We start from the raw sequence: 55,799 nt of genomic DNA on the forward strand, positions 1-55,799 counted from the left end.
ACCAGCACCTCACCTACGATGGCGTGCCGTTCACCTCGATCGCCGCCGCCGTGCCGGAGCTGGGCGAGAACGTGGTCGTCCTCAACGGCGTGGCCAAGACGTACGCGATGACCGGCTGGCGGGTGGGCTGGATGATCGGTGCCCCCGACGTCATCAAGGCGGCCACGAACCTGCAGTCCCACCTGACCTCCAACGTCAACAACGTGGCCCAGCGGGCCGCGCTGGCGGCCGTGTCCGGCCCGCTCGACGAGGCCCACCGGATGCGGGAGGCCTTCGACCGCCGCCGCCGGGTCATGGTCGAGGCCCTCAACGCCATCGACGGCGTGGAGTGCCCCACCCCGACCGGCGCGTTCTACGCCTACGCGGACGTGCGGGGCCTGCTCGGCCGGCGCTTCGGCGACGCGACGCCGCAGACCTCCGCCGAGCTGGCCGAGCTGATCCTGGAGCAGGCGGAGGTGGCCGTGGTGCCCGGCGAGGCGTTCGGCCCCTCCGGCTTCCTGCGCCTGTCCTACGCCCTCGGCGACGACGACCTCGCGGAGGGCCTGCGCCGGCTCCAGGAGTACCTGGGCGGCGCCGCGTGAGTGCCGCGACGGACGCCCGGGACACCGCCGTGGCCGCGGCGGAGCAGGTGCCCGCGGCGGCGCTCGTGAGCGCCGGGCTGATCGGCGGGTACGCCACCGCCCGGGCGACCGGCGTCCGCCCCCTGGGCGGGGCGGTGCTGGCCGCGGCCGGCGCGGCGGCCGCCCACACGTGGTGGCACCGCGGCGGGCCGGGCACCACGGCGGCGCTCGGCGCGCTCTACGTCCTGGGCTTCGGGCTCTCCCACCCGCTGGCCCGGCGGATCGGGGCCTGGCCGTCGGTCCTGGCCGTGACCGCCGTCAACGCCGCCGCCAACACCGTCCTGGTGGACCGCCCCGGCCGCTGAGCCGCGACCGCCGCGCACCGGCGCCGCCCGCCCCCGGAAGGGGACGGGCGGCGCCGTCGTCGTCCCGCGTCCCCGGGCCGCACCTCAGTCGCCGACGGCCTCCAGGCCGCGGCGCACGATCAGCGGGTCGGGGGGATAGACCACGTCCGGGTCCTTGTCCTCGTAGTCGAACTGGTCCAGGAAGAAGCGCATCGCGTTGAGCCGGGCGCGCTTCTTGTCGTTGGACTTCACCGTGATCCACGGGGCGTGGTCGGTGTCCGTGCGCAGGAACATCTCCTCCTTCGCCTCGGTGTAGTCCTCCCACCGGTCCAGGGACGCCAGGTCCATGGGCGAGAGCTTCCACCGGCGCACGGGGTCGATCTGGCGGATCGCGAACCGGGTGCGCTGCTCGTGCTGGGTCACGGAGAACCAGAACTTGGTGAGGTGGATGCCGGAGTCCACGAGCATCTTCTCGAAGACGGGCGCCTGGGCCATGAACTGCTCGTACTGCGGGTCCGTGCAGAAGCCCATGACGCGCTCGACGTTGGCGCGGTTGTACCAGGAGCGGTCGAACATCACGATCTCCCCCGCCGTGGGCAGGTGCTGGATGTAGCGCTGGAAGTACCACTGGCCCCGCTCCCGGTCCGAGGGCTTCGTCAGGGCCACCACCCGGGCGGCGCGCGGGTTGAGGTGCTCGGTGAACCGCTTGATCGTCCCGCCCTTGCCGGCGGCGTCCCGGCCCTCGAACACGATGACGTGCTGGAGGTCGTGGTCCTGGCCCCAGTACTGGAACTTCAGCAGCTCGATCTGCAGCTGGTACTTCTCGAGCTCGTACTCCTCGCGCGACAGCCGCTCGTCGTACGGGTAGTCCTCCCGCCAGGTCTCCACGGCCGATCCCCCGGGATCGATGAGATCCGGGTCCGGGGACTGCCCGTCCCGCACCGTGTACCCCTGGTCGACCAGCTTGTCGATGAACTCCCGCAGGTTCTCCCGGGCCGGTTCCTTGTCCGTGTTCAACGCCACCCCTCCTTCCGGGCCCGTCGGGGCCCCCTTCCCGGAAGTCTAGGCCGCGGGCCGGCGGGCGGCGCCGGGGGCCAACACGGCCGGGCCCGGCCCTGCCGCCCGGGCCCGGACTCACTAGACTGGGCGTGCCGGCGCACGTCCGGCCGCCACGCACGCCCCGCCCACCCGGAGGAGATTGTACGGATGAAGATCGGACTGCTGACCAGCGGCGGGGACTGCCCCGGACTCAACGCGGTGATCCGCGGCGCCGTGCTGCACGGGATCAAGACCTACGGCCACGAGTTCGTGGGCTTCCGCGACGGCTGGCGCGGGGTGCTCGAGGGCGACATCATGGACCTGCCCCGCACCCGGGTCCGCGGCCTCGCCCGGGAGGGCGGGACCATCCTCGGCACCTCCCGCACGAACCCCTACTCCGGGCCCGGAGGCGGGCCGGAGAACATCGGGGTGATGCTCGAGCGCCACGCGGTGGACGCGATCGTGGCCATCGGCGGGGAGGGCACCCTGGCCGGCGCCAAGCGCCTGGCCGACGCCGGGCTGCCCGTGGTGGGGGTGCCCAAGACCATCGACAACGACCTGCAGGCCACGGACTACACCTTCGGCTTCGACACGGCCGTGTCCATCGCCACCGACGCCATGGACCGGCTGCGCACCACCGGGGAGTCCCACCACCGGTGCATGGTCGCCGAGGTCATGGGCCGCCACGTCGGGTGGATCGCGCTGCACTCGGGCATGTCCGCCGGCGCGCACGCGGTGCTGATCCCGGAGCAGAAGGTCTCCATGGACCAGGTCTGCGCTTGGGTGCAGGAGGTCTACGACCGCGGCCGCTCCCCGCTGGTGGTCGTCGCGGAGGGGTTCATCCCCGAGGACCGGGAGGACGTGCTCGCAGGGAAGGGCACCGAGGCCGACGGCCGTCCGCGCCTGGGCGGGATCGGGGAGTACGTCACGCAGGAGATCGAGCGCCTCACCGGCATCGAGACCCGCAACACCACGCTCGGGCACATCCAGCGCGGGGGCGCCCCCACGGGCTTCGACCGCGTGCTCGCCACCCGCTTCGGGATGTCCGTGGTCGACCTCGTGCACGAGAAGCAGTGGGGGCGGATGGTCGCCATCCGCGGCACCGACATGGTCCGCGTCGACTTCGCCGAGGCCCTCGAGGGGCTCAAGACCGTTCCCCAGGACCGCTGGGACGAGGCCCGCGTCCTCTTCGGCCGCTGAGGCGGGCGGCGGCCCCGGTCGGTCAGGCCTGCGGGTCCGCGCCGCCCGGGGCCCGGGGCGGACGTCGGTGACGGGAGTCCCGGGGTCCGGCGAGGTCAGGGGCGGGGCCCGCGGAGGAAGCCCGTCTGCCGGCCGACCACCTGCCCGGCGTCCGGCGGCACGACGACCTGCTGCGCCGCGGCCCACCGCTGCTCGCCGTCGGTGACGACGAGCTCGGCGGCGGGATCGACGGTGCGCTTGAGCACGGCCAGGGCGATGGGACCCTGCTCGTGGTGGAGCTGCACGGAGGTGACGCGCCCCACCGTGCGCTCCCCCGCGACCACCTCGGCCCCGGCGGCGGGCAGCGTGTGCTCCGACCCGTCGAGGTCGAGCAGCACCAGCCGGCGGGGCGGGTGCCCGAGGTTGTGCACCCGTGCGACGGTCTCCTGGCCCTTGTAGCAGCCCTTGGCCAGGTGCACGGCGGTGCGCAGGAGGTCGAGCTCGTGCGGGATCGTCCGTTCGTCCGTCTCGGCGCCCAGGCGGGGGCGCCACGCGGCGATCCGCAGCGCCTCGGCGGCCCACGCGCCGGCGAGGGGGAGGTCGAGGGTCAGGGCGTCGAGCTCGTCGCGGGGCACGAGGTGCTCCCACCAGGTGCGCTCCTCGCCGGGGTGGGGCCCGTCGAGGACGGCGTAGCTCCACCCGCCGGGGGCGACGTGGGGCCAGGGGTCCCGCCACACGACCGTGGCGGGCAGGCCGGGCACGGGGCCCGTGGCGCCGAGCACGGCCCACTGCCCGGTGCGGTCCTCGATCTCGACGCGCAGCGCGAAGCGCATGCGCTCGAGCCACGCCACCAGGGCCGCGGTCTCGTCGGCCTCGGTGATCAGCCAGGTGCTGGTGCCGTCGTCCACCACGTGGGGGGCGTGCTCGATCCGCCCCTGCACGGACAGGAAGAGGGTCTCGGTGCTGCGCCCGGGCTCGAGCCCGGTGAGCACCTGGGAGGAGAGGGTGGTGAGCCAGCTGAGCCGGTCGGGCCCGGTGACGGTCACGACGCCCTTGTGGGAGAGGTCCACCACGGTGCCGGGGGTGCGCACGAGGGAGCGCTGCTCGCGCAGCGGGTCGCCGTAGTGGGCGGCCACCCCGCGGTCCAGGCCCTCGGCCTCGACGGCGCCCGGCCGGTGGAGCAGGGGGGAACGGTGCTCGGTCACGGAACTCAGCCGATCTTCCGCAGCTGCGCGGAGGCGTGGGTGGTCAGGGGCTCGCCGAGCGCGGCCATGTCCCAGGCCCAGAACAGGTCGCCGTGGACCAGGCCGTACATGCGGGTCGAGGAGCTGTACTCCTTGGCCCCGCGGGCGCGGATCACGGCGTCGGTGGCGAGGTCGATCCGCGGGCCCTTGATCTGCCCGGCGTAGAGCTCGGCGACGCCGCCGGGGTGGGTCAGGGTCACGAGGACGTCGAAGCCGCCGTCCGCGTTGCGCATCCGCTCCACGTCCTCGGCGCCCTGGAGCACGGGCACGAGGTCCGGCGGGAGCATCCCGGGGCCCACGTCGCCGTCCTCGAGGGTGCGGTCGAGCTGCCAGAAGCCCTGTTCCACGGTGGCCGGGCGCATCGGCTGCCCCTCGTCGTCGAGGAGTGTGGTCTGCGCCCGGTAGTCGAGGAACGGCAGCCCGTTCTGCTCGAAGGTCACGCGCTGCCGGAACGGCCGCTGCTCGACCTCGCCGTAGCCCATGAAGCCGTCGCCCTCCCAGGTGCCCAGCAGCCAGGCGAAGGGGACGAGCTCGGGCAGCAGATCCGAAGGGATCTCGATCGGCACGGGACTAGTGCTGTCCCTTGAACAGTCCGAGGACCACCTTCAGGGAGATCCCGGCGATGAACAGGCCAGAGATGCCGAGCAGGGCGAGGTAGAAGATTTCGAGTGCAAGCATGGCCCTAAACTACCACGGTGCTCACCAGCCGGGCAGTGAACACGGCCCCCACCCCGAGGAACGCCACGGGGGTCACGCCGAGGGCCACGACGCCCCGCTTGGGCGAGCTCTTCGGGGCCGCCGCGATGACGCGCCCGCCCACGAGGGCCACCAGCGCGGCCAGGACGGCGCCGACCACCACGAGCAGGGCGGGGTCCGGGCCCGTGGCCCGGTAGTCGCCGGCCAGGGCGATCCAGCCGGAGGAGCTGACCGCCGCCAGCACGCCCGCCGTGGAGGCGATCGCGGACTCGAGCCGGTGCTCGGCGCCCTCGCCGCGCACCAGCTCCGCCGCGAACACCGTCATGAGGGCCACGCCGACGACGGCGGGCAGCCACACGAGCTGCTGGCCGGGCAGGAACTGCACGAGCAGGGCCGCGGCGACGCCGGCGGCGGTCATGATCACGTTGTGGCGGTGCCTCGCCGCGATGCCGGTGGCCGCCGGCCAGCCGAAGCCGATGACCACGGACATGCCCAGCGCCAGCACCAGCGGCGCGGGCCCGGCGACCGCGACCGCCACGAGGGCCGCCACCAGCACGGCCACGCTGCACGCGGCGATCATGGCGTATCTCATGGTGATCGGGTTCCTGCACTGTCGGGGGTCGGGACCTGCGCCCGGGCGGACACGAGCAACGATAGCGGCTCGCCGCGGGGCGCGGGCGGAGCGCCGGGACCGGGTGCAGGACCGGGAACCGGGCACGGGGTGCGGGCGGGCACGGGCCGCGGGACGCTCCGGACCGGCGGGGTCGCGGAGCCGGTCGCCCGCCCGGACCTATACTGACAGCTCAGTCCGTACGCCAGAGTGGAGAAGCACGAGTGTTCCAGATCCTGATGCTGACCGACGCGGACGGACCTTCGGCATCGGTGCTCCCGGCCCTCGACCTGCTCAACCACAAGGTCTCGGTCGCCCCGACGCGGACCGTGTCCGGCAGCCTCGACGGCCGGTCCCCGGACGTGGTCCTGCTGGACGGGCGCACCGACCTGATCACCGCCCGCAACCTCGCGCAGCTGCTCACGGCCAAGGGTCTGGCCGCGCCGCTGCTGATGGTTCTCACCGAGGGCGGGATGGCGGCCGTGGCCGCGAACTGGATGGTCGACGACGTCGTGCTCGACACCGCCGGCCCCGCGGAGGTCGAGGCGCGGCTGCGCCTGGCCTCCTCCCGCACGGCCGAGGTCCCCGAGGACGACACCCGCATCCGCGCGGGCTCCGTGGTCATCGACGACGCCGCCTACTCCGCGCACGTCAACGGCCAGCCCCTGAACCTCACCTACAAGGAGTTCGAGCTGCTGAAGTACCTGGCCCAGCACTCGGGGCGGGTCTTCACCCGCGCCCAGCTGCTCAGCGAGGTCTGGGGCTACGACTACTACGGCGGCACCCGCACCGTGGACGTGCACGTGCGGCGCCTGCGCGCCAAGCTGGGTGCGGACCACGAGCACCTGATCACCACGGTGCGTAACGTGGGCTACAGCTTCGCCACGACGCGGGCCCGGGAGGGCTGAGCACCTCCCGACCCGGTCCGTGCGCCCCATCCCGTTCCGCAGGAGGTCCCCATGTCCCGTTCCGTGCCGTACGACCTCGACCGCCCGGACGTCCCGCCGGCCGAGGAGATCGTGGCGCTCGCGTCCCGCGCCGCGGCCGCGGACGGCGACCCGCCGTTCTCCGACCAGACCCTGGTGGACCTGCGCTCGGCGCGCGACGGCCGGGTCCGCACCGTCCTGGCGCGCTCGCGCGAGGGGGAGCTCCTCGGCGCCGCCGTGCGCGTGCCCGAGCCCGACGGCGCCCACCTCGTGGAGCTCGTGGTCGGCCCCTCCCACCGCGGCGCCGGGATCGGCGCGGCGCTGGCCGGCGCCGTGGCCGCCGGGACCACCGGCACGGTGCGCGCCTGGGCGCACGGCGGGCACCCCGCCGCCGCCGCGCTCGCCGCCCGGCACGGCCTGGCCCCCGTGCGGGACCTGCATCGGCTGCTGCGCCCCCTGCGCGGCGCGGCGGACCTGCCCCTCCCGGAGGCGATGCCCGAGGGCTTCCGCCTGCGGGCGTTCGAGCCCGGCCGCGACGAGCAGGAGTGGCTGCGGGTCAACGCGGCCGCCTTCGCCGAGCACCCGGAGCAGGGCAGGATGACCCTCGACGACCTCCGGCAGCGGGAGGCCGAGCCGTGGTTCGACGCCGCCGGCTTCCTGCTCGCCGTCCGGGAGGACGAGCCCGGGACCGTGGCCGGCTTCCACTGGACCAAGGTCCACGCCGCCGACGCCGAGCGCGGTCCCCTCGGCGAGGTGTACGCCGTGGGCGTGGCCCCCGGGCACCAGGGCACGGGGCTGGGCCGGGCGCTGACCGCCGCCGGCGTCAACCACCTCGCCCGGCAGGGGCTCGACGAGGTCATGCTCTACGTGGACGGGGACAACGCCGCCGCGATGCGGCTGTACGAGGCGCTGGGGTTCCGGCCCTGGCACCTCGACGTGATGTACGCCGGCACCCTCCCCGGCTGACCCGCCACCCGATCCTCCCGCGCCCGGACCGCCGGGGCGGGCACGACGAGACAGGACCGTGATGACCACCCACCAGCAGGACAGCCCGCAGTCCGCGCCGGCCCCGAGCGCCCCCGGGGCCCCGGCCGCCGGGTCCGGCACCGCACCCCCCGGGGGCCCCGACGAGCTCCCCGACTCCGCCCGGAGCCACGGGGACCGGGACCGGATCGACGACCCCGTGCCCGCGGCCCGGCAGGTGCTGGAGGGCCGGCACGGGCCCGAGCGCTTCCTGGACCGCGAGGCCAGCTGGGTGGCGTTCAACTCCCGGGTCCTGGAGCTCGCGGAGGACCCGGACCTCTTCCTCCTGGAGCGGGTGCACTTCCTGTCCATCGTGGCCTCCAACCTGGACGAGTTCTTCATGGTCCGGGTGGCCGGGCTCAAGCGGCGCATCGCCACGGGCATCGCCCGGCCGGCCGCCTCCGGGCACTCCCCCGCGGAGCAGATGGCCACCATCGCCGCGCGCGCCCACGAGCTGCAGGAGCGGCACGCGCGGGCCTTCCACGACCTGGTGCGGCCCGAGCTGACCCGGCAGAACATCCACCTGGTCGGCTGGGAGGACCTGGACGCCGCCACCCGGGAGCGGCTCACCGGGGACTTCCACCGGCAGGTGTTCCCCATCCTCACGCCGCTGGCCGTGGACCCGGCCCACCCGTTCCCCTACATCTCCGGGCTGAGCCTCAACCTGGCCGTGATGGTCCGCAACCCGCAGTCGGGCAAGCGGCTGTTCGCCCGCGTGAAGGTCCCGGACCAGCTGCCCCGGCTGCTGTCGGTGGACGGGTCCCGGGCCTCGCGCCTGCCGAACGGCCAGGCCCGGTTCATCCCGCTCGAGGACGTCATCGCCCAGCACCTGGACGACCTGTTCCCCGGGATGGAGGTCGAGGAGCACCAGGTGTTCCGCGTGACCCGCAACGAGGACCTGGAGGTCGAGGAGGACGACGCCGAGAACCTCCTGCAGGCCCTGGAGAAGGAGCTGCTGCGCCGCCGCTTCGGTCCCGCGGTGCGCCTGGAGGTCACGGACAGCATCAGCACGGAGGTGCTCGAGCTGCTCGTCTCCGAGCTGGGCATCGACGAGTCCGAGATCTACCGGCTGCCCGCCCCGCTGGACCTGCGCGGGCTGGGGGTCATCGCCGGCATCGACCGCCCGGAGCTGCACTACGCCCGCCACGTGGCCCACACCTCCCGCTACCTCAACGCCGCGGAGACCGCCAAGGCGGCGGACGTCTTCGCCGCGACCCGGGCCCGGGACGTGCTGCTGCACCACCCCTACGACTCGTTCGCCACGAGCGTCCAGGCCTTCCTGGAGCAGGCCGCCGCGGACCCGAAGGTCCAGGCCATCAAGCAGACCCTGTACCGGACCTCGGGCGACTCCCCCATCGTGGACGCGCTCATCGACGCCGCCGAGGCCGGCAAGCAGGTGCTGGCGCTGGTGGAGATCAAGGCCCGCTTCGACGAGCAGGCCAACATCTCCTGGGCCCGCAAGCTCGAGCAGGCCGGGGTGCACGTGGTCTACGGCATCGTGGGGCTGAAGACCCACTGCAAGCTCTCCCTCGTGGTCCGCCAGGAGGAGCACGGGCTGCGCCGGTACGTGCACATCGGCACCGGCAACTACCATCCCTCCACCGCGCGCTTCTACGAGGACCTGGGGCTGCTCACGTGCGACCCGGAGGTCGGGGAGGACGTCTCCCGGCTCTTCAACCAGCTTTCCGGCTACGCGCCCAAGACCACCTTCCAGCGCCTGCTCGTGGCGCCCCGCTCCGTGCGCTCCGGGCTCGTCGACCTCGTGGAGGCCGAGATCCGCCACCACCGGGCCGGCCGCCCGGCCCGGATCCAGGTCAAGTGCAACTCGATCGTGGACGAGGCCGTGATCGACGCCCTCTACCGGGCCTCGCAGGCCGGGGTGCCCGTGGACGTGGTGGTCCGCGGGATCTGCGCCCTGCGCCCCGGGGTGCCGGGGCTGAGCGAGAACATCCGGGTCCGTTCGGTGCTGGGCCGGTTCCTGGAGCACTCCCGGGTCTTCGCGTTCTGCAACGCCGGCGAGCCCCTCGTCTACATCGGCTCGGCGGACATGATGCACCGCAACCTCGACCGCCGGGTGGAGACCCTGGTGCGGATCACGGACCCCCAGCAGGCGGCCGCGCTCGTGCGGCTGCTGGCCCGCTACGTCTCGGACGCCACGGCCAGCTGGCACCTGGACGCCGAGGGCGTGTGGACCCGCCACCACCGGGACGCCGAGGGGAACCCGCTCGTGGACGTCCAGGAGCACCTGCTGCGCAGCCGGGCCCTCGGCCGGCCGACGATCTAGTCGGCGGTGGAACGGGTCAGCGGTAGCATCGTGGGGGTGCCGCCCGACGGTCCGGACCGCGGGCCCCGGCACGCCCGTGCACCACGGACAGGGGACGAAAGAGGGGCCATGCCCAGGACCGCAGAGAAGACCACCGAGCAGCGCCCGGCCGAGAGCCCCGGCCGGGCGGGCGGCAGGACCGGCACGAGCGGCGCGGCCGGGAGCGGGCGGCCCGCCGACGTGCTCGCGGCCGGGTGCCTGTGCTGGCGCCGGACGGGCGGCGGGCTCGAGGTGATGGTCATCCATCGGCCGCGCTACGACGACTGGTCCTTCCCCAAGGGCAAGCAGGACGACGGCGAGACGCTGCCCGAGACCGCCCACCGGGAGGTCAGCGAGGAGATCGGCCTGCTGCCGCGCCTGGGCGTGCCCCTGCCCACGATCCGCTACGACGTCAAGGACGGGTGCAAGGACGTGCACTACTGGGCCGCGGAGTTCGGCCCCGGCGCACGGCCCGAGCCCGATGGCAAGGAGGTGGACGCCGTCCGCTGGGTCTCGCCCGAGGACGCGCACCGGATGCTGACCAACCCCTCCGACCGGGAGCCGCTGGCGGCCCTGGTGGACCTGCACGAGCGCGGGGACCTCGCCACGCGCCCGGCGATCGTGGTGCGCCACGCCAAGGCGAAGCCGCGCTCGGCCTGGTCCCGGGCCGAGGGCGACCGGCCGCTGGCCGCGACCGGCAAGCGCCAGGCCCTCGCCGTGACCCGGCTGCTCCGGGCGTGGTCCCCCGAGCGGGTCCTCACGTCCCCCTGGCTGCGCTGCCTGTCCACCGTGGTGCCGTACGCGCGCAAGGCCGGGGTCTCCGTGCGGGAGCGCCCGCAGCTCACGGAGGCCTCGCACAAGCGCCACCCCAAGAAGGCGGCCGCCGTGGCCCAGACCATGTTCGACAAGGACACGCCGGTGGCGCTGTGCACGCACCGCCCGGTGCTGCCCACGGTCCTCAAGGTCATCGCCCGGCACGCGAGCCCAGAGCTCGCCGCGCAGCTGCCGGCCAAGGACCCGTACCTCTCCCCCGGCGAGATGATCGTGCTGCAGGTCTCCCGCCGGCACCGCCGGCGGGTGGTCTCCGTGGAGCTCGTGAAGCCCTTCGACGACTGACCCCCGGCCCGGCGCCGCAGGACCCGCGGCGCACCGTCCCGCAACCGCCGGGACCGCAGCGCACCACCCGCCACGAGCCACCCGCCACGGACCGCCCGGCCCGCCCCGACTTCCCCCGAGGAGACCCGCATGACCGCCCCCGACCCCGTGCCCGCCCCGGTGCCGACGCCCTACGAGGACCTCCTGCGCGAGGTCCTGGAGCAGGGGGTGCACAAGTCCGACCGCACGGGCACCGGGACGCGCAGCGTCTTCGGGCGCCAGATCCGCTTCGACCTGGCGGAGTCCTTCCCGCTGCTGACCACCAAGCGGGTGCACTTCCGGTCGGTGGCCCTCGAGCTGCTGTGGTTCCTGCGCGGGGACTCGAACGTGCGGTGGCTGCAGGAGCGCGGTGTGACCATCTGGGACGAGTGGGCGGACCGGGACGGGGAGCTCGGACCCGTCTACGGCGTGCAGTGGAGGTCCTGGCCCACCCCCGGCGGCGGGTCGATCGACCAGATCGCCAAGGTCGTGGAGCAGATCCGCACGAACCCCGACTCCCGGCGCCACGTGGTGACCGCGTGGAACCCCGCCGAGGTGGACGAGATGGCCCTGCCGCCGTGCCACGCCCTGTTCCAGTTCTACGTCGAGCCCAGGAAGGACGGGCCGGGGCGGCTGTCCTGCCAGCTCTACCAGCGCTCCGCGGACATGTTCCTGGGCGTGCCCTTCAACATCGCCTCCTACGCGCTGCTCACCGTCATGATCGCCCAGCAGACCGGCCTGGAGCCCGGGGAGTTCGTCTGGACCGGCGGGGACTGCCACGTCTACGACAACCACGTGGCGCAGGTCCGCGAGCAGCTCTCCCGGGACCCCTACCCCTATCCGCGGCTGCGGCTCGCCCGGCGGCCCGCCACCGTCTTCGACTACGAGCTCGAGGACTTCGAGGTCCTCGACTACCGCCACCACCCCGCGATCAAGGCCCCGGTGGCCGTATGACCGCCGGGACGACCGGGGCGATCGGGGCGATCTGGGCGCAGACCGCCGACGGCGTCATCGGCCGCGCCGGGGCGATGCCCTGGTCGCTGCCGGAGGACATGGCGTTCTTCCGGCGCACGACGACCGGCCACCCCGTGATCATGGGCCGGCGCACGTGGGAGTCCTTCCCGGAGCGCTTCCGGCCCCTGCCCGGACGGACCAACATCGTCATCACCTCCTCCCCCGGCCGGGTGGCCCGGGGCGAGGATCCCGGCGCGGTGCTGACGGCACCCTCGTACGCCGAGGCCGTGCGCCTGGCCCGGACGAGCCCCGGCGCGGAGCGCATCTGGGTGATCGGCGGCGGCGAGGTCTACCGGCAGGCCCTGGCCGACGCCGAGCACCCCGTGACGGAGGCGCTCGTGACCGTCATCGACCTCGACGCGGACGGGGACACACACGCCCCGGTGCTCGACGACGGGTGGGCCACGGAGCCGGTCCTCGGCCCGTCGGTGTCCCGCACGGGCCTGGGCTACCGGATCGAGCGGCACACGCGCGGCCGGCGGGGACCGGGCGGAGGGACGCCCGGTTCCGGTAGCCCGGCGGCTCCGGTAGCGTGAGCTGCACCACGACCAGGAGGAACACCGTGACCGACCGGCACCCCGACCCCGCGATCCGGGACGACGAGCAGCTGCGCGTCGTGAAGAACACGGACCTCGACCGCTATGAGCTGTGGCGGGGGGAGCAGTTCATCGGCTTCGAGGGCTTCCAGGACCACGAGGACGGCACGGTCGAGCTCCAGCACACCATCATCGACGAGCAGTTCGGCCGGCAGGGCTACGCGCGCACCCTCGTCACGCTCCTGCTGGACGGCTTCCGGGAGCAGGGCGTCGCGGTGCGCCCCACGTGCACCTACGTCCAGGACTACCTCCACCGCTTCCCGCAGTACGGGGACCTGGTGGTGCCCGGCCTCGAGCTCCCGCCGGCGCAGAAGGTGAAGGAGAAGCGCCGGCGCTGGGCCCTGCACCGCGCCCACTAGACTGGGGGCCATGACTTTTAGCTCGGGTGATTCGGTAGGGTTCGTCGGCTGGCGGGGCATGGTGGGTTCCGTGCTCATGCAGCGCATGCAGGAGGAGGGGGACTTCGGGGGCATCACCCCGGTGTTCTTCTCCACCTCCAGCGCCGGCCGGCCCGCCCCGTCCTTCGCCGGGGACGCCGGCACGCTGCAGGACGCCTACGACCTCGAGACCCTGGCGAAGCTCCCGATCGTCGTCACCGCCCAGGGCGGGGACTACACCAAGGACGTGCACGGGAGGTTGCGCGCCGCCGGCTGGGACGGTCTGTGGATCGACGCGGCGTCGACCCTGCGGATGAACGACGACGCGATCATCGTCCTGGACCCCGTCAACCGGGACGTCATCGACCGCGGTCTCGCGAGCGGCGTCAAGGACTTCGTGGGCGGCAACTGCACGGTCTCCTGCCTGCTCGTGGGTCTCGGCGGGCTGTTCCGCAACGACCTCGTGGAGTGGGCCACGTCGATGACCTACCAGGCCGCCTCCGGCGGCGGGGCCCGGCACATGCGCGAGGTGCTGGCGCAGTTCGGCGCCCTCCACGGCGTCGTCGCGGACGAGCTGGCCGATCCCGCCTCGGCGATCCTGGACATCGACCGCAAGGTGCTCGCCGCCCAGCGCGGCGACGCCCTCGACACCTCGATGTTCGGCGCGCCCCTGTCCGGCTCCCTCATCCCCTGGATCGACGCCGACCTCGGCAACGGACAGTCCCGCGAGGAGTGGAAGTCCGCGGCCGAGACCAACAAGATCCTCGGCCGCACGGACCGGTACGCCCAGGACTGGGTGCCCATGGACGGGCTGTGCGTGCGGATCGCCACGATGCGCTCGCACTCCCAGGCCCTCACGATCAAGCTGCGGGAGGACCTGCCCGTGGACGAGATCGAGCGGATCGTCGACGCCGACAACGAGTGGGCCACCGTGGTGCCCAACACCAAGGAGGACTCGATGCGGGACCTCACCCCCGTGGCGACCTCCGGCACCCTGGACATCCCCGTGGGCCGGATCCGCAAGCTCGCCATGGGGCCGGGCTACATCAGCGCCTTCACGATCGGCGACCAGCTGCTGTGGGGCGCGGCCGAGCCGCTGCGCCGCATGCTGCGCATCGCCACCGGCACCCTGTAGCCGGTGGAGGAGATCTCGATCCCGCCGGGGCTGTCGCTCGACGCGGGCGACGACCGCCCGCCCTCCGAGCAGCTCAGGCACCGCGTCCAGCAGGGCCGCGCGGACGGCACCCTGCCGGCGGGCACCCGGCTCCCACCGGTGCGCCGGCTCGCCGAGGCGCTCGGCCTCGCGGCCGGGACCGTGGCCAAGGCCTACCGCGAGCTCGAGGCCGCCGGCGTGATCGAGACCCGGGGCCGCCGGGGTAGCTTCGTGCGCGCCGCCGACCGGACCGAGGACCTGGCGGTGCAGGCCGCCCGGCGCTTCGCCGACGAGATCGCGGACCTCGGGATCCCGGCCGAGCACGCGCTGGAGCTGGTGGCCGCGCAGCTCGGCCGCTCCCGCTGACCGGGAGGGCCCGTCCGGAGGCGTCATCGCGCGCACCGGCGCGGGCCCGTGCGACCGCGGCCGCGGGGGGCTCCCCGGCAGGAGGCCGTCCCGGCTCAGGCTCCCGGGGACCGCAGGTGCCGGGGGCCCGGCACGAGGTTGCCCGTCCCGGCGAGGGCCCGGCGGTGCCGCCCCTCGGCGGTGCGCGCCAGCCACCACCGCCAGCCGCGCATCACCTGGCTCTTCGCCCACTGGTTGAGCCGGTGCGCCCAGTGGAACTCGGTGCCCCAGATGCCGAGCCCCAGGAAGATGGCGAGCCACCCCGGGCCGGGCGTCACGAGCATGATCAGGCCCGCCAGCACGAAGACGCCCCCGAGGACCGTCACGAGCGTCCGGTAGGCCACGAACAGCAGGGGGTGGCCGCGGGACCAGCGGCGCAGCCGGCCGAGGGCTTGCCGCACACGGCTGTCGGAGCTCTCCCCCTGGGCGATCTCCTCCTCGAGGCTGCTCACGGCCGCCGCCTCAGACCGCCGTGCCCACGATGACGGGCTCGGCGACGAGGTCCACCCCGTAGACGGACGCGACGCCGTCGCGCACCGTCCGGGCCAGCGCCATGAGGTCCTGGGCGGAGGCGCCGCCGCGGTTGGTGAGGGCGAGCGTGTGCTTGGTGGACAGCGAGGCGCGGCCCCCGGCGACGGCGGCGCCGTCGAGGTCCAGGAGCTCGTTGCGGGTCCCGGGCAGGCCGAAGCCCTTGCCGAAGCCGGCGTGGTCGATGAGCCACGCGGCGGAGAGCTTGACCCGGTCCTCGAGCGGGCGCCCCGCGGCGTCCACCACGGGGAAGCGGGGGGCGTCGGCGGGCAGCCGCTCCCCCAGGGCGTCGGCCGGGAGGATGGGGTTCGTGAAGAAGGACCCGGTGCTGTAGGTGTCGCGGTCCTCCGGGTCGAGGACCATGCCCTTGCCCGCGCGCAGGGCCAGGACCGTCTCCCGCACCCGCTCCAGCGGGGCGCGCTCCCCCACCTGGACGCCGAGCCGGCGGGCGAGCTCGCCGTAGCGCACCGGGGCGCTCTCAGTACCGCGCTCGAGCCGGAACCGCACGGCGAGCACCACGTGGCGCGGGGAGCCGGCCACCGTGCTGCGCTTGAGGGCCGAGTCCCGGTAGGAGAACGCCAGGTCGGCCGGGGCGAAGTCCCGCACGCGCCGCTCCCGGCGGTCCCAGACCCGCACCAGCTCGACGGTCTGGGCCACCTCCTGGCCGTAGGCCCCCACGTTCTGCACCGGGGTGGCACCCGTGGTGCCGGGGATCCCGGCCAGGGCCTCGATGCCGACCAGCCCCTCGGCCACGGCCTGCGCCACGAGCTCGTCCCACGGGTGGCCGGCCTGGACCTCGAGGAGGGCGCCGGCGGGATCCTCGGCGAGGACCTCGACGCCGCGCGAGAGCACGTGCACCACGGTGCCCGCGAACCCGGCGTCGGCCGCGATGAGGTTGGAGCCGCCGCCCACCACGAGCACGTCCCGCCCGGCGGCGTCGGCCGCCGCCACGGCGTCGACGACCGCCTGCTCGGACTCCGCCCGCACGTAGTCGCGGGCGGGCCCGCCCACGGCGGCGGTCGTGAGGTCTGCGATGCGAGGGGACGTCATGGCGACCACCCTATCGGGCGGCCCGCGGTGCCCCGGCCCGGACTCACGCCAGCCGCACCACGGCCTGGGCCTTGACCAGCACCTTCAGCGCCGCGGCGGTCGCCGGGTCGGCTCCCTCCGCGGAGAGGTCGGGGGCGGTCACGGTGAGGTCGACGCGCACGGTGCGGGCGGCGTCGTCGAGGGCGCCGATCTTCCCGGACACCGTGAGGGCCGTGGAGGCCTCGACCGCGGTCCCGAACCGGTTGGGGACGACCACCGGCTTGGTGAAGCGCGTCTGGTAGTCGACCACGGCGCCGGGGTCACCGGCCCAGTCGGTCACGAGCTGCACGGCCGCGCCCATCGTGAGCATCCCGTGGGCGATGACGTCGGGCAGGTCCACGGAGCGGGCGAACTCCTCGTTCCAGTGGATGGGGTTGAGGTCCCCGGAGGCCCCCGCGTACCGGACCAGGTCCGCGCGGGAGAGCTCGATCCGGCGCTGCCCGATCTCCTGGCCCTTCTCGAGGCTGTCGAAGGCGATGCTCACGGTCACTGGTCCTCTCCGCGCACGAGCAGGGACGAGACGGTGGTGGCGACGTGCTCGCCGTCCGCGGCGCGGATCTCGGCGCGGGACGTCACCATCGCCCCGGAGCCCATGGCCCGGACCTGGTCGACGTGCAGCTCGGCCACGAGCTCGTCCCCGGCGACGATCGGGCGGTGGTGGGTGAAGCGCTGGTCGGCGTGGACCACGCGGGAGAAGTCGATGCCGGCCTCGGGGTCGGCGATCAGGGCGGCGTCGGCGCGCTGGGCCACCACGATGGCGAAGGTGGGGGGCGCCACGAGGTCGGGGTGGCCGAGGGACCGGGCCGCCTCGACGTCGTGGTGGGCGGGGTGGGCGGCCTGGACGGCGCGGGCGAAGTCGCGGATCGCCTCCCGTCCGACGCTGTAGGGCTCGGCCGGCGGGTAGGTCCGCCCGACGAGATCGGGGTTCACGGGCATGGCAGCTCCTCGCTGGACGGGCCGCGCGCGGGCGGCGGGACCCGTCCAGTCTACGGCGGCGCGCCCCGTCCCGCCGGGCGCCGCCGTCCGGGGCACGTACACTCCTGCCCATGGATCTCCTGGACGTCGGCCGGATCGTCGCAGGGCTGGCGCTGCTGGTTCTCGGCGGAGAACTCCTGGTGCGGGGGGCGTCCGCGCTCGCCCGGCGGGTGGGGATCTCCTCCCTCGTGGTCGGGCTCACCGTGGTCTCGGCCGCCACGTCGGCGCCGGAGCTCGCCGTCACCGTCGGCGCCGTGCTGCGCGACGAGCCGGGCCTGGCCGTCGGGAACGTGGTCGGCAGCAACATCGTCAACGTCCTGCTCATCCTCGGGCTCTCCGCCCTCGTCGTTCCCCTGGCGGTGAAGCAGCGGCTGGTGCGCTTCGACCTGCCCTGGATGGTCGTGCTGTCGATCGGGCTGCTGCTCGTGTCCCTCGATGGGCGGATCGGCGCGGTGGACGGAGTGGTCCTCCTCGCCGCCGTGGTGCTGCACACGGTGCTGACCGTCGTGATCGGCCGGCGCGGTGCCCCGGTCCCCGCGGCGGCGCCGTCCGGGGACCGCGGAGCCGGCGGCGGCACCGGCGGTGCCGAGGACGCCGGGACCGAGGAGGAGCCGCCCCCGGCCTCGGTCCCCAGCTCCGTGCTGCTCGTGGTGGTGGGGATCGCCCTGCTGGTCGCCGGCGCGACCCTGCTCGTCGAGGGGGCGGTGAGCATCGCCACGTCGCTGGGGGTCAGCAGCCTGGTGGTCGGGCTGACCGTGGTGGCCGTCGGGACATCGCTGCCCGAGCTGGCGACCTCCGTCATCGCGGTGCGCCGCGGTGAGCGCGACCTGGCCGTGGGCAACGTGGTGGGCAGCAACATCTTCAACATCGGGGTGGTGCTCGGCCTGCCGGCGCTGATCTCCCCCGAGGGCATCCCGGTGTCCGGTGCCGCGGTGGCCCTCGACATCCCGGTGATGCTGGCCGCCGCGGTCGCCCTGCTCCCCATCGCGTTCACCGGGTTCGCGGTGGCCCGCTGGGAGGGCGCCCTGTTCGTGGCCCTGTACGTCGCCTACACCGGCTACGTGGTGCTCGCGGCCACCGAGCACGACGCCCTGGAGGGGTTCACGTGGACCATGGCGTGGTTCGTCCTGCCGCTGGTCGCGCTGACGCTCGCCGTCTTCACCGCCTACGAGATCGGCCTGCACCGTGGCCGCCGGGATCCGCTGCGCTCGCCGTGACCGGTCCGCCCGGACCTGCGTCGGGTCCTGGACGGGGTGCCGGATCGAGGGGCCGGTGCCGGGCCGGCCCGGGGACGACAAAAGCCCGTGACCGGAGGGTCACGGGCTTTTCGCCGTAGCGGTGGACGGGCTCGATCCGTCGACCTCACGATTATGAGTCGTGCGCTCTAACCAGCTGAGCTACACCGCCAGAGGGATGGGACACCGCGGCTGACGGCCTTGACGGCCGGGCCACGGGATCTCATCACGAGAGCCCCGACCGGGAATCGATCCCGGGACCTCCATCTTACCAAGATGGCGCTCTACCACTGAGCTATCGGGGCAACGACGAAGACTCTACCAGCACGTTTCGGGAGAACCAAAATCGCCGGGCACCCCTCTCCAGCAGCTCCGGAGCCGTTCTGCCGGCCCCGGACCGGACCGGGTTCTCCGGCCCGTCGGCGCCGTCCCGCCCGACCGGGCCGCGGCGCCCCGGCCCGGTCGGCAGGCGCCCCGGCCCCGGTGCTCAGTCGTCCACGTCGTCGTCCCGGTCGTCGTCCCGGTCGTCGTCCCAGTCGTCGTCGAGGGGGGCGGGCTGCACGGGCAGCGGGACCTGGGCCGGGGGTGCGGGGGCGGCCGGCGGGGCAGGATCGGGGGCGGCCGGCGGAGCGGGCGGGGCCGGCGGCGGCTCGACCGGAGGGACCGGCACCGCGGAGCCCCCCGCGTCCCCGGTGTCCGGCCCCGGGGCGTCTCCCCCGTCCTGCGCGGGACCGGTGGGGGACGGCGACGACGACGGGTCCCCGGCCGGCGGCGCCGTGCCGGCCGACGGTCCCGGACCGGGGCTGCCGCTCACGGAGACGCCGCCGCGCACGACCTCCACGCGGTCCGTGCCGCTCGCCGCGTTCCACAGCAGGAGCGCCAGGCCCGCGACGACCAGGAGGGAGACTGCCGACCAGAGGATCCTCATGCCCACCAGTGTCCAGGAACCGGTTGAGGGGGGCATGAGAACATGAGAGCCCTCTCAGGAACGCAGCCCGTCGAGCAGGTCCTGCGCCACAGCGCGCCACCGCGGGCGGAACGCGTAGACGCAGGCGAGCCGCAGCCGGGTCGCCTCGGCGTGCACGGCGAGACGGCCGGGGTCGGCGCCCAGCACCCGGGCCACCGCGGTCACGGCCTCCTGTCCCGCCGCCCGGAGCGCGGGGTCGAGCAGGCCCTGCGCCGCGCGCAGCTCCAGGTGCACGGAGAGGTTCGCGAGGTCGAGCTCGGGCTCGCCGAGGGCCGCGGTGTCGAAGTCCAGGAGCCCCAGCCGTGCGCCGTCGAAGAGCAGCTGCTGGTCGTGCAGGTCCCGGTGCAGCACGACCCGGCCCCGCCGGTCGGCGGGCAGGGCCGAGAGCTCCGCCCCGATCCGCCGTGCCCGTGCGGCGACCGCCCCCGGCGGGGCCTCGAGCAGACCCGGGAACGCCTCGAGCCGGCCGGCCCAGCGGGCCAGCGTGCGGGCCTCGTCCTCGGCCGTGTGCGCGGGCAGCGGCTCCGTGCCCGGCGCGGCGGTGGCCAGGGCCGGCCAGCACCGCGCCCACTCCGCCCAGGCGGCACGGTAGGCGTCGTTCCGTCCCGCGGCCCCCAGCTCGTGCAGGCTCCGGCCGGGCAGGACGGAGAACTCGACCCGGTCCTCGGCCCGGGCCAGGACGGCGGGCACGGCGAAGCCCGCCGCCGTGCCCAGCCCGTGGAGCCGGTCGGACAGCTCGGCGACCCGGGCGGCCCGGCCGCGGGCCAGGAACTTGACGAAGCGGTCCGGGGTGCCGACCACCGCCCGCCGGCGGTGCCGGTGCACGACCACCCGGCCGCCGGCCGCGGCCGCCGCGGCGAGTCCGGGGAGGCGGGGGTCCTCGCCGTGGGGCAGGACGCGGACGGCCCACGGCCGCCCCGCGCCGGGGGCCGCCTCGCCCGCGCGAACGCGTCCGTGCTCGTCCTCGAGCTCGAGCACGAGCCGGGTGCCGTCCGCCGGCCAGGCGCGGCGCACCCGCAGCGGCCGCCCGTCGGCGTCCGGCACGGTCTCCGGCACGCGCACGGGGCGGGTCCGCGGGACGTGCCCACTGCCGGAGTCCACGACGTGCACCGGATCCCCGCCGGCGGGCACGGGGCCCGCGGGCACACGGTCGGCGGGCACGGCGCCGCGCGGCACGGACGGCGGGGCGCCCGGCGCGGACGGCACGGACTCCGGCGCGAGTGTGGGGGTCACCGGCGCCCGCTGCACCTGATCCACCAGCCGCTGCGCGAGCTCGATCCGCCGGTCCGTGCGCTCCCGCCAGCCGGCGGCGGCCGAGCGGAAGGGCTCCATGCTCCGGGCGAGGACGTGGAACGCGGCCCAGGCCAGGACCTCGGGCCACGGCGGCAGCGCCGCCCCGGACCCGTACCCGCGCAGCAGGGCGCCCGTCAGGGACAGCTCCTCGGCTGCGGCGGGGGGCTGTTCGGCGCCCGGGCCGAGGAGCTCCACGGCGAGGAAGCTGCCGAGGTCGTCGGCCGCCGTGCCGGTGCGGATCCGGTCGAGGTCGGCGAGCCGGAGCTCCGGCGCCCCCGGGCCCCCGCCGCCGCGCACGAGCACCTGGTCCGCGGAGAAGTCCCCGTGCAGCATCCGCACGGGGGCCCCGGTGCGGTCCGCCAGGGCCTCGGCCACGGCCCGGCCGGTCCGGGCGCAGCGGACGCCCGACCGCCGGTCGAGGGCGGACAGGTCGGCGGCCAGCGAGCGCAGCTTCCGGCCCGCGTCCAGGGGGGCGCCGACCCGTGCGGAGCCGAGGAGCGCCGGTCCGCGCTCGTGCAGCTGCGCCAGTGCCGTGCCCGCGGCGGCGGCGGCCTGGAGCACGGGCCCTCCGGGTCCGGTGCCGGGGCCTGGGCCGTCCGGGGCCGCGGCGCGGGCCGCGAGGTCGCCGTCCCCGAACCAGGGGTAGTGCAGCACGTGCGGTGACACGGGGAGGCCGGGGACGGGCACCGGGGCGAGCACCGGGATCCCGGCGGCGGCGAGCCGGGTCAGCAGCACCGGGTCCGCGGGGGCGGGGCCGGCGGTGAGCTTCGTGACCCGGCCGGCCCCGCCGCTGTCGGCGCCCGTGAGGACCGCGCGGCGGCGGGGGTTGTAGCGCAGCAGCCGGGCGGGGTCCCCCGGCTGCCCGAGCCGCCGGGCCCGGTCCGGCCCGAGCACGGCGAGCGCGCGCCGCAGCTCGGGGTCCGTGCCGATCGTCCCCACGGCGAGGCGGTGACCGGGGCGTCCCGGCACGTCCGCGACCAGCACGGGCGCCGGCCGGCCGTCCCGCGCGGCGCGGGCCAGGACCTTCTCGAGCTTGTCCCGCCCGTCCCCGGCGGGGGCGTAGGCGGCGACCCAGTGCACCGCGCCCGTGGTCCCGGCGTCCACGCGGGCCACGACCGAGACGCCGGGCTTGTAGCGCAGGTGGCTGGTCCGCAGCGGACCGCCGAGCTGGTGGCCGAAGAGCTCGGTGAGCCGGCCGGGGTCGAGGACCGCGGCGAGCGCGGGCAGGCTCTCCCAGGAGTCGGGCAGGTGCCGCGTCACGAGCGGACCTCCCCGCGGTCCTGCGCCCGCTGCTGCTCGACCCACGCGGCGAACACGCCGTCCGGCCGGGCGAGCAGCTCCTCGGGGGCGCCGTCGAGCAGGATGCGCCCGTCCTGGACCCACAGCACGCGGTCGGCGGCGAGCGCGAGGGCGGCGTCGTGGGTCACCGCCAGGGACGTGCGGCCGCGGACCAGGCGCCCGAGGGCGTCCAGCACGTCCCGGGCGGACCGGGGGTCGAGTCCGGTGGTGGCCTCGTCGAGCAGCACGACGGGTGCGTCGCGCAGCAGGGCGCGCGCGATGGCCAGCCGCTGGCGCTGCCCGCCCGAGACGGTCGAGCCGCGCTCCCCCACCGGGGTGTCGTAGCCCTGCGGGAACGACGTCACGAACTCGTGGGCCTGGGCGGCGGACGCGGCGGCCTCGACCTCGGCGTCGGTGGCCCCCGGGCGGCCGAGCCGGATGTTCTCCCGCACGGTGCCGTGGAAGAGGACGGAGTCCTGCAGCAGCAGGGCGGTGCTGCCGCGCACCGTGCCGAGGCTCAGGGCGCGCAGGTCGTGGCCGTCGAGGGTCACGGACCCGGCGACCGGGTCCATCATCCGCACCAGCAGGGAGACGAGGGTCGACTTCCCGGAGCCGGACGGGCCGACGACGGCGACGTGCTGGCCCGCCGGGATCACGAGGTCGACGTCGCGCAGCACGGTGCGCCCGCCGTGCTCCGGGTCCCCGTACGCGGCGTCCACGTGGTGGAGGGCGATCTCCCCGCGCACCCCGGGCAGGACCAGGGCGCCCGGGGCCTCCCGCACGTCCACGGGCTCCGCCACGAGGTCGGCCACCCGCTCCCCGGAGGCCGCGGCGCGGGCGATGCGCCCGGTGTACTTGGCCATGTCCCGCAGGGGCTTCATGCACGTCTTGAGATAGGTCGTGAACAGGACCAGGTCGCCCAGGCTCATGGCGCCCTCGAGCACCCGCAGGCCGCCGCCGAAGATCACGGCCGCGGTGGCCACGCCCACGATCACGTCCGTGGCCCGCTCGAGCGCGGCGGCCAGACGGCGGGACTGCACGCCCTGGGTGAGGGCCTGCCGGTTGGCGCGGCCGAAGGAGCCGGCCATGTGCTCCTCCAGCCCGTAGGCCTGGACGGTGCGGATCGCGCCGAGGGACTCGTGGGCGGTGTTCGCGAGCGCGCCCTCCCCCTGCCGGGTCCGGCGCGAGGCCTCGGTGATCCGCCCGGAGGACCCTCGGCCCACCAGCAGGAAGGCCAGGATCGCCACGACCACCACGAGGGCCAGGAGCCAGTCGAGGAAGAGCATCACCGTGCACATGACCACGAGCGTGATGACGTTGGCCAGCAGCGGCAGGCCCGCGGTGACGGCCACCTCCTGGAGCTTGCCGATGTCCGAGACGAGGCGCTGGACCGTGTCCCCGGCCCGGGAGACCGAGTGGTAGCGGTCCGACAGCGCCTGGACGTGCGCGAACACCCGTGCGCGCAGGGCGGTGGAGACCCGGGAGCCGACGAGGGCGAACGCGACCGTGGCGAGGTAGTTGGCGAGCGCGCGGAACCCCACGACCGCGACCGTGGCCAGCCCGGCGGCCGCGAGCAGCTGCCACGAGGCCTCCGGGATCCACGGGTCGACGTTGTCGGCGCCGAGGGAGAGGGACACGGCGTCGACGACGATCTTCAGCGGCCACGGCTCGAGCACGCGGAAGGCCACCTCGGCCAGGAGCACCACGACGCCGCCCGCGGCGAGCAGCCGGTGCTCGCGCAGGTGCGGGGTGAGCAGCCCGAGGGTGCGCCGGAGGGCCCTGCGGTCGAGCCGCCTGCCCCCGCTCACCGCGGCGCTCCCTGCAGTGCTCCCGGTGCGGCCGGGCGCGGTGCGGCGCCGCTGCGGGGTCGCGTGCCGGTGGGATCCGGAGGGGCGAGGTCCGTGCCGGCGAGGATGCCGTCGAGCACCGCGGTCCAGGAGCGCCGGGCGACCGCGTCGCGGCGGCCGGCGCGTCCCAGGGCACGCCGCCGGCCGGGATCGGCCACCAGCGCGTCGACGGCGCCGGCCAGCGCGGTGGGGTCCGAGGGCGCCACGAGCAGCCCGGTCACCCCGTCCTCGACCGCGGCCGGCACCTGGCCCACGCGGGACGCGACGACCGGCAGGGCCGCGGCGGCGTACTCGTAGATCTTCAGCGGCGAGAAGTACTGGTCCGCGGCGTCCTCCGTGGCGGGATAGGGCGCGACGGCCACGGCGCAGTCGGCCAGCAGCCCGGGCACCGCGGCGGGGGGCACCGCGCCGGTGAACTCGGCGTCGACGCCCAGCTCGGCGGCCAGCTCCTCGAGGGACGCCCGCTGGGGACCGTCCCCCACCACGCGCAGGCGCCAGGCGGCGGAGGCCTCCGCGCGGGCCCGGAGCAGGTGCTCCACGCCGTGCCAGGGCTTGAGCGTGCCGACGAACACGACGACCGGCGGCACGGGGTCCGGTCCCCGGGCGGCGGAGTCGCGGCACGGACGGATGCGCTCCACGTTCACCCCGTTGGGGGCGACCAGGACCCGGCCGGCCGGCCCGCCGGTGTCGGCCACGGTCCGCTCCACCCAGCGGGCGACCGGCTCGGAGACGCAGGCCGTGCGCTCGGCGGCGGCGACCTGCGCGGCGAGCGCGGCGCGGGCGGCCGCCCCGTCCACGAGGTCGCGGTGGGTCCGCTGCTCGTCGATCAGCGGCGAGTTCACCTCGAGGACGCCCGGGACGCCGAGCGCGCCGGTGATCCCGGCCAGGGCGGTCGAGAACAGGGAGTGCCGCTCGTGCACCGCGTCGGCGCCGTCGGCGACGACCCGCTCCGTGATCCGGCGGGCGGCGTCCGCCTGGGCCCGCTCCCGGGCCGCGACGCGCGCGGCGCGGCCGGGAGCGGCGGACGCGGGGGCCGCCGGGACCGGGACGTGGACGACCGGGACGTCGGCGAGGTCGGCGGGGACGTCGTCGCCGACCCGGGTGGCGTAGAGGCGGACCTCGGCGCCGCGGGCGCGCCAGGCGCGCAGGATCTCCTGGACGTGGACGGAGGCGCCCTTGGTGCCGAACACGGGGACGCCGGGGTCGGCGCAGACGTAGGCGAGACGCATCAGCGGTCGGCTCCTTCGCGGAGGGGGACGGGTCCTGGGACGGGGTCGGCGGCTCGGGCAGGGGCCGGGGCGGGCTCTCGGGTCCGGCCACGGGGCGGCAGCAGGCTCGGGGCCTCCGGGGGGCGTGCGGCGTGCCGGACAGGGCCCCGGGCCGGGTCGGGCTCCGCCCGGTCCGGGACCGGCGGGGGCAGCAGCGCCTGCAGGGCGGCGGCCTGGCCGGTCGAGTCGTAGTCCCGGGTCACGAGGGCGCGGGCGGCCCGGGCGGCGCCCACCCGGTCGAATCCGGGGTCGGCGACCGCGGCGAGCGCGCCGAGCAGGGCGTCGTCGTCGTCGGCGGGGACGAGGACCCCGGTGCGCGGGGCCGCGTTGCGGACCACCTCGGGGATGCCGGTGACGTCGCTCGCGATCACGGGCACGCCCATGGCCATCGCCTCGAGCAGCACGGTGGGCAGGCCGTCGGCGTTGCCGTCGGCGCCCACCGTGCACGGGGCCGCGAAGACGTCCGCGGCGCGCAGCAGCCGGCCGACCTCGGCCTGGGTGCGGGGCCCGACGAGGTCGACGACGTCCCCGGCGCCGAGCTCCGCGACCAGGGCGCGCAGCGGCCGCTCCAGCTCGCCGCCGCCGGCGACGGTGACGGACAGCCGCCCGCCCTGCTCCCGGTACCGGGCGGCCGCCCGCACGAGGCGGTCGAAGCCCTTCTTCTCCACGAGCCGCCCCACGGCCACGACCCGCAGGGTCTCCCCCACGGGCGCGGGGTCCCGGTAGGGGAAGCGGGCGAGCTCCAGGCCGTTGCGCACGAGCCGCAGCCGGTGCGCGTGCGCGGGGAACGCGGAGGCCAGGTGCCGCCGGTTGTACTCGGAGATCGCCACCACGTGCTCCGCCCGCTCGAGGGTGCGGCGCAGCCGGGCGGGGTCCACGGACTCGTGGAAGATGTCCTTCGCGTGGGTCGTCACGGAGAACGGCACCCCCGTGAGCCGGGAGGCGATCTCGGCGACGTGCGCGGCGAGGGTCGCGAAGTGCGCGTGCAGGTGCGTGATGCCCTGCTCCACGACCCGGGTGGCCAGCGCCACCCCCTGGTGGACCTCGGAGGCCTCCGTGCCGGCCAGCTCCGGGAGCAGGGCGGCGAAGCGGGGGCCGAAGCCGGGGACCACCTCCGCCGCGCGGGCCAGGACGGCCCAGCCGGCGGAGGCCCGCTCGGGGCGCTCCACGTGGTGGACCGGTGCCTGGACGCGCGCCAGCTCGGGGTGGAAGCGCGGGTCGGTGCTGTGCCGGAGGGCGAAGATCGTGAGGTCCTCGCCCTGGGCCTCCCGGGCCAGGACCTCGGTGACCACGAAGGTCTCCGAGAAGCGGGGGTAGACCTTCAGCACGTAGCCGATGCGGTGGCCGCTCACCGGAGGCCTCCGGCACGGGCCGGCACGGCCTGCGCGGGCACCGGCGGCGGGCCCGCGGGCAGGAGCCGCGCCGCGAGGACGGGCACGGCGTGCAGCCCGTCGAGCGCCAGGTGCCGGCGCAGGCGCACGGTGCCCACCACGCGGTGCAGCCAGCCGCTGAGCGCGGCGCCGGTGAGGGCGTCGGCGGTCAGCACGTCCACCGCGCCGTGGGCCTGGAGGGCGCGGGCCCGGATCAGCTGCTCCTGCCGGGGCCGGTCGCGCGGGACCAGGAGCGCGGGGGTGTTCGTGGTGAGGATCTCGGCGACCGAGTTGTAGCCGCCCATCGACACCACCGCGCTCGCGTCCACCACCTCCGCGAGCGCGTCGGGCACGGACGGCAGGACGAGGGTGCCCGGCACGGCGGCGGCGCGCACCTGCTCGGCGTGCTCCTCCGGCATCTGCGGACCCGTGATCACCACGTGCCGGTGGCCGTGGGGCACCCGGGCGCGCGCCGCCGCGAGGGTCAGGCGGTGGCCGTCGGAGCCCCCGCCGGCCATGGTGAGGACGTAGGGGCGGTCCACGCCGCTCGTGCGCCGTCCGGCGGCCCGGCCGGTGGCGAGGTAGCCGGTGTGGCGGACCAGGTCGGCGAGCTCGGCGGGGATCTCGCCGGAGGCCACCGGGTCGTGCACCGCGCGGTCGCCGTACACCCAGATCTGGTCGTACACCTCCCGCACGGGGTTCAGGTCCCCGAGCGCGGACCACTCGCGGGCCGCGGCCGCGGGCTCGTCGAGGACCTCGCGCAGGCCGAGGACCACCGCCGTGCCGGGGCTCCGGTCCCGGAGCCTGCGCAGCGGCTCCAGCAGCTCCCGGTCCACCCCCCAGGCGTGGCGGTCGACGACGACGAGGTGCGGGCGGAAGGCAGTGAGCGCGGCGTCCACCATCCCGGAGCGCAGGGCGGTCAGGTGGCGCATGCCCACGGAGAGGTTGCGGGGCGCGTAGCCGCCCGCGCCCTTGCGGATCCCGGGCAGCACCACCCAGTCGAAGCCGTCGGGGCGCCCGTAGGACGTGGCGGCGTCGATGCCGGTCAGCAGCATGCCCGTCACCGGGCGCCCCGTCAGCGCCGGCAGGTGCTGGGCGAGGGACCGGGCGAGGGCCAGGTTTCGGCGGGTGTGGCCCAGGCCCTGGGAGTCGTGGGAGTACAGCACCACCCGCAGCTCGTCGTCGCTCATCGTGTCCTCCTCGGGGATCAGCGCCGGTGGGTCCGGCGCCGGTGCGGCTGCCGCCCACTGTGGCCGAGGGACATGATGAGAACATGAGCCGTCGATGAAAAGGTTCTCATCTGCGGACGCCCGGCCCGCCGGGACCGGCCCGGAGGCCCCGGCGGGCCGGTCCGCCCGCGTGGACCGGCCGCGGGCCGGCTCAGCCGCCGAAGACCGGCGCGACCGCCTTGACCAGCTGCTGGCCGCCCAGGACGGCGAAGAGCAGGGCCGTGATGCCCAGGGCGATGTTGGTGTGGAGCTTGTTGGCCCACTCCTTCGGGATCCGGCTGCCGTTGAGCAGGCCCAGCAGCGTGAGGGCGAGGAACGGCATGAACAGCGAGCCGAGGACGCCGTAGGCCAGGATCAGGCCGATCGGCTGCCCCAGGGCGAAGAGGACCATGGGCGGGAACGTCAGCCACAGCACGTAGAAGCGGAAGTACTTGCCGCCCACCCGGGTGTCGGGGTGGCCGGACTCCTTGCCGCGGATGTTGCCCCAGAAGTCCGCGAACATGAGGGAGACGCCGTTCCAGACGCCGATGATCGAGGAGAAGGACGCGGCCCAGAAGCCGATGAGGAAGCCGGTGCCGACCACGTCGCCGTACTCCGCGCGCAGCACGGCGTAGAGGTCGAGCAGGCCCTCGTCACCGGAGCTGAGCGCCACCCCGGCGGAGCGGACCACCTCGGCGCCCACCACGAGCATGGCGATGACGAAGACCCCCGTCACGACGTAGGCCATGGAGTTGTCGATCCGCATGACGCGCATCCACTTGGGCGTGTACCACCCCTTCTCGCGCAGCCAGTAGCCGTAGGCGGCCAGGGTGATGGTGCCGCCCACGCCCCCGGCGAGCGCCAGCGTGTAGAGCACGCCGCCCTCCGGGATGACGGGCACCAGGCCCGTCAGCATCTCGGGGATGTTGGGGGCGGCGATGACCGCCAGCCCCACCACGGTGACGAACATCAGGCCGACCAGGGCGGCGGTGACCTTCTCGAAGAAGGAGTACTTCCCGAACCACACCATGACGAACCCGAGCAGCCCCATGATGATCGCCCAGGCCCACAGGGGCAGGACGGGGAACACCGCCGCGAGGGGCAGCGCCGCCGAGGACATCGCGGTGGCGCCGTAGACGAAGCCCCAGATCATGATGTACGGGCCGAAGTACCAGGTGGTCCACCGGCCCAGTGACCGCCAGCCCTCGAAGATCGTCCTGCCGGTGGCCAGGGTGAAGCGCCCGGCGCCCTCCACGAGGATGATCTTGAGGATCACGCCGAGGATCACCGCCCACAGCAGTCCGTACCCGTACCGGGACCCGGCGACCAGGGTGGCGACCATGTCGGCGGCGCCGACGCCCGTGGCGGCGACCACCAGGCCTGGGCCGACGATCTTCCACTTGGCGGGCGCCCCGCCGTCGTCGTCCGTGCGGGCGCGGTGGGCCGCGAAAGACTTCTCGTTCGCTTCGCTCATGCTGGTTCCTCGTCAGATCGGTCCGTCGGGTGGCCGGGGCCGTGCCCCGGATCACCCTACCGGGCCGGTGCCGATCAGAGCTTGGCGAGGCGGTAGCCGGCTCCGCGCACGGTGACGATGCGCTCCGCGCCGAGCTTGTTGCGCAGGTAGCGGACGTAGACGTCCACCACGTTGGACGAGCCGTCGAAGTCGTAGCCCCAGACCTTGTTCAGCAGCTGCTCGCGCGTGAGCACCTGACCGGGGCTCTCGAGGAACGCCCTGGCCATGGCGAACTCCCGGGCGGAGAGCTCGACCTGCCGGTCCTCGAGCACCGCGCACCGGGTCCCGACGTCGAGGGCGAGCCCGCCGTAGCGCAGCCCGTCGTCGGTCTGCTCGGCCACCGCGCGGTCCCGGAGCCGGGCCCGGACGCGCGCCAGCAGCTCCTGGAACCGGAACGGCTTCGCGAGGTAGTCGTCGGCCCCCTGCTCCAGCCCCGCGACGGTGTCCTCGACCGAGTCGCGGGCGGTGCACATGATCACGGGGATCGAGAAGCCCAGGGACCGCAGCACCGAGAGCACCTGGAAGCCGTCCATGCCCGGCAGACCCACGTCGAGGACGAGCAGGTCGAACTCCCCGGTGCTCGCGTAGTCGAGGGCGCTCGTGCCGTCCTCGACCACGGTGGTCGTGTAGCCCGCGGCGCGCAGGCCCTTCTGGATGAAGCGCGCGATGCGCTCCTCGTCCTCGGCGATGAGGATGCTGGCCATGGGGTGCCTCTACTTCCTGGAAGGTGCGGGGCTGAGGTCGGGACCGGGCACGGGGGCGGGAGGCACCGCTGCACCGGACCCGGCGGCACCGGACGGGGGGACCGGGGCCGCGGCGGGCGGGGACTCCGGCAGCCGGAGCGTGAACGTGGCGCCGCGGCCGGGGCTCGACCGCAGCCCCACGGTCCCGCCGTGCCCGTGGGCGATGGCGGCCACGATCGCGAGGCCGAGCCCGGAGCCCTCCACGGTGCGCCCGGTCTCGGCCCGGCCGAAGCGCTCGAAGATCCGCTGCTGGTCCTCCGGGGCCACGCCCACGCCGGTGTCCCGGACCCACACCTCGAGGCTGCGCGCGGGGGTGTCCTCGCCGGGCGCGGCGGGCCCGGTGGCCCAGGCGGCGCCGAGGGCCACGAGGTCCCCGGGGGCGGAGAACTTCACCGCGTTGGCGGCGAGCTGCACGACCGCCTGGGTGAGCCGCTGCGCGTCGGCCACGACCTGCCCCTCGGCCCGCGCCTCGAGCTCCCAGCGCCGGTCCCCCAGCGCGCGCAGCCGGTCCATCGTGTCGTCGAGCCAGGCGGGGACGTCCACGGGGCCGGGGCGGATGAAGTCGGCGCGCTGGGCCTTGGCGAGCAGCAGCAGGTCCTCCACGAGGCGGTTCATCCGCTCGATCTCGTCGAGGAGCATCGCCCGGGTCTCCTCGACGTCGGCGGGGTCGTGCTCGTCCATCAGCTCGAGGTTGCCGTGCAGGATGGTCAGGGGGGTGCGCAGCTCGTGCGCGGCGTCGTCGAGGAACTGGCGCTGCTGGACGAAGGCCGCCTCGATCCGGCTGAGCATGCCGTTGAAGTTCACGGCGAGCTGGCCCACGTCCGAGTCGTCCTGCGTGACGGGAACGCGTCGCCCCAGGTCGTCCGGGCTGATCTGCTCCGTGGCCCGGCGCAGGCGGGTGATCGGTGCGGTGACCCGGCCCACCAGGACGTAGGCCACCAGCCCCGCCACCACCGTCGTGAGGGCGGCGATGCCGAGGTAGCGCCACAGCGAGTCCAGCACGATCCGGCGCTGGGCGCTCATGTCGAAGCCGACCACGAGGTAGCCCTGGCGCGGGTCCTCGTCCAGGACCACCGAGATGACGCCGAGACGGAGCGTCCGGCCGTCCTGCTCGAGGTCGAAGACGACGGTCTGCCCGGGCCGGGCCCGCTCCACGGCCGCGGCGAGCGTGGCGGGGGCGTCGAGCTGGAACCGTGACCGGTCGGCGTGCTCGAACGCCGGCTCGCCGCCGACGAGCGCGAGGATGCTCTCGTGCTCCCCGGGCACCGTGGTGGTCATGAAGGTGTAGAAGAGCTGCGGCAGGTCCGTGAACGGCTCCTCGGCCGTGGCGTCCAGGTCCTCCGAGAGAGAGGCGTCCGGGCCGAGCGGTCCGCGCTGCGCGAGCCGCTGCAGCTCCCCCGCCTCCTGGACGATGTCCTGGCGCACGGACTCGTCGAGGTCCACCAGGCGCAGGTAGTGGGTGATCCCGCCCACGGCGAGGAGGGCGACCGCCAGGAAGGCGATGGTCGTGGCGAGCACCCGGCTGCGCACGGACCGCAGCTCCGTCCGCACCCTCTCCCACCGCGCGCCCGACATGCGCCCCAGCCTATCGACGGCACGTGAGAGGCAGATGAAGGAGGGACGGGCCGTGCGGCCCGTCCCTCCTCCCGGTCCGGGGTCCTGCCCCCGGGCTCAGTACTTCTTGCTGCGCGGCTTGCGGAACGGCTTCTCGCCGTCCCGGTCGCCCGCGGAGTACCCGGAGCGCTTGCCCTGGTAGCCGCCGCGGGAGTCGTCGCCCCGGGCGCCGCCGCCGCGGCGGGGGCGGTCCTGGTAGGAGGACGAGGTGCTGCGGGGTCGGGTCCGGGCGCCGGCGCCCGGGCCGCGGTCGGCCTCGAGCTGGATGAGCTCACCGTTGATGCGCGTGCGGGAGAGCCGGTCCAGGGTGGAGGCGGGCAGGTTCTCGGGCAGGCCCACGAGGGTGTGGGTCGAGCGGATGTCGATCGCCCCGATCTGCTCGCCGCTCAGCCCGCCCTCGTTGGTGAGGGCCCCCACCACGGAGCCCGGCGAGACGCGGTGCCGGTGGCCGACGGACATCCGGTAGGTGGCCATGCCCTTCTCGGTGCGCGGCTCGCGGCGCGGACGGTCGTCGCCGTCCCGCCCCGGACGGTCCCGGTCGCGGGTGCGCTGCACCGGCTCGGGCAGCTCCTCCACGAAGAAGGGCCGCCCGTCCTGGGCCATCACGGCGATCGCGGCGGCGATCTCCACGGCGTCGACGTCGTGCTCCGCCTGGTACTGCTCGACGAGCTCGCGGAACTGGCCGAGGTCCTCGGACTCCATGGTGTCCGTGATCTGCTGGGCGAACTTGTCCTTGCGGGTCTGGTTCACGTCCTCCGTGGAGGGCATGCGCATGAGCTCCACCGGCTGGCGGGTGGCCTTCTCGATCGCGCGCAGCAGGTACTTCTCCCGCGGGGTCATGAACAGGATCGCCTCGCCGGAGCGCCCGGCGCGGCCGGTGCGCCCGATCCGGTGCACGTAGGACTCGGTGTCGTGCGGGATGTCGTAGTTGACCACGAGCGAGATGCGCTCGACGTCGAGCCCGCGGGCCGCGACGTCCGTGGCCACGAGGACGTCGATCTTGCCCTCGCGCAGGGCCTCGACCGTGCGCTCGCGCATGTTCTGCGGGATGTCGCCGTTGATCGCGGCGGCCGCGTAGCCGCGGGCCTTGAGCCGGTCGGCGACCTCCTCGGTGGCGGCCTTGGTGCGCACGAAGACGATGACGCCGTCGTAGTCCCCGACCTCGAGGATGCGGGTCATGGCCTCCATCTTGTGGGAGCCCATGACCTGCAGGTACCGCTGGCGGGTGTTGGTGCCCGTGGTGGTCTTGCCCTTGACGGCGATCTCCTGCGGGTCCCGCAGGTACTGCTTGGCGATCTTGCGGATCGCGGGGGGCATGGTCGCGGAGAACAGGGCGACCTGCTTCTCGACGGGCGTCTGCGAGAGGATCTGCTCGACGTCCTCGGCGAAGCCCATGCGCAGCATCTCGTCGGCCTCGTCGAGGACCACGTACTGCAGGTGGGACAGGTCCAGGGACCCCTTCTTGAGGTGGTCGATCACGCGGCCGGGCGTGCCGACGACCACCTGGGCGCCGCGGCGCAGCCCGGCCAGCTGCGGACCGTAGGGGGAGCCGCCGTAGACCGGCAGGACGGTGAAGTCCTCGAGGTGGGTGGCGTAGGAGGAGAACGCCTCGCCGACCTGGAGGGCGAGCTCGCGGGTCGGGGCGAGCACCAGGACCTGGGTGTCGCGGGAGACGCCGTTGACGTCGGAGAGCTCGGCGAGCCGGGACAGCGCGGGCACGGCGAAGGCCGCGGTCTTGCCGGTGCCGGTCTGGGCCAGGCCCACCACGTCCTTGCCCTGCAGCAGCACCGGGATGGTGGCGGCCTGGATGGGCGTGGGGTTCTCGTAGCCGACCTCGTCCAGCGTGGCGAGCACCCGGGAGTCGATGCCGAGCTCGGCGAAGGTGATGGTGTGCTCCTCGGCGGTGCCGGGGGTGCTGGGGGTGTCGACGGTCATGGAGAAGTGCCTCGTTATCTGTGCGGGTGGCGGCCCGGGAGCATGCCCAGGGGCGTCGGCCACGGTCGTGGTGTCCGGACGTCCCTGCCAACCACTTGGAGCCCCGCACGGGGCGGGAGCGTCGGACTCGGCGCGGCACGGGCCGCGGCCGAACACGATGCGCGGACGGCATCGCGTTGCACGAGAAAGTGAGGGAGTGACCGGATTCGGTCCGTCCAGTCTAGCGCACGCGACGGCGCGGTCAGCCCCGGCGGCGCACCAGCACGAGGTGCTTCTCGTCACGCACCTCGGTGTAGCCGGCGCCGTAGCGCTGCCGGGCCCAGCCGGCCACGTCCCCCGGCGGGTTCCCGCCCCACGCGGCCCCGAGCCGGTCGACCACCACGTAGTCGGGGGCGGGATCGCCCTCCGACCCCAGCCAGTGCACCTGCGCGCCGGGCACGAGGTGGTGCAGGAGGGTCAGGTCCGTGGCCACGCTCGCCCCCTCGGGGACGGCCGCGACGACCGCGGCCTTGGCGCCCGCCCGGGGGTCCGGACGGTAGGCGGCGGGGTCCACGAGGTCGGCCAGCGGGCGCCCCGGGACCAGCAGGAGCGCGACGACGAGCGCCAGTGCCGGCGCGGCCCGGGCGAGCCGCCGGAGGCGTCCGCCGCGCAGCCGCAGCACGGCGTCGAGCAGGGCGACGAAGACAATGGGCATGAGGACGGCGCTGTAGTGCCAGCCCGTGCCCCAGTAGCCGTGGTTCGGCGAGAGCATCCGCCAGAGCAGCGTGGGCAGCGCCACGAGCGCCAGCGGCGAGCGCACGGCGACCACCACGCCCACCGCCAGCACGGCCAACCAGGTGAGCGCCTTCTGGCCCGGCAGCACCAGGGAGACCAGGGCCCCGGCGGGGTCGGCCGCCACCGCCGCGAGGTCCAGCCGGTCCGCGTACGCGAACCGGCCGTCCGGGCTCAGGGCGGGCAGCACCACGGTCACCGCGAGCGCCGACCAGGCCGCGCCCCACGCGGCGAGGGCGAGCCCGAGCGCCACCGGGCGCCGGTCCCCGTCCGCCTCGCGGTGCGCCCGCCAGGCGAGCACCAGGCCGAGCACCGCGACCGTGACGCCCAGGTCCTCCTTGACGAACGCGACGGGGGCGGCCCACAGCGCGGCCGCAGTCCACCGCCGCTCCACCAGGCAGCCGAGGGCGAGGACCAGCAGCGGCAGGGCGAAGGCCACCTCGTGGAACTGCACCGCGACGGCGGCCTGCAGCCCGAAGCTGATCCCGTAGGCGAGCCCCAGGGCCGCGCCCGGGCCCGGGCCCAGCGCCCGGACCGCGAAGCCCGTCAGTGCCCCCGCGGAGACGGCCACGAGGACGTCCTGGACCACGAGGAGGGTCAGCGCGGACGGGAACAGCGCGTAGACCGGCCCCAGCAGCACCAGGATCGGGTGGAAGTGGTCGCCCAGCAGGTTCGCGCCGTGGCCCTTGATGTGCACGACCGGGCCGTCCCCGGCGGCGTAGGACTTGGCGAGCTGGGTGAAGATCCCCAGGTCCCAGGACGGGACCTCCCAGCGGTGCCACTGGAGCAGGGACCACCACACGTACAGGACGAGCACGAGGAGCCCCACGCCCAGCGGCACCAGCCGCGCCCGCCCGGTCAGCGGCGCGGGACGGGCCGGCGGGGCGGCGCGGCGGAGCGCGGTGGCGGGCATGGCCTCCTCGGTGGCGGGGGGCGCCGTCGGACAGGACTGCCATCATGGTCTCATGGCCGTCACCGCTCCCCCGCCCGCCCGCCGGCTCCCGGTGGCCCCGGACGCCGAGCTCGTGTGGGACCCCGAGGGCGCGCTGCACCTGGGCCAGACGCTCGGCGTGCTGGGCCGCGGCAGCGCCGATCCCCTGGTCCGGGTCGCGGCGCCCGACGCCGTGTGGGTCACCGCCCGGACGCCGGCGGGCCCGGTCACGGCGCTGTTCTCCCGCACCGGCGCCGGCCGGCCCCTGCAGCGGCCCGTGCGCGTGCGCGCGTGGGGACCGGGCGCCGAGCAGTTCCTGCTGGAGGCCCCGCGCTGGGCGGGCGCGGAGGACGCGTGGGAGCGGTTCGAGGCCTCGGACGCCTTCGGCGCGCTCCCCCACCGACTGCGCGTCGCCCGGCACCACCACCCGGGGCTGCGGCTGCCCTCGACCGGCCGGGTGCTGGACCGCGCCGTGCTCTCGGTGCTCGAGCAGCGAGTCACCGTCCGCGAGGCCGTGGCGGCCCACCGGCAGCTCGTCCGGCGCCACGGCGAACCCGCCCCCGGTCCGGCGCCGGAGGGGATGCGGATCGCCCCGACCGCCGAGGCGTGGTGCCGGGTGCCCGTGTGGGAGTGGCACCGGGCGGGGGTCGACGGCGCCCGGGCCGCCACCGTCCGCCGCGTGGCCGGACGGGCCGCCGCCCTGGAGCGCCTGGGCCGGGCCCCGCTGGACGCCGAGCTGCACCGGGGGCTGCGCTCGATCCCCGGCCTGGGGCCCTGGACGGTCGCGGAGATCGTCCAGTGCACGCACGGGGACCCGGACTCGGTCAGCGTCTTCGACTTCCACCTCGCGGACACCGTGTGCTGGTTCTTCGACCGGCGTCCCGGCGACGACCGCCGGATGCTGGAGCTGCTGGAGCCGTGGCGGGGCGACCGGCAGCGGGTCGTGCGCCTGCTGCGGGCCTCCGGCTTCCGCAAGCCCTCGTTCGCTCCGCGGCTGCACCCGGAGGACCACCGGCGCCGGTGAGCGCCGGTGGCCCTCCGGCGCGTGCCGGTGAGGACATCCTGTCCTTGCTGGCACGGCCGCACCGGCGGGCGTTCAATGGAGCCATGACCACCGAACACGTGATCCAGGAGCCCCACGGCGTGGGCTACACCGAGCGGATGAACAAGCTGCGGGCCGGGGTGCTGGGCGCCAACGACGGCATCGTCTCGGTCGCCGCGACGGTCGTCGGCGTCGCGGGCGCCACCGCCAGCTCGAGCGCGATCCTCACCGCGGGCGCCGCCGCGCTCGTGGGCGGGGCCCTGTCCATGGCCCTGGGCGAGTACGTCTCCGTCTCCAGCCAGTCGGACTCGCACCGGGCCCTGATCGAGAAGGAGGAGCGGGAGCTCGCCGAGATGCCCGAGGCGGAGCTGCAGGAGCTCGCCGAGATCTACCAGGCCAAGGGACTCTCCGAGGACACCGCACGGCGGGTCGCGGAGGAGCTGACCGAGCACGACGCCCTGGCCGCGCACCTCGACGCCGAGCTCAACATCGACGCGGAGGACATCGTCAGCCCCTGGAACGCGGCGGTCGCCTCCGCGCTGTCCTTCCTGCTCGGCGCCCTGCTGCCGCTCCTGGCGATCCTGCTGCCGCCGGAGGAGTGGCGGCTCCCCGTGACGTTCGTCGCCGTGCTCGCGGCGCTCGCCCTGACCGGCTGGCTCGGGGCCCGTCTCGGGGGTACGCCGCAGACAGGTCGCGCGGCCCTGCGCGTCGTCGTCGGCGGCGCCCTCGCCCTCGTCGCCACGTTCGCCGTGGGCTCCCTGCTCGGCGTCACGGGCCTCGTCTGAGCTGCCCCGGCACCCCCGGTGCCCCCGCGCCCGGGGGCACCGGGCGGTCCGGGCACGACGACGCCGGGCCCCGCCTCACGGAGAGGCGGGGCCCGGCGCGGTGGTGCGGGAGGGGTCAGGCGTTGGGCGCGTCCTGGGACTGCTTGGCGACCTCGGCGCGGACCTCTTCCATGTCGAGGCCCTTGACGGCGTCGATGACCTGGTCGAGGGCGGAGGCGGGCAGGGCGCCCGGCTGGGAGAAGACCAGGATGCCCTCGCGGAAGGCCATGAGCGTGGGGATCGACGAGATCTGGGCCGACGCGGCGAGCATCTGCTGCTCCTCGGTGTCGACCTTCCCGAAGACGATGTCCTCGTGCTTCTCCGAGGCGGCCTCGTAGGTCGGTGCGAACTGCTTGCAGGGTCCGCACCACTCGGCCCACCAGTCGAGCAGGACGATGTCGTTCTCGGCGATGGTCTGGCCCAGGGTGTCCTGGGTGATGTCAACAGTAGCCATGCCCTCCAGCGTAGAGGCAGAGCCGGCCGGGGGCACAGGATTTCACTGCCGGCTCAAGACCGCACCGCCGGCGCGCACTAGACTGGGCGTCCGGGCCGGGCCTCCGGCGCGGGCTCCGGGACCGGGACGCCGGTCCGGGGACAGACCCCGTGCACGCCGAGGTGCGCCATGAACTTCGAGATCGGCATCTTCTCGCTGGGCGAGGTGGTCCCGGACCCCGTGACGGGCACCCGGCCCGACAGCCGCCAGCGCCTGCGGGACATCATCGAGCAGGCCGAGGCCGCGGAGCGCGCCGGGCTCACCGTGATCGGCGTCGGGGAGAACCACGGGACGGACGTGGTGGCGGCCTCCCCCGTGGTGCTGCTCTCCGCCATCGCCGGCCGCACCCACCTCCTGCGGCTCACCACGGCCGTCTCCGTGCTCACGGCCGGGGACCCGGTGCGGCTCTACGAGCAGATCGCCATGCTGGACAACATCTCCGGCGGCCGGGCCGAGCTGATCGTGGGCCGCGGCGCCTCGCAGCGCGTGCTGCGCGCCCTCGGGCTGGAGCAGCAGGACCACGACGCCCTGTTCGAGGAGAAGCTGCGCCGGCTCCTCACGCTGCGGGAGACCAGTCCCCCGACCTTCGCCGGTCCGCTCGCCCGGGACGGCGTCGAACTCGAGCTCGAGCCGCGCCCGCTGCAACCGTGCCTGCCGATCTGGCTGGGCAGCTCCGGCACGCCGGCCTCCGTGGCCCGCGCCGGCGCCCTCGGGCTGCCCCTCGCCCTGTTGCGCACCCACGGTCCCTTCGCCGGGGCGGTGCCCGTCGTCGCGGCCTACCGGCGGGCCCTCGAGGCGTCCGGCCGGGACGTCGGCACCCCGGTGGGCCTGAACGTGCCGGGCTTCGTCGCGCGCACCCCGGCGCAGGCCCGGGAGCTCAGCCACCCCTACTTCGCGGCGGGGGCCCGCAGCCACGGGCCTGTCGGGCCGGCGGATCCCCGCTGGTCCCGGGAGGAGTACGACCGGGAGTGCGGCCCGGACGGGACCCTCGTGGTGGGGGACGTGGACGAGGTGGTCGCCAAGATCGTGGCGCAGCAGCGCGCGCTCGGCCACCAGCGCCTCCTGCTCCGGATGGACGCGGGAGGCGTCCCGCACCACCTGGTGCTCGAGTCGATCACGCTGCTGGGCGCCGAGGTGGTGCCGCGGGTCCGCGCCGCCCTCAGCTGACGCCCGGTGCCGGGACCCGGCGCTCGGGGCCGGGGACTCCGGCTCAGGCCGGCGCGGGGGACGCCGTGAGCACCACGTTCTTCCCCCAGAGGTCCTCGGTGTAGCAGCTGACGATGACCAGCCGGTCCGGGACGATGCGCCAGATGTCGCTGTCCTTCAGGGTGTTCTTGTCGTGGGTGACCACCGAGTCCACCACGTACTCCAGCGTCCCGGACCCGGTCTCCAGCTCGATCTCGCTGCCCACGAGCCCGGGATCGCTCAGCCGGTTGAACGGGGCGTCCCGGTCCTCCCAGCTGTGGCCGGTGATGTACGTGGTGTTCTCCGAGCCCTCGCCCGGCATGCCGTACGGGGTGAGCCAGTAGCCGTCCAGGGTGTCCGGCGGGACCAGCAGCTCCGTGGCCAGCTCCTGCTCGCTCGGCGTCAGCGGCAGGACGGTCACGTCGAACCGGGCGTCCTCGACGGTCAGCCGCACGGGGGCCGCCGCCGCCGGCCGGTCGGGGGTGGCCGCGGCCGAGGGGGTGCCCGTGGGGGCCGCGGTGGGGGGCGCCGCCGAGACGGCCTCCACCGGGGCGGTCGCCGTCGCGGCCGGGGAGCCGGTGCCCTCCGCGCCCCAGGGGTCCGTCAGCAGGACCGCGGACAGGGCGGCCACAGCACCCAGACCGCCGAGGGCGGCCCAGCGCGTGCCCGCACGACGGCGCGGCGCGGCCTGCTGCTCGGGTGCGTCCATTCTCTGGTCCTCCGGGGGTCGGCGCGGGAAATGGCTGCGCCCTGGTGCCGCGCGAGCGCGGCACCAGGGCGGTCAGCGGTTCGGGATCAGGCGCGTGCGCGGCGCACCCGGAAGGCCACGGCCCCGGACACGGCCGCACCGGCGGCCAGCAGGCCGGCCAGCACGCCGGTGCTGAGCCCGCCCTCTTCGGCGGTCTGCATGTTGATGCCCTGGTTCACGCCGGAGTCGGTGCCGGTGCCGGCCCCGTCATCCGAGTCGCTCCAGTCGTCGGAGTCGCCCCCGACGCCCAGGACGTCGCAGTTGCCCTGGAAGAGCGCCACGAGATCGGCGCCGTCCTCCATGAAGACCTCGCCCTGCGCGCGGGCCTCCAGAGCGGCGGTCTGGAAGTTGGCCGCGGCGGCGGAGCTCGCCGCGTAGGCCTCGTCCACGGCGGGATCGCTGCTCGAGGCCGCGTAGGACTCCTGCAGGCGCAGGATCTCGGTCCAGGCGCCCTGCGCACGGTCGACGGTGTCGTCGTTCACGATGGCGTCCTCCAGCACGGCCTGCTGGTTCTGGAGCTGGCCCAGGACCGCCTGGTCGGTGACGAGGGAGTTGAAGTGCGTGCCCGCGTCGTAGAGGTGGTCGGCGGCGGTGACCAGGTTGGTCACCGCGGTGCTGGCGGCGGGGGCCACACAGGTGTCGGCGTGGGCGGCGGGGGCGCCCAGGAACAGGCCTCCGGCCAGGACGGCAGCCGACGAACCCGCGGCCACCCACTTCTTCACAGCAGTCATATCGGTCTGTCTCCTCAATCATTCAGAACCCCGGGCCTGCCCCTGGGGTACCAGCGCGCGGCACAGTCCTTCCCAGCGTCCTCGGCGTGGCACACCGGCGGGAGCGCTGCGGGGTCGGTCGTGCTGCTGGTCATCCGGAGTAGGGGGTCCCGACGTGCCGGCTCGGGGAGTGCTGGCACGTGGCCGGATGATGCTGTCGCCTCAAGCTACAAGGATATTCATGTTCTTAGCAATTGTTAAGGCTGGAACGGCGCGGCGGCGCCTTGGGCGTGTCCCCGGATCAGGGGACTCGGGTGCGGATTTCCGCGCGGCCCGGGTGGCCTTCGATACCCGCCCGGGCACCGCCCCGGCGCTCTCCTGGCGGCCGGGGTCGGCGGGTGCGTCCCGGCAGCGGGGGACGTGGTGACCCGCCGTGACCGGGGACGACGAAGGCCCCGGTGCGCGGACCGGGGCCTTCGTGGTGGAACTCGTGGCAGATGAGGGATTCGAACCCCCGTAGGCATTGCCAGCTGATTTACAGTCAGCCCCCTTTGGCCGCTCGGGTAATCTGCCGGGGTGCTCCCGCCGGCCCTTCCGGACCGGCGGTGGCCGCCCCCGCGTGCGGGAGCAGTTCAACAGTACAGAAGATCCGGCGCGATGCGAAATTGCCGGGGACCACTCAGGCGGCGAGCCGCTCGCACACCTGCTGGAGGAACTTCTCCGCCTGCTCCGCGGTGATCTCGCCGTGGGTCACGGCGTCCGCGAGGTCCTCGGCGACGCCGATCAGCCGCTGCGCCGCCTGGGGGTCGAGCCGTTCGGTGGCCGAGGCCCCCGTGCCCGGTCGGGCAGGCGGCGCCGTCCCGTCGGCGGTCGCGGCCGCCGGTCCCAGCCCGATGCCCATCAGCAGGACCGCCGCCAGCGCGGTGGCCGCCACGGCGCTTCCGCGCCGGGTCCGCCCCGGGCCGGGCGTCACGTCGTCGTGACCCTCGGATGTGCTCATGCCGCCATCCTGGGAGACCGACCTGGGCGGATCCTTGGGCGCAGGTCACGAAACGGTGACGGGGCCCTCCCCGGTAGGCTGGGACACAGTCCTGCGGGCCGCACGCCGCCCGTCCACCGTCCCAGCCCAGGAGGCAGCATGGCCAGCGATTCCTCGTTCGACGTCGTCAGCAAGGTCGACAAGCAGGAGGTGTCCAACGCCCTGAACCAGGCCCAGAAGGAGATCGCGCAGCGCTACGACTTCAAGGGCGTGGGCGCCGAGATCGACTTCTCCGGCGAGAAGATCCTCATGAAGGCGAACTCCGAGGAGCGCGTCAACGCCGTCCTCGACGTCTTCCAGTCGAAGCTGGTCAAGCGCGGCATCTCCCTGAAGTCCCTCGACGCCGGGGAGCCCTTCGCCTCCGGCAAGGAGTACCGGATCGAGGCCTCCGTGAAGGAGGGCATCGCCCAGGACCAGGCGAAGAAGATCACCAAGCTCATCCGCGACGAGGGCCCCAAGGGCGTGAAGGCCACCATCCAGGGCGACGAGCTGCGGGTGTCGTCGAAGTCCCGCGACGACCTCCAGGACGTCATCACGCTGCTCAAGGGCTCGGATCTCGAGGTGGACCTGCAGTTCATCAACTACCGCTGAGCTCGTCCCGCGGCGCGGCTCGCGCCGCTCCCCCCGTGCGACGACGGAGCCGCCCACCTCGCGAGGTGGGCGGCTCCGTCGTCGTCGGCGGGCGGGCTCAGCGGCGGCCGATCCCCGCCATGCCCTCGAGCCGGGCCACGCGGTCCGCGGTCGGCGGATGGGTCCGGAACAGGCTGGAGGCGCCGCCGCCGCGGAACGGGTTGGCGATCATCAGGTGCGAGGTGTTGACCAGCTTCTGGTCGGCGGGGTTCAGCGGCCGGGCGTTCGTGCCCATCTCGATCTTGCGCAGGGCGGAGGCCAGCGCGAGCGGATCGCCCGTGAGCTGCGCGCCGTCCTCGTCGGCGTCGTACTCACGGGTGCGGGAGACCGCGAGCTGGATGACGGTCGCGGCGAGCGGCGCCAGGAAGGCCAGGAGCAGCCCCACGAGGGGGTTGCCGCGGTCACCGCCCCGCCCCCCGCCGAAGATGGCCGAGAACTGGAGGAACTGCGCGGCCGAGGTGATGATGCCGGCCACGGCCGCGGCGATCGAGGACGTGAGGATGTCCCGGTTGTAGACGTGCATCAGCTCGTGGCCCAGCACGCCCCGCAGCTCGCGCTCGTCGAGCAGCTGGAGGATGCCCTCGGTCACGCACACCGCCGAGTTCTCCGGGTTCCGTCCGGTGGCGAAGGCGTTGGGGCTCATCGTCGGGGCGATGAACAGACGGGGCATCGGCTGGTTCGCCCGCTGCGACAGCTCCCGCACGATCCGGTAGTAGCCCGGCGCCTGCTGCTCGGTGATCGGGATGGCGCGCATGGAGCGCAGGGCGAGCTTGTCGCTGTTCCAGTAGCTGTACGCCGTGGACGCCAGGCCGATCAGCGCGAAGACCCAGATGAAGACGCTGCTGCCCGTCCCGCTCGCCACGACCCACCCGATGGCCAGCAGCACCGCCCACAGGCCGCCGAGCAGCAGGACGGTCTTGAGCCCGTTGTTGTGGCTGTGCATCGCGGGTGCGGCTCCTTCATCGGGAACGGGGGTCTTCCGTTGGGCACAACGGCGCCGGCGGCGCCGGTCTTCCCGGGCCGGGCGACGCCCAGGGTTCTCCCAGCCGGCGCCGGGCGTGCTCGTCGCCCGGTGCCGGAGGGATCGCCGCGGTCACCCGCCGGGGGTGGGAGGAGTGGCACCGCCGGCACCGGGCTCCGGGGACGGGTTCCCCGGCCCGGTTGCTCCGGTCGACGGGAGCTCTGCCGGGGGCTGTTCCGCGCCCGGGGTCTCCGGGGCCGGGGTTTCCGGGGCCGGGGTTTCCGGGGCCGGGACCTCCTCCGAGGGTGGCTCGGTGCCCGGGCTCTCGATCACCGGCGTCCTGGGCTCGGTCGGCCCGGCGGCCGGGGGCTGCTCGACAGGGGCCTCCCCGGCCGGGCTGCCGTCGTCGTCGGCCGCGGGCAGCGGCGCAGGAGTGCCGCCGCCGGCCGCCGAGGAGCCGCCGGGGGTGCCGCTGTCCGAGGGCCGTCCACCCGCCGCCGCGGGCCGGGGCGCTCGGCCGTCGTCCTGGACGCTCCCCCGGGTGGAGGGGGCCGCCTCGGTGCGACGCCCGGTCGACGCGCCGGCATCGGCGGCGGCCTCCCGTGAGCCGGCGGCCGGTCCGTCCGTCGTGGCCGCGGTGGTGATCGTTCCGCCGCCCGCCCCGGCGGTCCGTGCCTCGGCCGCGGCCTCGGTCAGGGGGCCGGGGGACGGCTCGGAGGTCGGCAGCGACAGCACCCCGCCGGCACCACCGGGCACCGCTGCACCGGCGCCGCGGGCCATGGTGGCCGCGCCGTCGTCCCCGGCGGAGGCCGCGGGTGCGGAGGCCTCCGGCGCGGAGGGGCCCGTCGCGCCGGAGCCGCCGAGGCGCCCCGTGGCCTGTGTCGTCCCGTCGCCGGGACCGCCGGAGCCGGTCACGACGATCCCGGCCAGCGCCGCCGCGGCCGCCAGGGCCCCGGCGCCGAGCAGCACCTTCCGGCCCCGCCGGGTGACGTGGACGGCGGCGAGGGCCCCGCCGGCCACGTCGGTGCCCGGGGCCGCGCCGAGTCGCCCGGCGCTCATCCGTCCCGCGGCCCGGACCAGCTCCACGAGCTCGTCGGTCCGGACGTCCCACAGCGGCACCCCGGCGAGCACGGGCAGCAGCCAGCCGCGCAGGCCTGCTTCGGTGTCCTGCAGGTACAGGTGGTCGGCGGTGCAGCGCGGGCACTCGTCGAGGTGGTCCTGCACGGCCTGCGTCCGCTCGGCGGACAGGCCGCCGTCGGCGAAGGCGCCGAGGTCGGCCGCGCAGTCCGCGCACCCGGCGAGGGTCGGCAGGTCCTGCCTGGCCCGGCGGTAGGCGGCCCGCAGCCCGGCGCGCGCCTCGAGGTGCAGCGCGGTGGTGGCGGCGGGGCTCAGCCCGAGCACCGCGGCCGTCCGCTCGAGCCCGAGGGCCTCGACCTCCAGGTGCCACAGCACGGCCTGCCACGACGCGGGGAGACCGAGATAGATGCCGGTGACCGTCCCGGCCGCGCTCGCCCGCTCCACGCCGGCCCGGCCGACGACGGCGACCAGCCGTGCCCGCAGGAAGACCCCCGGCCCGTCCTCGTCCTGCGTCTCCTCGCCGAGCTCCGCGAGGACCTGGTCGAAGGCCGTGCCCGCCAGCTGCTCCGCGTCCTGGCGGCTCGGCGTGTGGAGCCGCGCCACGACCACGGCGGTGTGCCAGTGCCGGTCCCGCAGGTCCGGGAAGGCGTCGGGCTGCTGCGCCCGCACCGCGGCGAGCAGCTCCTCGTCGGTGCGCGGGGTGCGCCCCTGGGCGAGCGGCTCGGTCGTGCGCGTCATGGGGTCTCCGTCGGTCTCGGGAACGCTCGGTCACCTTGCGGTGCGGGCGACCCGGGAGCGGTGCCGCAGGGCCGTGCCCCCGGCGAAGACGATGACGGCGCACGCCGACGGCGCGCGGTTCCAGAACTGTGGACCCCCCGGTCCCCCGAGCCCATGGTAGAGCGCCCCGGCGGAGCGCGGCACGCCGCTCCTGTCACGAGCCGTTCCCGTTCGTAACACAGTGCCGCCGAGGGCCGTGGGGCCGCCGGGCGACGCCAGGTCCCAGGAGGCGCGGGCGGGGCGGGGCGCTCAGCGGTGGGAGCGGCCCTTCCCCTGGTCGGCGTGGCCGCCGGAGCGGCCGGGCGCCCCGTCCGACCCCCGCTGGTGGTCGCGGCTGTGACGCCCCGAGTGCTTCCGCTCGCGGGACCCGTCGTCGTCCCAGCTCGTCCCGCGGTGCCGGGGCCCGCGCTCGGCGTACCGCACCCCGGGGGCGCCGGCCCCCTGCTGCGCGTGCCGGCGTCCGGGAGCGGCGTCCGAGCCCGTGCGGTCGCTCGGCGGTCCGGCCGTCCGGGCCGGGGGCGCCGGCGCCTTGAACGGCGCGGGGCTCGCGTCCACGACCGGCTGCGGGGTCAGCACCGACGGGACGGGCAAGGGGGTGCCCGTCTCCCGTGCCGGTGTGGGAGCGGTCGCGGGGTCGTCGGCCCTGCGGGCCGGCGGCGCGCTCCTCGGCGCGTCCCCGGACGACGCGTCCCGGGCAGCTCCGGCTCCATCGCCCGACACCGCGCCGGGCGTCCCGGTCTCCGGGGCACGGGCCCCGCCCGGCACGGACGCCGGCCGCTCCGCACCGGAGCGCAGCGGGGTGGCACCCTCGTCCCCGGACGGTCCCGGCACGCCGCCGGCGGCCGCCGCAGCGCCCGCGTCGTCACCGCTGCGGCCGGCACCGGACAGGTCGTCACCGGCCAGGTCGTCATCGATGCGGTCGGCGTCGGCCACGAGGGCCGCGGCCTCCGGCCCAGCACCGTCCTGGGTCGCGCCGGCCGGGGCGTCGCCCGGCGTCTGCCCGGCCGCGGCCTCGTCCGACCCGGACGGGCTCCCGTCGCGCTCCGCCGCGGAGACCCCGGCACCGGACTCGTCGTCGTCCTGCTCCGCTCCGGCCGCAGGACCGTCCGCGCGAGGCTTCTCCAGGTCCTCGGCGGTGCGCGGCGCCCGCTCGGCGGCGAGGCTGTCGGCGGCCGGGACCGGGTCGCCCCCGCCGGACACGCCCACCGCGGCGACCGCCACGGCGGTCGCCAGGGCCCCTGCGCCCAGGAGGACCTTCGTCCTGCGGCTCGACCACGGCGAGGTTCCCGGCGCGTCCTCCGGACGGGCACGGGAGGCCCCCGCGCCGACGGCAGCGACCCCTGCGGGGGCACCGGCCGCGGCGGCGCCCGTTGCGGCCCCTGCTCCGGCGGCCGCGCCGGTCCCCGCACCGGCGGCGGCGATGAGGTTGGTGAGCTCGAGGGACTCGGTGCCCCACAGCGGCAGACCGGCCAGGACGGGCAGCGTCCACGTGCGCAGGCCCGTCCCGATGTCCTGTCGGCCCAGGTACTCGGCGGTGCAGCGGGCGCACCCGTCCAGGTGCGCCTTGACGTCCCGCCGGCTCCGCTGCCCGCGGGTGCCCCGGACGAAGTGGGGCAGCTCGGCGGAGAACTCCGCGCAGTCCGGTCCCGCTGCCCGGTCCGCCGAGGCCTGGCCGTAGAGCCCGCGGAGACCCCGGACCATGTCACGGTGCAGACCGGCGGCCGCGACCGCGCCGAGCCCCAGCGCCGCCGAGGCACGGCGGGCGCTCTGGCCCAGCACCTCGGTGCGCCAGAGGAAGCCCTGCCACTCGGCGGGCAGGCCGCTGAAGACCCGGACCAGGGACGCGGGGTCGGCGGGATCGTCCGGCAGCGCGACCGGCCGCGTGCCGCCGTCGGCCTCCCGCCCGACCATCCACACGACGAAGGCGCCGAGGAAGGCGCGGGGTCCGCCGCCCTCGCCGACGATCTGCTCGATCCGCCCGAGAGCCGCCGCGGCGACGCCCTCCGCCTCCTCCGTGCTGCCGGTCCGCGACCGCGCCACGGCGAGGGCCGTGCCGTGGTACCGCTCCCGCAGCACCCCGAAGGCGTCGGCGTCCCCGGAGTGGGCGGCGTCGAGGAGGACGTCGTCACGGAGCGCCTCAGGGTCGCCGGCGGGGCCGTTCGGACGGGCGTGGGCAGGACGGGTCATGTCTGTCTCCGTGGTGGTCGCGGTCGTTCGGGAAGAAAGAGCTCCGGGAACGTCCCGTCCGACCCGCGGGCGCGCACGCCACGACGACGGTGCCGGACCCCCATCCCCCGCGCACATCGTAAGCGCAGGTCAGAGGCGGGTGAAAGCCGGCGCCCGCCGGTGCGACCAGAACTGTCACGAGGGATCGACCATGGCGGACACGGGCGGGGCGGATGCGTCCCGCTATTGTGAGTCCATCGTGATAACGCTACGGTAGAAGGATGCAGACAACGGAACGCCCCGCACCGGACACCGCCCGGGCCGCCGCGTGGTCGGACCTGTTGCGCTCCCACGGCCGCCGGGTCACCAAGCAGCGGCTGGCCGTCCTCGACGCGGTGGACCGCCGCCCGCACTCCACCGCCGACGAGGTCCTCGCGGACGTCCGCACGGTGCTGCCGGCGATCACCCTGCAGTCCGTCTACGTGGTCCTCTCCGACCTCACGGCCGTCGGCATGCTCCGCAAGTTCGAGCCGCCCGCGTCCCCGGCCCGGTACGAGACCCGCACCGGCGACAACCACCACCACGCGTACTGCGTGCGCTGCGGAACGGTGGCCGACGTCGACTGCTCCGTCGGCCACGCCCCGTGCCTCACGCCCTCCGAGCACCACGGCATGCAGCTGCTCACCGCCGACGTCGTCTACCAGGGCATCTGCGCCGACTGCCTCGCGGCCGGAGCCGCCCCCGCGCAGGCCGCCCCGGAGCAGCCCTCCGCAGAGCAGCCCCTCCCCGCCGCGGGCTGACCCGCCCGCCGGGACTCAGCTCCGCCCGGTGCCGTCCCCGGCCGGAGCCGGCCCGGCCTCGGCGCCCCCTGCCTGCCCCGGCTCCTTCTCCACGAGGGCCAGGAGCTCCCGGAGCTGGTCGGCGGTCAGCGTGGCCACCGGGGGGTGCGCGTTGATGCTGACCTTCCGCGCCCCGGCGTCGAGGGCGAAGCGCAGCGCCTGGCGGGCCGGCGCGGAGCGGACCTCCAGGGTGGTGTCCAGCACGGCGACCTCGGGCGCGGACGTGAACAGCAGGAGGGTGTCCGGCGCGGCGCCCTCCTCCTGCGGCTTCGCGTAGACGGGCACGGCGCGCCCGTCCTGCACGCGCGCGCCGAGCAGCAGCACCGCGTCCGGGGCCAGGAGCCCGGCGAGCAGCTGCGACATGTTGTTCTCGAGCATCGCGGCCTTCACGGCGTCGTTGCGCGGCGCCCGCATCGCCCACTCCACCTGGGGGCGGCTGATCCGGCAGCCGCGGTGGGCCGGGTCGATGACCAGGTGGTCGTGCTGCGGGTCGTCGGCGAGCATCTTCAGGACCTTCACGGCGGACTCGCGCAGCAGCACGGGCTTGCCGCCGTCCGGGTGGTGGCGGTCGAACATGGCCTGGGCCTCCGCCGCCGAGGTGTAGGCGGCGAGGGACCGCGTGCCGTCCGGCTCCCCCAGGGTCTGGACGCGCAGGGTGGACTCCGGGCCCACGGCCTCCCCGCCCGGGCCCGCCACGAGGTCGCTGGCCGTGACGTCCAGCAGCAGGGAGCCCGCCATGCACTGCCGGACGACCTCGATCATCGCCTTGTTGTCGGGGGCGCTCACGAACCGGTCGACGGCCGCCCGCACGAGGGGGTTGACGACTCCCTCGGGGTCGGCCTGCTGCTCGGCGCCCGGGGCGAGGACGGGCAGCTCGACGCCGTCCCGCCGGGCGAGCTCGAGGGCCCACGCGGGGATCCGGGCGCGGGTGCGGGGGAAGCGTTCGAGGTGCGCCAGGACGTCCTGGGCCGTGAACGGCCCCTCGGTCCCCCACTGGCGGGGCTCGCCGTCGAGGTCGTAGGTCCCTCCGATCCGGTGGGTCGGCTCGGGCCAGCCCTCGGCGAGGATCACGACCGTGGCCGTGAACCACGTCCCGCGCCCCGGGACGTGGACGTTCTCCCGCAGCTGCTCGACGGCGGGGATGACGGCGCTGTCCTCCTTGATGGGCCCGGCGGTGCCGGGCACCACCTCGTCGCCCCGCTGCTCGCGCACGCGCAGGTGCACGCGCCCGCCCTGGACCTTGAGGTCCACGACCATCCGGTCCCATCCCGGCTCCGTGCGCAGCACGGAGAGCACCCACGAGCCGATCGTGTTCAGCAGCTCCTGCCGGGCCGGCCCGGGGGTCGGGGTGTCGGGGGTCTCGCTCATGCGGTGGCTCGTTCCCGGCCCGCGAGGGGGCCTGCTCGGATCGTGGTGGTCACGGGACGGGCGCGGGGCCGGGCGCGGCACCTGCGGGGCCCCAGAGGTCTCGCCCCACCCTACCCAAGCGGTCCCCGGCCGCCGCGGGCGGAGCGGCCGTCCGGCGCCCCCGCCGACGCACCGGGCGGCGCCCGCCGTGACGCTCCCGCACCCGCGAGGGTTGCTAGCCTGGACGCATGACGAAAACGCTGCAGGAACTGATCGACGAGTCGATCTTCATCTCCACCGAGTACCAGGCCAGGCTGGCCGAGCTGACCCAGGGCGCCGGGTGGGACGTCGACTTCTCCGCGCCGGCGTTCACCCTGCAGACCGAGCCCCCCGTGACCCTGACGCCCTATCTGCTGGGCACCGAGTCCGCCTCCCGCGGCTCCTGGATCTGGTCCTGGCAGGAGCTGGGCCACTTCCCGGCCGCGGTGGTCTCCGCCGCGGTCCAGGCCCGCGAGGCCGGGGAGCGGCTGGGCGTGGACGAGCTGTCCACCGACGAGCTGCCCGTGGCGGAGGGCCTCGCCCGCCGGCTGACGCTGGCGGCCAAGGCCGTGACGGGCGTGTACGCGCACTACCCCGCGGGAGCGGGCGGCGGCGTCACCGCGTGGCTGCTGCTGGACGGACCCGAGTTCGAGCTCCCCGAGCTCACCGTGGAGCGGATGATGCGGGTCATCGCCGAGGCGCTGACCACGGACACCGCGGTGGACCACAACCTCGCCGTGGACTCCTACGCCAAGCTGCGCGGCGCCCACATCGAGTGGGACACCGAGGCCACGTGCGTGGTGACCGTGCGGGACGGCGCGCAGCGGTTCTGGTTCGACGACCACCAGATCTCCGGTGTCGAGCCCGCCGAGCCGTCCGTGGGCCCCGAGATCCTAGTGGACCTGGCCGCGGACGCCCAGGAGCGCGCCGCCACCCTGCGCGAGGACCGTGCCGCCGCCGAGGCCACGGCCGCCCGGCAGGAGGCCGAGCCGCACCGCGCCGCGGCCCCGGCGGCTCCCGCGGAGACCCCGGTGCCCGAGGAGGCACCCCGGGAGCAGCCCGAGCCGATCGAGGTGCCCGACTTCGTCGAGACGGAGCACGTCCGGCCCGAGCCGGCCGAGGAGCCCCGGCCGGCCGAGGAGCCGGCCGCCGCGCACGCCGGTGCCGCCGAGGCCGACCTCCCGTTCGACCAGGAGCCCTCGGACCGGGAGGTGCGCCCGGGCCGCGTGAGCACCACGGTGGTGCCCGGCCCCGAGCCCGTCCGCCCGGCCCGCGAGGAGGTGCCCGAGCCCGCCGCCGCGCAGCACCGGGAGCCCGCCGCGGAGCCGCAGGTGGAGCGCGAGGTCGAGCGCGAGGTCGTGGCCGGCCCCGGTGTCCCGGGCAGCGCCGGGACGGAGCCCGTGGTGGAGGGCGAGGAGACCGCCGAGGAGGAGCAGGGCGAGCGGAAGAAGGGCTTCTTCAGCCGATTCTTCGGCCTCTGACCCCCGGCGGTACCCTCGAGCGTGACCGCCTACAACACCGCACCCGGCCCGGATCCCGACGAGCAGTCGAGGACCCGGGCCGGTGTGCTCTCCGGATTCGCCGCCTACGGGATCTGGGGCCTGCTCCCGCTGTACTTCGTGGCCCTGGAGCCGGCCACGCCGGTGGAGATCGTGGCGATGCGCGTGCTCTTCTCCCTGGTCTTCTGCCTGGCGCTGCTGGCGCTCACCGGGCAGCTGCACCCCCTGGGCCGGGCGCTGCGCGCTCCGCGCACCCTCGGGACCCTGGCCGTGGCCGGCCTGCTGATCGGGGCCAACTGGTGGCTCTACACGGTCGCCACGACCACGGGGAACACCCTGGAGGCCTCCCTCGGCTACTTCATCAACCCCCTCGTGGCCATCCTGCTCGGCGTGCTGGTGCTGCGGGAGCGGATGCGGGCCCTGCAGTGGACGGCCGTGGGGATCGGGTTCGTGGCGGTCGTGGTCATGGCCGTCTTCTACGGGCGGGTGCCGTGGCTCTCGCTGGGCCTGGCCTTCTCCTTCGGCTTCTACGGCCTCGTGAAGAACCGGATGGGCGGGTCCTACCCGGCGATCGTGACGCTGACCGTGGAGACGATGGCGCTGACCCCGGTGGCCGCGATCGTCGTGGCGCTGCTCGGGGCGGACGGCAGGCTGACCCTGGGCAGCGAGGGCACCGGCCACCTCCTGCTGATGCTGTCCTCGGGCGTGATCACGGCCGTGCCGCTGATCCTGTTCGGGGTCGCCGCGACCCGCCTGCCGCTGAGCACCGTGGGCATGATCCAGTACGTGGCGCCCATCGGGCAGTTCCTGCTGGCCGTGCTCGTGTTCGGCGAGCAGATGCCCCTGGAGCGCTGGGTCAGCTTCTGCTTCGTGTGGCTCGCGGTGCTGCTCCTCGTGCTGGACGCGGTGCGCGCCCCGCGGGCGCGCCGCGCCTGAGCACCACGTGCAGGAGGGCCCCCGGCGCCGCGCGGCGCCGGGGGCCCTCCTGCTGGTCCCGAGGGTCCGGGACGGGGTCAGGTGGTGCGGACGTAGTCGTCGCCGCCGAAGCCCTGGTCGTTCTCGTCCACCTCCGGGGTGCGCCGCAGGTGCAGGACGGCGGCGATGAAGCCGCCCCAGACCGTGCACACGGCCACGATGAGCATGATGATGGCGGGAGTGGTCATCGGGGGTCCTCCTGGGATCCGGTGGTGCTGGACGGGGTGCCGGAGCTCCAGGGCGCCGCGCCGGTCCCCTCGGCGGGGGCCTCCGCGTGCCGGCCCGTGGACCCGGCCGTGCCCTCGGCGAGGGTGCGGTAGGAGAAGTCCTGGTCGAGGGCCGGGGTGCGCAGGGCGGTGTCCGACCAGTGGGAGAGGTGCCGGTCCCCCTCCATCCGGTTCCGGTCCGTGAAGGCGTCCAGGATCGCGGGGGACGGGCTGAGCTCGTTCGCCCGGGAGGCTCCTGGCCACGGGAGCTTCGAGAGCACGTAGGCGATCACGATGAGCCCGATCGCCATGCCCCAGCCGAACGTGTTGACGAACCAGGTGGGCATCTCGCCGTAGCCCTCCGCCACGGTGGTGGTGAGCGTGTCGATGAGGATGTAGCCCAGCACGATCGGGGTGAGCCCGCCGGCCACGACCATCCAGGTGCGCCCCAGCTTGAAGGAGGACACCGAGTTGAGGTGGTCCCGCAGGGTCGGCAGCGCGGAGAAGCCGGCCGTCAGGAGCATCACGGACACGAGTGCCGCGGCCACGATGCCGAACTGGTTGACGAAGTTGTCCGTGACGTCGAGCAGGTTCAGCCCCGTGGTGGTCGTGAACAGGGCCAGGGAGATCAGCGCCATGGGCACCACGACAGCCACCACGGCGGTGCGCCGGCGCAGGCCGAGCTTGTCCTGGACCGCCGCGACGACGACCTCGACGATGGACACGAGCGAGGTGAACCCGGCGAAGGTCAGCGACGCGAAGAACAGCACCCCGATGAGGGTGCCGAGGGGCGCCTGGGAGATGATCGTCGGGAACGCGATGAACGCGAGGCCGATGCCCGAGGTGGCGACCTCGTCGACGCCCACCCCGGCGACCCCGGCCATGAAGCCCAGTGCCGCGAAGACGCCGATGCCGGCGAGGATCTCGAAGCTGGAGTTGCCGAAGCCCACCACGAGACCGGAGCTGGTGAGGTCCGTCTTGGGCTTGAGGTAGGACGAGTAGGTGATCATGATGCCGAAGCCGACCGAGAGCGAGAAGAAGATCTGGCCGTAGGCGGCGACCCACACGGCGCTGTTGCCCAGTGCGGCCCAGTCCGGGGTGAACAGCGCGTTCAGGCCGTCCGTTGCACCGGGCAACGTCAGGGCGATGACGACGATCACGAGGAACATCAGCACCAGCAGCGGGATGAGCACGAGGTTGACCCGGCCGATGCCCTTCTGCACGCCCAGCAGCAGGACCACCAGCAGCGCCACCCAGGCCACGGCGGTGGTGCCCAGGACGCTGGGGACGAAGTCGAACGCGACGGTCACCTCGTCGGAGGTCTGCAGGACGTCCGCGAGGAAGAACGTGCCGGGGTCCTCGCCCCAGGCCTTGCTGAACGAGAAGAACGTGTAGAGCATCGCCCAGCCGAGGATGACGGCGTAGTACACGGCGATCACGAAGCTGATGCCCATCTGCCACCAGCCGATCCACTCGGTCTTGGGGTGCAGGCGGCGGTAGGCCAGCGGCGCGGAGGCGCGGAAGCGGTGGCCGATGCCGTACTCGAGCATCAGCAGCGGCAGACCGGCCGTGAGCAGCGCGACGAGGTACGGGATCAGGAACGCCCCGCCGCCGTTCTCGTAGGCGATGTAGGGGAAGCGCCAGATGTTGCCGAGGCCGACGGCGGAGCCGATCGCGGCCAGGATGAAGACGGTGCGGCTGGAGAACGCCTCGCGTGGCGCGGCGGCACGGCCGGGTGGGGACTGAGGGGTCATGGTCGTCCTCGGGTGCGGGAAGTGGTCTGCGGACGGCTACAGGCTAGCCCGTGGGACCGCGGGAACCACACCCGGCGCCACGGCCCGGGACGCACGGTGCAGAGCTTGCTCAGGCCTCGCGGTGGACGACGGCGTGCGCGAACGCCACGAGCGCGCGCTTGGCCACCGTGTCCGGCAGCGGCTCCAGCGACGCGATGGCCTCGTCGGCCCACTGCCGGGCGATCCGCCACGCCTCCTCGGTGGCCCGGTGCTCCGAGACCGCGGTCACCGCCCGGGCCAGGGCCTCGTCCGAGGTGAGGTCGGAGTCGAGGTGCTCGAGGGCGCGCACCGCGTCGGCGTCGCCCTCCCCCGCCATCCGGCGCAGGATGAGCACCGGCAGGGTGGGCACCCCCTCGCGCAGGTCGGTGCCGGGGGACTTCCCGGAGACCTCGTCCTCGCCGGTCACGTCGATCACGTCGTCGGCGAGCTGGAAGGCGATGCCGACCTTCTCCCCGTACTCGACCATGACGTCCACGACGTCCTGGTCGGCCCCGGCCAGGACCGCGCCGAAGTGTCCGCACGCCGCGATGAGGGAGCCGGTCTTGCCCGAGAGGACGTCGAGGTAGTGCTCCAGCGGGTCCTGCCCCTCGCGGGGGCCGACCGTCTCGTGCAGCTGGCCGAGCACGAGCCGCTCGAACGTGTCCGCCTGGATCTTGAGGGCCCGCTGGCCGAGCTCGGAGACCATCGAGGAGGCGCGGGCGAAGATGAGGTCGCCGGTGAGGATGGCCACCGAGTTGCCCCACACGGTCTGCGCGGTCGCGACGCCGCGGCGCAGCGGCGCGGAGTCCATGACGTCGTCGTGGTAGAGGGTCGCCAGGTGCGTGAGCTCCACGACGGCCGCGGACTCGAGGACGGCGTCGTTGATGCCGCCGCCGATCTCCCCGGCCAGCACGGTCAGCAGGGGCCGCACGCGCTTGCCCCCGGCCTGGAGCAGGTGGCGGGAGGTGACGTCGGCCAGGTGGTCGGCGCTGCGCACCGCCTCGTCGAGCCGCTCCTCGATCCGGGCCAGCGACCCGAGCACGACCGGACCCAGCCGGTCGTCGGACGCGATGAGGTCGAAGCCGGCGGGCAGCTTCACCTGATCGGTGCCGAGACCTGCGGCGGGGCCGTCGGCGCTCGGGGAGGAGGATTCAGTCACGGTCCACCACTCTAGCGAGTTTTCGGGGGGCGGGTGTTGCCGGTCGCGGGCGTCAGGGCGTCCAGGAGGGAGACCACCCGGTCCTCCCACGTGGCGGCGGGGCGGTCGGAGAGCTCCGTCATGACCCGGACCACGAAGCGCATCAGCGCGGGCACGGCCATGCCGGTGCGCACGGCCGCCTTCATCACGGCGGGGCTGCCGATGAGCTGGGCCAGGACCCGGCCCTGGGTGAAGTGCGCGCCCCACTCCTGCCGGACCCGGTCGGGGTAGCCGGCGAGCACGAGCTCCCGCTGGGCGGGGCCGTTGGCGGCCGCGGCCGCCACGACGTGCTCGGCGGCGTAGCGGGCGGACTCCATCGCGTTGGAGATGCCCTCCCCGTTGAACGGGGAGACGAGGCCCGCGGCGTCGCCGAGCAGCAGCATCCCCGGGACGTGGTGCGGCGTGCGGTTGAAGGCCATCGGCAGGGCCGCGCCGAGCACGCGGCCGCGGCGGTGCTCCTCGTCGAACGTCCACTCGGCGGGCATGGACGCGGTCCAGTCCGCGAGCACCTTCCGGTAGTCCAGGGCCCCGAACGCCGGGGAGGTGTCCAGGATCCCGAGTCCCACGTTGGCGGTGCCGTCCCCGACGCCGAAGACCCAGCCGTAGCCCGGCAGCAGCGCCCGCTGCGGGTCGGTGCCGTCGGTGAGCTCGAGCCAGCCCTCCATCCAGTCCAGGTCCGAGCGCGGGGACTCGAAGTAGGCGCGCACCGCCACCCCCATCGGGCGGTCGTCCCGCTTGTGCAGCCCGGCGGACACCGCGGTGCGGGAGGAGTTGCCGTCGGCCGCGAGCACGACGTCCGCCCGGTGCTCCTCGGTCTCGCCGGTGCGCCGCCCGGCGGCGTCGAGGACGTTGGCGCGGGCGCCGACGACCCGGCCGGAGCCGTCGCGGAGCACCCCGGTCACGGCCCGGCGCTCGAGCACCCGGGCCCCGGCGGCGCGGGCGTGCCCGGCCAGGTGCTCGTCGAAGCCCAGCCGGGTGCGCACGAGCCCGTAGGGCGGGAAGTCGCTCAGCTCGGGCCACGGCACCTCGACGCTGCGCTCGCGGGCCACGAGCCGCAGCCCCCGGTTGCGGGCGTAGCCGAGCTCGGGCCCGTGCGGGAGGCCCAT

General features: G+C 75.0%; 51 protein-coding genes and 3 tRNA genes (2 of these 54 cut by a window edge). 20 read left to right on the forward strand and 34 right to left on the reverse strand.

The features are described from left to right. Window positions 1-581, forward strand: partial view of a pyridoxal phosphate-dependent aminotransferase gene (locus tag ACP7CD_RS03145; protein ID WP_144836158.1) — the end only. Its footprint begins 625 nt before the window's first position; 581 of the gene's 1,206 nt are visible here — the last part of the coding sequence; its start codon lies beyond the left edge, outside the window; the stop codon is at window positions 579-581. After that, window positions 578-925, forward strand: coding sequence for a hypothetical protein (locus ACP7CD_RS03150; RefSeq protein ID WP_017834232.1), 348 nt, complete (start codon window positions 578-580; stop codon window positions 923-925). The genes ACP7CD_RS03145 and ACP7CD_RS03150 overlap by 4 nt, the downstream gene beginning before the upstream one ends. A gap of 84 nt (window positions 926-1,009) precedes the next feature. Here the strand turns inward: ACP7CD_RS03150 and ppk2 are convergent, their stop codons facing one another. Next, entirely contained in the window at window positions 1,010-1,921 is a 912-nt protein-coding gene (ppk2, locus tag ACP7CD_RS03155; RefSeq protein WP_035924909.1) for a polyphosphate kinase 2, read from the reverse strand. 189 nt (window positions 1,922-2,110) lie between these two features. On the opposite strand from ppk2, the gene ACP7CD_RS03160 reads away from it, so the two are divergent. Beyond that, a complete protein-coding gene (locus ACP7CD_RS03160) occupies window positions 2,111-3,142 on the forward strand; it encodes a 6-phosphofructokinase (protein WP_017834233.1) in 1,032 nt (343 codons plus the stop codon). Window positions 3,143-3,237: 95 nt separating this feature from the next. On the opposite strand, the gene ACP7CD_RS03165 is transcribed toward ACP7CD_RS03160, so the two are convergent. The 3 genes from ACP7CD_RS03165 to ACP7CD_RS03175 all read right to left on the reverse strand — a co-directional run bounded on the left by ACP7CD_RS03165 (window position 3,238) and on the right by ACP7CD_RS03175 (window position 5,653). Further along, window positions 3,238-4,326 (reverse strand): YgfZ/GcvT domain-containing protein, encoded by a 1,089-nt coding sequence (locus tag ACP7CD_RS03165; RefSeq protein WP_017834234.1) that lies wholly within the window; start codon window positions 4,324-4,326, stop codon window positions 3,238-3,240. A 5-nt stretch (window positions 4,327-4,331) separates the two neighbouring features. Then, window positions 4,332-4,931 carry an FABP family protein gene (locus ACP7CD_RS03170; RefSeq protein ID WP_017834235.1) on the reverse strand — a complete coding sequence of 200 codons (600 nt, stop codon included), beginning with the start codon at window positions 4,929-4,931 and terminating at the stop codon, window positions 4,332-4,334. A 116-nt stretch (window positions 4,932-5,047) separates the two neighbouring features. Further along, the gene (locus ACP7CD_RS03175) at window positions 5,048-5,653 is read right to left on the reverse strand and encodes a hypothetical protein (RefSeq protein WP_031283389.1); all 606 of its coding nucleotides are present in this window, start codon (window positions 5,651-5,653) and stop codon (window positions 5,048-5,050) included. 242 nt (window positions 5,654-5,895) lie between these two features. On the opposite strand from ACP7CD_RS03175, the gene ACP7CD_RS03180 reads away from it, so the two are divergent. The 9 genes from ACP7CD_RS03180 to ACP7CD_RS03220 all read left to right on the forward strand — a co-directional run bounded on the left by ACP7CD_RS03180 (window position 5,896) and on the right by ACP7CD_RS03220 (window position 14,562). Then, a complete protein-coding gene (locus ACP7CD_RS03180) occupies window positions 5,896-6,579 on the forward strand; it encodes a response regulator transcription factor (protein ID WP_017834238.1) in 684 nt (227 codons plus the stop codon). A 51-nt stretch (window positions 6,580-6,630) separates the two neighbouring features. Next, on the forward strand, window positions 6,631-7,563 hold the full coding sequence (mshD, locus tag ACP7CD_RS03185) for a mycothiol synthase (protein WP_017834239.1): 933 nt from the start codon (window positions 6,631-6,633) through the stop codon (window positions 7,561-7,563). A 61-nt stretch (window positions 7,564-7,624) separates the two neighbouring features. Further along, window positions 7,625-9,904: an RNA degradosome polyphosphate kinase gene (locus ACP7CD_RS03190; RefSeq protein ID WP_109222005.1), complete on the forward strand. Its 2,280-nt coding sequence runs from the start codon at window positions 7,625-7,627 to the stop codon at window positions 9,902-9,904. 108 nt (window positions 9,905-10,012) lie between these two features. Beyond that, entirely contained in the window at window positions 10,013-11,038 is a 1,026-nt protein-coding gene (locus tag ACP7CD_RS03195) for an NUDIX hydrolase (protein WP_244915784.1), read from the forward strand. A 129-nt stretch (window positions 11,039-11,167) separates the two neighbouring features. Beyond that, entirely contained in the window at window positions 11,168-12,010 is an 843-nt protein-coding gene (locus ACP7CD_RS03200; protein ID WP_095650596.1) for a thymidylate synthase, read from the forward strand. After that, complete coding sequence (locus ACP7CD_RS03205; protein WP_426118815.1) at window positions 12,007-12,606, forward strand: dihydrofolate reductase; 600 nt, start codon at window positions 12,007-12,009, stop codon at window positions 12,604-12,606. Before ACP7CD_RS03200 ends, ACP7CD_RS03205 begins: the two co-directional genes overlap by 4 nt. Window positions 12,607-12,632: 26 nt before the next feature. Then, complete coding sequence (locus ACP7CD_RS03210) at window positions 12,633-13,025, forward strand: GNAT family N-acetyltransferase (RefSeq protein ID WP_115162908.1); 393 nt, start codon at window positions 12,633-12,635, stop codon at window positions 13,023-13,025. A 10-nt stretch (window positions 13,026-13,035) separates the two neighbouring features. Continuing rightward, window positions 13,036-14,178: an aspartate-semialdehyde dehydrogenase gene (gene asd, locus ACP7CD_RS03215; protein WP_031283394.1), complete on the forward strand. Its 1,143-nt coding sequence runs from the start codon at window positions 13,036-13,038 to the stop codon at window positions 14,176-14,178. A gap of 3 nt (window positions 14,179-14,181) precedes the next feature. After that, window positions 14,182-14,562: a GntR family transcriptional regulator gene (locus ACP7CD_RS03220; protein ID WP_017834246.1), complete on the forward strand. Its 381-nt coding sequence runs from the start codon at window positions 14,182-14,184 to the stop codon at window positions 14,560-14,562. 95 nt (window positions 14,563-14,657) lie between these two features. Here ACP7CD_RS03220 and ACP7CD_RS03225 read toward each other — a convergent pair whose 3' ends face one another. The 4 genes from ACP7CD_RS03225 to ACP7CD_RS03240 are packed head-to-tail and all read right to left on the reverse strand — an operon-like array spanning window position 14,658 to window position 17,154. After that, on the reverse strand, window positions 14,658-15,053 hold the full coding sequence (locus ACP7CD_RS03225) for a TIGR02611 family protein (RefSeq protein ID WP_426118818.1): 396 nt from the start codon (window positions 15,051-15,053) through the stop codon (window positions 14,658-14,660). A 10-nt stretch (window positions 15,054-15,063) separates the two neighbouring features. Further along, complete coding sequence (locus tag ACP7CD_RS03230; protein WP_017834248.1) at window positions 15,064-16,179, reverse strand: UDP-N-acetylmuramate dehydrogenase; 1,116 nt, start codon at window positions 16,177-16,179, stop codon at window positions 15,064-15,066. A 43-nt stretch (window positions 16,180-16,222) separates the two neighbouring features. Beyond that, window positions 16,223-16,702 carry a MaoC family dehydratase gene (locus ACP7CD_RS03235; RefSeq protein WP_031283397.1) on the reverse strand — a complete coding sequence of 160 codons (480 nt, stop codon included), beginning with the start codon at window positions 16,700-16,702 and terminating at the stop codon, window positions 16,223-16,225. Window positions 16,703-16,704: 2 nt separating this feature from the next. Continuing rightward, the gene (locus tag ACP7CD_RS03240; protein WP_035924924.1) at window positions 16,705-17,154 is read right to left on the reverse strand and encodes a MaoC family dehydratase N-terminal domain-containing protein; all 450 of its coding nucleotides are present in this window, start codon (window positions 17,152-17,154) and stop codon (window positions 16,705-16,707) included. A gap of 110 nt (window positions 17,155-17,264) precedes the next feature. Here ACP7CD_RS03240 and ACP7CD_RS03245 point away from each other — a divergent pair, with 110 nt between their 5' ends. After that, window positions 17,265-18,410, forward strand: coding sequence for a calcium/sodium antiporter (locus ACP7CD_RS03245; RefSeq protein ID WP_284563470.1), 1,146 nt, complete (start codon window positions 17,265-17,267; stop codon window positions 18,408-18,410). Window positions 18,411-18,526: 116 nt separating this feature from the next. Here the strand turns inward: ACP7CD_RS03245 and ACP7CD_RS03250 are convergent. The 13 genes from ACP7CD_RS03250 to ACP7CD_RS03310 form a co-directional block, all read right to left on the reverse strand. Then, window positions 18,527-18,600 (reverse strand) — tRNA-Met (locus ACP7CD_RS03250). 61 nt (window positions 18,601-18,661) lie between these two features. Beyond that, window positions 18,662-18,733, reverse strand: a tRNA-Thr gene (locus ACP7CD_RS03255). 182 nt (window positions 18,734-18,915) lie between these two features. After that, window positions 18,916-19,356 carry a hypothetical protein gene (locus ACP7CD_RS03260; RefSeq protein WP_426118822.1) on the reverse strand — a complete coding sequence of 147 codons (441 nt, stop codon included), beginning with the start codon at window positions 19,354-19,356 and terminating at the stop codon, window positions 18,916-18,918. 54 nt (window positions 19,357-19,410) lie between these two features. Then, complete coding sequence (locus ACP7CD_RS03265; protein WP_284563468.1) at window positions 19,411-21,948, reverse strand: phosphotransferase; 2,538 nt, start codon at window positions 21,946-21,948, stop codon at window positions 19,411-19,413. Next, window positions 21,945-23,774, reverse strand: coding sequence for an ABC transporter ATP-binding protein (locus ACP7CD_RS03270; RefSeq protein WP_426118824.1), 1,830 nt, complete (start codon window positions 23,772-23,774; stop codon window positions 21,945-21,947). Before ACP7CD_RS03270 ends, ACP7CD_RS03265 begins: the two co-directional genes overlap by 4 nt. After that, entirely contained in the window at window positions 23,771-25,042 is a 1,272-nt protein-coding gene (locus tag ACP7CD_RS03275; RefSeq protein WP_426118826.1) for a glycosyltransferase family 4 protein, read from the reverse strand. The genes ACP7CD_RS03270 and ACP7CD_RS03275 overlap by 4 nt, the downstream gene beginning before the upstream one ends. After that, window positions 25,042-26,433, reverse strand: coding sequence for a glycosyltransferase (locus tag ACP7CD_RS03280; RefSeq protein ID WP_109243744.1), 1,392 nt, complete (start codon window positions 26,431-26,433; stop codon window positions 25,042-25,044). The genes ACP7CD_RS03275 and ACP7CD_RS03280 overlap by 1 nt, the downstream gene beginning before the upstream one ends. Further along, entirely contained in the window at window positions 26,430-27,641 is a 1,212-nt protein-coding gene (locus tag ACP7CD_RS03285; protein WP_426118828.1) for a glycosyltransferase family protein, read from the reverse strand. Before ACP7CD_RS03285 ends, ACP7CD_RS03280 begins: the two co-directional genes overlap by 4 nt. A gap of 190 nt (window positions 27,642-27,831) precedes the next feature. Next, a complete protein-coding gene (locus ACP7CD_RS03290) occupies window positions 27,832-29,133 on the reverse strand; it encodes an Nramp family divalent metal transporter (RefSeq protein WP_017834256.1) in 1,302 nt (433 codons plus the stop codon). 74 nt (window positions 29,134-29,207) lie between these two features. Next, a complete protein-coding gene (locus ACP7CD_RS03295) occupies window positions 29,208-29,876 on the reverse strand; it encodes a response regulator transcription factor (protein WP_017834257.1) in 669 nt (222 codons plus the stop codon). Between the two features lie 9 nt (window positions 29,877-29,885). Beyond that, the gene (locus ACP7CD_RS03300; protein ID WP_052132803.1) at window positions 29,886-31,466 is read right to left on the reverse strand and encodes a sensor histidine kinase; all 1,581 of its coding nucleotides are present in this window, start codon (window positions 31,464-31,466) and stop codon (window positions 29,886-29,888) included. A 120-nt stretch (window positions 31,467-31,586) separates the two neighbouring features. Continuing rightward, on the reverse strand, window positions 31,587-33,527 hold the full coding sequence (locus ACP7CD_RS03305; protein ID WP_370658560.1) for a DEAD/DEAH box helicase: 1,941 nt from the start codon (window positions 33,525-33,527) through the stop codon (window positions 31,587-31,589). 178 nt (window positions 33,528-33,705) lie between these two features. Further along, the gene (locus tag ACP7CD_RS03310) at window positions 33,706-35,148 is read right to left on the reverse strand and encodes a DUF2079 domain-containing protein (protein WP_095651600.1); all 1,443 of its coding nucleotides are present in this window, start codon (window positions 35,146-35,148) and stop codon (window positions 33,706-33,708) included. 52 nt (window positions 35,149-35,200) lie between these two features. On the opposite strand from ACP7CD_RS03310, the gene ACP7CD_RS03315 reads away from it, so the two are divergent. After that, window positions 35,201-36,190 (forward strand): DNA-3-methyladenine glycosylase family protein, encoded by a 990-nt coding sequence (locus ACP7CD_RS03315; RefSeq protein WP_017834261.1) that lies wholly within the window; start codon window positions 35,201-35,203, stop codon window positions 36,188-36,190. 83 nt (window positions 36,191-36,273) lie between these two features. Beyond that, the gene (locus ACP7CD_RS03320; RefSeq protein WP_109221997.1) at window positions 36,274-36,993 is read left to right on the forward strand and encodes a VIT1/CCC1 transporter family protein; all 720 of its coding nucleotides are present in this window, start codon (window positions 36,274-36,276) and stop codon (window positions 36,991-36,993) included. A gap of 115 nt (window positions 36,994-37,108) precedes the next feature. Here the strand turns inward: ACP7CD_RS03320 and trxA are convergent, their stop codons facing one another. Next, window positions 37,109-37,486: a thioredoxin gene (gene trxA / locus ACP7CD_RS03325; protein WP_035924949.1), complete on the reverse strand. Its 378-nt coding sequence runs from the start codon at window positions 37,484-37,486 to the stop codon at window positions 37,109-37,111. A gap of 168 nt (window positions 37,487-37,654) precedes the next feature. Between trxA and ACP7CD_RS03330 the strand changes: the two genes are divergently transcribed. Further along, entirely contained in the window at window positions 37,655-38,692 is a 1,038-nt protein-coding gene (locus tag ACP7CD_RS03330) for an LLM class flavin-dependent oxidoreductase (protein WP_109243594.1), read from the forward strand. Between the two features lie 43 nt (window positions 38,693-38,735). On the opposite strand, the gene ACP7CD_RS03335 is transcribed toward ACP7CD_RS03330, so the two are convergent. The 4 genes from ACP7CD_RS03335 to ACP7CD_RS03350 all read right to left on the reverse strand — a co-directional run bounded on the left by ACP7CD_RS03335 (window position 38,736) and on the right by ACP7CD_RS03350 (window position 41,168). Next, the gene (locus ACP7CD_RS03335) at window positions 38,736-39,419 is read right to left on the reverse strand and encodes a class F sortase (protein WP_426118833.1); all 684 of its coding nucleotides are present in this window, start codon (window positions 39,417-39,419) and stop codon (window positions 38,736-38,738) included. Between the two features lie 86 nt (window positions 39,420-39,505). After that, complete coding sequence (locus ACP7CD_RS03340; protein ID WP_426118835.1) at window positions 39,506-40,189, reverse strand: hypothetical protein; 684 nt, start codon at window positions 40,187-40,189, stop codon at window positions 39,506-39,508. A gap of 470 nt (window positions 40,190-40,659) precedes the next feature. After that, window positions 40,660-40,741, reverse strand: a tRNA-Tyr gene (locus ACP7CD_RS03345). Window positions 40,742-40,847: 106 nt separating this feature from the next. Then, window positions 40,848-41,168, reverse strand: a complete 321-nt coding sequence (locus tag ACP7CD_RS03350) for a hypothetical protein (RefSeq protein ID WP_017832434.1) — start codon at window positions 41,166-41,168, stop codon at window positions 40,848-40,850. Between the two features lie 138 nt (window positions 41,169-41,306). On the opposite strand from ACP7CD_RS03350, the gene ACP7CD_RS03355 reads away from it, so the two are divergent. Beyond that, window positions 41,307-41,798: a YajQ family cyclic di-GMP-binding protein gene (locus ACP7CD_RS03355; protein ID WP_017832435.1), complete on the forward strand. Its 492-nt coding sequence runs from the start codon at window positions 41,307-41,309 to the stop codon at window positions 41,796-41,798. Between the two features lie 97 nt (window positions 41,799-41,895). Here the strand turns inward: ACP7CD_RS03355 and htpX are convergent, their stop codons facing one another. The 3 genes from htpX to ACP7CD_RS03370 all read right to left on the reverse strand — a co-directional run bounded on the left by htpX (window position 41,896) and on the right by ACP7CD_RS03370 (window position 46,839). Further along, window positions 41,896-42,780 carry a zinc metalloprotease HtpX gene (htpX, locus tag ACP7CD_RS03360; protein ID WP_017832436.1) on the reverse strand — a complete coding sequence of 295 codons (885 nt, stop codon included), beginning with the start codon at window positions 42,778-42,780 and terminating at the stop codon, window positions 41,896-41,898. Between the two features lie 150 nt (window positions 42,781-42,930). Further along, a complete protein-coding gene (locus tag ACP7CD_RS03365) occupies window positions 42,931-44,613 on the reverse strand; it encodes a zf-HC2 domain-containing protein (protein WP_426118837.1) in 1,683 nt (560 codons plus the stop codon). Window positions 44,614-44,901: 288 nt separating this feature from the next. Next, window positions 44,902-46,839 carry a zf-HC2 domain-containing protein gene (locus ACP7CD_RS03370; RefSeq protein WP_426118840.1) on the reverse strand — a complete coding sequence of 646 codons (1,938 nt, stop codon included), beginning with the start codon at window positions 46,837-46,839 and terminating at the stop codon, window positions 44,902-44,904. Between the two features lie 260 nt (window positions 46,840-47,099). Here ACP7CD_RS03370 and ACP7CD_RS03375 point away from each other — a divergent pair, with 260 nt between their 5' ends. Continuing rightward, entirely contained in the window at window positions 47,100-47,618 is a 519-nt protein-coding gene (locus ACP7CD_RS03375) for a Fur family transcriptional regulator (protein WP_251355416.1), read from the forward strand. A 15-nt stretch (window positions 47,619-47,633) separates the two neighbouring features. Here the strand turns inward: ACP7CD_RS03375 and ACP7CD_RS03380 are convergent, their stop codons facing one another. Then, window positions 47,634-49,025 carry an SseB family protein gene (locus ACP7CD_RS03380; protein ID WP_035924972.1) on the reverse strand — a complete coding sequence of 464 codons (1,392 nt, stop codon included), beginning with the start codon at window positions 49,023-49,025 and terminating at the stop codon, window positions 47,634-47,636. Window positions 49,026-49,252: 227 nt separating this feature from the next. Between ACP7CD_RS03380 and ACP7CD_RS03385 the strand changes: the two genes are divergently transcribed. Next, window positions 49,253-50,524, forward strand: a complete 1,272-nt coding sequence (locus tag ACP7CD_RS03385; protein ID WP_017832441.1) for a DUF6882 domain-containing protein — start codon at window positions 49,253-49,255, stop codon at window positions 50,522-50,524. 21 nt (window positions 50,525-50,545) lie between these two features. Continuing rightward, a complete protein-coding gene (rarD, locus tag ACP7CD_RS03390; protein ID WP_109268142.1) occupies window positions 50,546-51,478 on the forward strand; it encodes an EamA family transporter RarD in 933 nt (310 codons plus the stop codon). Between the two features lie 77 nt (window positions 51,479-51,555). Here rarD and ACP7CD_RS03395 read toward each other — a convergent pair whose 3' ends face one another. The 4 genes from ACP7CD_RS03395 to ACP7CD_RS03410 all read right to left on the reverse strand — a co-directional run. After that, the gene (locus tag ACP7CD_RS03395; protein WP_126350305.1) at window positions 51,556-51,705 is read right to left on the reverse strand and encodes a methionine/alanine import family NSS transporter small subunit; all 150 of its coding nucleotides are present in this window, start codon (window positions 51,703-51,705) and stop codon (window positions 51,556-51,558) included. Further along, complete coding sequence (locus ACP7CD_RS03400) at window positions 51,702-53,477, reverse strand: sodium-dependent transporter (protein ID WP_290467858.1); 1,776 nt, start codon at window positions 53,475-53,477, stop codon at window positions 51,702-51,704. Before ACP7CD_RS03400 ends, ACP7CD_RS03395 begins: the two co-directional genes overlap by 4 nt. A gap of 109 nt (window positions 53,478-53,586) precedes the next feature. Beyond that, a complete protein-coding gene (locus ACP7CD_RS03405; protein ID WP_390886819.1) occupies window positions 53,587-54,654 on the reverse strand; it encodes a polyprenyl synthetase family protein in 1,068 nt (355 codons plus the stop codon). Between the two features lie 11 nt (window positions 54,655-54,665). Further along, a protein-coding gene (locus ACP7CD_RS03410) for a geranylgeranyl reductase family protein (RefSeq protein WP_017832446.1) crosses the window boundary here: on the reverse strand, window positions 54,666-55,799 show its 3' portion. It continues 162 nt past the right edge of the window; the window shows 1,134 of its 1,296 coding nt (coding positions 163-1,296); the start codon falls outside the window, past its right edge; the stop codon is at window positions 54,666-54,668.

This window comes from Kocuria sp. LHG3120 (assembly GCF_049897445.1).
Classification (GTDB): Bacteria; Actinomycetota; Actinomycetes; order Actinomycetales; family Micrococcaceae; genus Kocuria; species Kocuria rosea.

Excerpts from the sequence above, each read along its gene's own strand:
- ACP7CD_RS03295 (WP_017834257.1), bottom strand. The coding sequence starts at position 29,876 with ATGGCCAGCATCCTCATCGCCGAGGACGAGGAGCGCATCGCGCGCTTC.
- ACP7CD_RS03330 (WP_109243594.1), top strand. The coding sequence starts at position 37,655 with ATGAACTTCGAGATCGGCATCTTCTCGCTGGGCGAGGTGGTCCCGGAC.
- mshD (WP_017834239.1), top strand. The coding sequence starts at position 6,631 with ATGTCCCGTTCCGTGCCGTACGACCTCGACCGCCCGGACGTCCCGCCG.
- ACP7CD_RS03375 (WP_251355416.1), top strand. The coding sequence starts at position 47,100 with ATGCAGACAACGGAACGCCCCGCACCGGACACCGCCCGGGCCGCCGCG.
- asd (WP_031283394.1), top strand. The coding sequence starts at position 13,036 with ATGACTTTTAGCTCGGGTGATTCGGTAGGGTTCGTCGGCTGGCGGGGC.
- ACP7CD_RS03230 (WP_017834248.1), bottom strand. The coding sequence starts at position 16,179 with ATGACGTCCCCTCGCATCGCAGACCTCACGACCGCCGCCGTGGGCGGG.
- ACP7CD_RS03275 (WP_426118826.1), bottom strand. The coding sequence starts at position 25,042 with ATGCGTCTCGCCTACGTCTGCGCCGACCCCGGCGTCCCCGTGTTCGGC.
- ACP7CD_RS03335 (WP_426118833.1), bottom strand. The coding sequence starts at position 39,419 with ATGGACGCACCCGAGCAGCAGGCCGCGCCGCGCCGTCGTGCGGGCACG.
- ACP7CD_RS03260 (WP_426118822.1), bottom strand. The coding sequence starts at position 19,356 with ATGAGGATCCTCTGGTCGGCAGTCTCCCTCCTGGTCGTCGCGGGCCTG.
- ACP7CD_RS03380 (WP_035924972.1), bottom strand. The coding sequence starts at position 49,025 with ATGAGCGAGACCCCCGACACCCCGACCCCCGGGCCGGCCCGGCAGGAG.
- ACP7CD_RS03160 (WP_017834233.1), top strand. The coding sequence starts at position 2,111 with ATGAAGATCGGACTGCTGACCAGCGGCGGGGACTGCCCCGGACTCAAC.
- ACP7CD_RS03350 (WP_017832434.1), bottom strand. The coding sequence starts at position 41,168 with ATGAGCACATCCGAGGGTCACGACGACGTGACGCCCGGCCCGGGGCGG.
- ACP7CD_RS03400 (WP_290467858.1), bottom strand. The coding sequence starts at position 53,477 with ATGACCCCTCAGTCCCCACCCGGCCGTGCCGCCGCGCCACGCGAGGCG.
- ACP7CD_RS03240 (WP_035924924.1), bottom strand. The coding sequence starts at position 17,154 with ATGCCCGTGAACCCCGATCTCGTCGGGCGGACCTACCCGCCGGCCGAG.
- ACP7CD_RS03175 (WP_031283389.1), bottom strand. The coding sequence starts at position 5,653 with ATGAGATACGCCATGATCGCCGCGTGCAGCGTGGCCGTGCTGGTGGCG.
- ACP7CD_RS03195 (WP_244915784.1), top strand. The coding sequence starts at position 10,013 with ATGCCCAGGACCGCAGAGAAGACCACCGAGCAGCGCCCGGCCGAGAGC.
- ACP7CD_RS03290 (WP_017834256.1), bottom strand. The coding sequence starts at position 29,133 with ATGAGCGAAGCGAACGAGAAGTCTTTCGCGGCCCACCGCGCCCGCACG.
- ACP7CD_RS03385 (WP_017832441.1), top strand. The coding sequence starts at position 49,253 with ATGACGAAAACGCTGCAGGAACTGATCGACGAGTCGATCTTCATCTCC.
- ACP7CD_RS03205 (WP_426118815.1), top strand. The coding sequence starts at position 12,007 with ATGACCGCCGGGACGACCGGGGCGATCGGGGCGATCTGGGCGCAGACC.
- ACP7CD_RS03365 (WP_426118837.1), bottom strand. The coding sequence starts at position 44,613 with ATGACGCGCACGACCGAGCCGCTCGCCCAGGGGCGCACCCCGCGCACC.
- ACP7CD_RS03200 (WP_095650596.1), top strand. The coding sequence starts at position 11,168 with ATGACCGCCCCCGACCCCGTGCCCGCCCCGGTGCCGACGCCCTACGAG.
- ACP7CD_RS03355 (WP_017832435.1), top strand. The coding sequence starts at position 41,307 with ATGGCCAGCGATTCCTCGTTCGACGTCGTCAGCAAGGTCGACAAGCAG.
- ACP7CD_RS03315 (WP_017834261.1), top strand. The coding sequence starts at position 35,201 with ATGGCCGTCACCGCTCCCCCGCCCGCCCGCCGGCTCCCGGTGGCCCCG.
- ACP7CD_RS03285 (WP_426118828.1), bottom strand. The coding sequence starts at position 27,641 with ATGAGCGACGACGAGCTGCGGGTGGTGCTGTACTCCCACGACTCCCAG.
- ACP7CD_RS03395 (WP_126350305.1), bottom strand. The coding sequence starts at position 51,705 with ATGACCACTCCCGCCATCATCATGCTCATCGTGGCCGTGTGCACGGTC.
- htpX (WP_017832436.1), bottom strand. The coding sequence starts at position 42,780 with ATGCACAGCCACAACAACGGGCTCAAGACCGTCCTGCTGCTCGGCGGC.
- ACP7CD_RS03320 (WP_109221997.1), top strand. The coding sequence starts at position 36,274 with ATGACCACCGAACACGTGATCCAGGAGCCCCACGGCGTGGGCTACACC.
- ACP7CD_RS03190 (WP_109222005.1), top strand. The coding sequence starts at position 7,625 with ATGACCACCCACCAGCAGGACAGCCCGCAGTCCGCGCCGGCCCCGAGC.
- ACP7CD_RS03245 (WP_284563470.1), top strand. The coding sequence starts at position 17,265 with ATGGATCTCCTGGACGTCGGCCGGATCGTCGCAGGGCTGGCGCTGCTG.
- ACP7CD_RS03310 (WP_095651600.1), bottom strand. The coding sequence starts at position 35,148 with ATGCCCGCCACCGCGCTCCGCCGCGCCGCCCCGCCGGCCCGTCCCGCG.
- ACP7CD_RS03340 (WP_426118835.1), bottom strand. The coding sequence starts at position 40,189 with ATGACTGCTGTGAAGAAGTGGGTGGCCGCGGGTTCGTCGGCTGCCGTC.
- trxA (WP_035924949.1), bottom strand. The coding sequence starts at position 37,486 with ATGGCTACTGTTGACATCACCCAGGACACCCTGGGCCAGACCATCGCC.
- ACP7CD_RS03370 (WP_426118840.1), bottom strand. The coding sequence starts at position 46,839 with ATGACCCGTCCTGCCCACGCCCGTCCGAACGGCCCCGCCGGCGACCCT.